This window comes from Ruegeria sp. K11 (assembly GCF_056531905.1).
Window position 1 is genome coordinate 282,555 of the sequence record NZ_JBQFMP010000004.1, and the last position, 54,835, is coordinate 337,389.

The following is a 54,835-nucleotide window of genomic DNA, read 5'->3' on the forward strand; positions in this document are numbered from 1 at the left end:
CCGGCGTGATCCCTGAAATCTCGCTTGGCAAACACTGCGCCTATCTGGACCTGAAAGCCTCCAACGGGCTTGATCTGCTGAAACAGCTTCTGTCGCAGGCGGATGTGTTTGTACATGGGTATCGCCCCGGCGCATTGGACGCGTTGGGTCTGGACCTGAACACCCGCGATGCGCTTGCACCCAACCGGGTCGAGGTGACGCTGGATGCCTATGGCTGGCAAGGCCCATGGGCGACGCGGCGCGGTTTTGACAGCCTTGTGCAAATGAGTACCGGAATAGCCGATGCTGGCCGCGCATGGGCCAGGACAGACAAACCGGCGCCCCTGCCCGTGCAGGCGCTGGATCATGCCACCGGTTACCTGATGGCGGCAAGTGTGCTGTCTGCGCTGGCAACGGCCGCCGCCGGATCGCCCATTATGCTGGCCCGCCTGTCTCTGTCCCGCACTGCCGAGTTGCTAGCCGCCTTGGGCAAGACAGATGACGACGCGCAAACCATCGAAGCCGGGCCCGAAGACTATTCCGAGGCGTGCGAACAATCCGATTGGGGCGCCGGCCACCGGTTGAAACCTGCGCTAAAGGTCGGTTCAACCGCGATGTCGTGGCCTTCGCCTGCGTCTAAACTGGGCACATCCCGACCCTGCTGGAGCGGTACAGCCGCCTAGCACCTCCGCCGCGCGGAACGCGCGGCCCGGCCCAACGCTTTGGATGGTGTCGCGTCAGCGACGCAGGCCAAAGCGGCGGGAGAACGCCCTAGCGGTCATCCCCTCCGGGTCCGATATCGTCCAGATAATCCTCGTCAATGGCAGCCTGAACAGCGCCTGTTACCGCTTCGCGCTGCTTGGGTGTCAGGTCTTCACTGTCCTTGTCATCCGCCAGCCGCACTGTCACCTCGCGGTGCGCAAAGCGGATGCCTTCGCGCGCAAACAATTCCCGGATGTCCTGATACACCTTCTTGCGCACCAGCCACTGATCCCCCGGTTTGGTCATGAACTTCACCCGGATGATCATGGCGGAATCCTGCATCTCGATCACACCCTGAGATTTCAATGGCTGGATGAAATTGTCCCCGATCACCGGATCGCTCAGCAGCTCCTGCCCCAGCTTCTTGATCAGCTTGCGCACCTTCTCGACATCGGTGTCATAGGTCACACGCAAGGGCAACTTCATGATCACCCAGTCACGGGAATAGTTGGTCAGCACTTTGATCTCGCCAAACGGGATCGTATTCAGCGCCCCAAGATGGTGACGCAATTGGAACGAGCGGACCGAGATCTTTTCGACCGTTCCCTTCACATCCCCGATGTCGATATATTCGCCCTTCCGGAAAGCGTCATCCATCAGGAAGAACGCACCGGAAAAGATGTCGCGCACCAGCGTTTGCGACCCGAAACCAACCGCCAGGCCCACGACACCCGCGCCCGCAAACAGCGGGCTGACATTGATGCCCAGCTCCATCAGCACGATCAGTACGATGGTCACGACAACCACAGCCAGGATCGCCCCGCGGAACAAGGGCAACAAGGTTGCAAGACGGCTCTGCCCGCCTTCTCCGCCCTCATCGCCCAACTCTGCATCGCCTGCGGCGTCCTCGGTTTCTTCCGCGATCTTGGTGTCGATCCAGATTCGGAAGAAATGAAACAGGATATAGCCGATGAACAGGATCACCATCACATCCAGCGCGCGCTCAATCGGCAGATCTTCGCTCCAGCTTGCCTCGGGGTTCCAGATCACCGCCAAAGCGTAAAGCCCCACGACAAACGCCAGAATACCTGCCACCCGGCGCGCCAGATCTTCATAGGTCAGAATGGTGTATTTGCGTTTCTCGGCCTCAGGTGTTTCAACCGGCTCTTCTGTGCTTTCGATATCTTCGTCAGCCTCGGCATTCATTTCTTCGATCTGACGGTTCCGGTCAAAATAGCGCTCCAGCAGATAATTCATCGCGCCATAAGCGACGACCACCGACATGAAGATTGCATAACTGCTGGCCACAATCGGCACCGAGTTCTGGTTTTCCAGCACCAGATCAACCGCCAGCTTGAACCAGCTGAACACCATATAAATCACCAGGACCGGTGCCCAGGCGAACGAGATGAACTTGAGGATCCATGACACCTGGTCCGGGCTCCGTCCACCACGAACCGCGTTTGATATGGCGCGGGCGTTGAACAGGATCATCAGCACATTTCCGATCGCTCCGAACATGGTCAGCCCGCCATAAACCAGCGCGTAAACGTTGTAGTTCAGGCCGAAATCAGCAACCCATGTGGCAAAAAGCACGACCGAAATATCGTAAGTCGCCAGCGCAGACGCCCAAACATATAACCGTTTTGCGTTGCGGTCCGAAAAAGGCGGCAGGCGGTATTGGCTGAGGTAGGGCGACAACACCATACGCCACAAATCCGAAACCGTTCGCGACAGAAAAAACGCGGTGAAAATCGCTGTGACCGTGAATTGGATCGAGATCTCTTCGGCCTCTCCGAAAAAGATGTATCCCACGATCAGCGCCATCAGCATGGCAAATATCGTTGCGCCGATCCCCATCAGGAACCTGAACACAAGGAAGGGCATCTTTTCACGATACCCTTGCGGATTTTCCTTGGTGCGTGCCACCACAACCCTTCGGGCGATACGCTTGCCATAGATTTCAATGGACAGCCAACGCCCCAGCAGCAGAAACAGAACGTTCCAGAACAGGACCTCGACATAGGTCTGAATGCGACCATCCGGGCTGGTCTGGCGCAGGACATACTGCACCTCGAATATGGAATAGGGCAAAGCCTCTAGCCGCGATTCCAGCGACTCGCGAAATTTCGAGAACCGCTCCTGCGCCTTCATCAGTTGCGAGCCCTGGGCCATGGGATCGACCGCTTCGCCCGCCGCGTTTGCACCACCCGCATTTGCCCCGGACGAAACGATCTGCCCGGTGCTGTCAATTACGATGACGCTGGCACCGGCCTCGGTCGCCGATCGGATGGCATCGGCAAGGTCTCCGTCGGTTTGGGATGTGTCATCTTCGGTACTGGTTCCGGTGGTATATCCGGGGATAAGCGAGGTTTGCGCCGCGGCCCCAATCGTCAGGGTCAGCATGGCGAGCCAAAACCCGAAGAACAGGCCAGCAAAAAGTTTCGTATTCATAGGGCACAGCATCCAGTTCGCAGATGCCGCTCAGCCTATAGAACCTCGGGGGGCTGTTCAAATCCTGGCCGCGCACGTGCGCAACAAGCCCGTCGTCTTGTGGTGCGGTTGCAATGGTGCGTACAAACTGTTTTCAATCCTACAGAAATTGAATATGACTCGTGCAGGGACACAACTGGTCTCGGGGGCACCTTCAGTTAATGATTGAACGACGGCGTCAGGTTTGGCCGCCGGTTTGCCTTGCGGGAAAAGAATGTTGCCAAATCGCAATGATTGGCGCATTTGCACGCTCAGGCTGCGCCTTTGGCAAGCAGGGGCAACAAAAAATCGATAACCGGTGCAAAAGCGCGGATTTGCACCGAAACCTGAAACGGGCGAAGGCATGAGCCTAGGAATAAACAAAGAAAAACACGGCCGCGCGCCGCGCATTCTGTTCTACAGCCACGATACATTCGGCCTGGGTCACCTGCGCCGGTCCCGTGCCCTTGCGGCGGCAATCACGGAAGCGGACCAAAGTGCCTCGGCACTGATCCTGACCGGATCGCCGGTGGCGGGACGTTTTACTTTTCCCCGCCGCGTCGACCATGTGCGCCTGCCGGGTGTGACCAAGCGGGCAGACGGAACCTACGCCGCCCGCACCTTCGGGATGGAAATTGACGAAGTCACCGAGCTGCGCGCAAGTTTGATCCAGACCTCGGTCGAACAATTCGATCCCGATGTCCTGATCGTCGACAAGGAACCAACGGGCTTTCGGGGCGAGCTGCTGCCGACGCTGGAATATCTGGAAAACTCGTGCAGCACCAAGCTGGTCCTGGGCCTGCGCGATGTGCTGGACGAACCCGAGGTTCTGGCCGCCGAGTGGGAACGTAAAGAAGCCACCGCGGCGACCGAGCGATTCTATGACGAAATTTGGGTCTACGGCCTGCATTCGGTCTATGATCCGACCAAGGGGTTGCCGCTGAGCGCTGCGACGCAAAAGCGTATCCACTGGACGGGTTATCTGCGCCGCGATCTGGGACCACTCGGTGAACCGCCAGAGCAGCCCTACATTCTGATCACGCCCGGTGGCGGCGGGGATGGCAAGGCGATGGTTAACCTTGTGCTCTCGGCTTATGAAAAAGACCCTGATCTGAAGCCACGGGCGGTTCTGGTCTATGGGCCATTTCTTGCTGGCGAATTGCGCGACGAATTCGAAGCGCGAGTGGCGGCGTTGAATGGCCGGGTCACGGCGGTAGGTTTTGAATCCCAGATCGAAACCCTGTTTGCGGGGGCCTCGGGCGTGGTCTGCATGGGGGGTTACAACACGTTTTGCGAGGTGTTGTCCTTTGACAAACGCGCCGTGATCGTCCCGCGAACCACGCCCCGTCTGGAACAGTGGATTCGCGCCTCACGCGCGGAAGACCTCGGGCTGGTGCGTATGCTGGACGAACATCGCGATGGCTGGACCACAGATGCGATGATCCGGGCGATCCGCGACCTGCCGCAGCAACGCCTGCCCTCGCAAGCGATCGAGGACGGGTTGCTGGACGGGCTGGACTATGTCACCCGGCGGGTGGACGCGTTACTAGGCGGTCAGCCCAAACGGGCCATTGGATGACAGCGGACGGCCCGAAGCTGGCGGTTCTGGTCAAGGGCTGGCCACGCCTGTCCGAGACATTCATCGCGCAGGAACTGGTCGCCTTGCAGGATGCGGGTCTCAGGTTTGACATCTGGTCCCTGCGCCACCCCACCGATGTCAAACGGCACCCTCTGCATGACCGGTTTCAAGGGCTGGTGCATTACCTTCCCGAATACCTCTACGAAGACCCCGAACGCGTTTGGGCAGCGCGCGCGGTCGCCCGCACCTTGCCGGGCTATGCGCGGGCTTATGACATCTGGCGCGCTGATCTGCGTCGAGATACCACCCGTAATCGCATCCGGCGGTTTGGTCAGGCCTGTGTTCTGGCGGCTGAACTGCCCGAAGACACGCGCGCGCTTTACGCTCATTTCCTGCACACCCCCTCATCGGTCGCGCGCTATGCTGCAATCATGCGCGGCCTTCCGTGGAGTTTTTCGGCCCATGCCAAGGACATCTGGACATCTCCGGATTGGGAAATCCGCGAAAAGCTGCAGCTCGACACCCATGGCGCAGCGTTCGGCGCGACCTGCACGGCCGTCGGAGCCGCACATTTGCAGGGATTGGCAGACACGCCGGATCGCGTCGAGCTGATCTATCACGGGCTGGACCTTTCGCGGTTTCCCGCGCCTCCTCAGCGTGAAACCCGCACGGCACATGATCCGTTCCACATGGTTTCAGTCGGGCGTCTGGTCGAAAAGAAGGGCTTTGACCGGCTGCTGCTGGCGTTTGCGCAGTTGCCGCCGCGGCTGGACTGGCACTGGTCCCATATTGGCGGTGGCACCCTGGAGGCCCGGTTGAAAGCGCATGCGGCCGAGTTGGGCCTTGACGACCGCATCACGTGGAAAGGCGCCTGCGATCAGCCCGAGGTGATTGATCAGATGCGCCGGGCCGACCTGTTCGTCTTGCCCAGCCGTATCGCGGCGGATGGTGATCGTGATGGGCTGCCCAATGTGCTGATGGAGGCCGCGTCGCAGTACCTGCCGATCCTGTCCACTCCGGTCTCTGCGATACCCGAATTCATCGAAAACGGCAGGCATGGCGTGCTGGCCGCCGACGATCCGGCTGCGCTGGCCTCGGCTATCACCTCAATTGCCGACACGCCGGAAAGCGCCGCCCAAATGGCCGCGGCCGCCTATGATCGACTGATTGCAGAGTTTCGGATGGAGCCCGGTATCGGTCGATTGTCCAAAAAGCTGAATGCACTTTGCAAGGACACACCCTGATGGTGCGGGTGGCCTTTTACGCGCCAATGAAGTCGCCGGACAGTTCCACACCCTCGGGCGACCGCGAGATGGCGCGCAACCTGATGGCAGCCATCGGCGCGCGCGGCGACACGGTCGAGCTTGTCTCGCATCTGAGGATCTTCGACAAATCGGGAGATCCCGCGCTGCAAAGTGCTTTACGCGGCATGGCCCGGGCTGAAACGGATCGCCTGATTTCGGAGCTTCCGGAGGATACTGCGCTTTGGGTCACCTATCACAACTACTACAAAGCGCCCGACCTGATCGGGCCGTGGGTCTGTCAGGCCCGTGGCATACCCTATGTCCAACTGGAAAGTACCCGGGCCACCTCGCGCCTTTCGGGGCCATGGGCAGGATTTGCCCGGGACGCGCACCGGGCCTGCGACGCCGCGAAGATCATCTTCTACCACACTGCCAATGATCTGATCACGCTGAAGCGCGAGCGGTATCGCGACCAATCCCTGATAGAACTGCCGCCCTTTCTTCCGATGACCGCCCTTCCCATCGCTTCCGATTGCGCCGGTCCGATGCTTGCCGTTGGCATGATGCGGCCCGGGGACAAGCTGGCCTCGTACCGCATTCTGTCCGACGCGCTGCATCACCTCCCGGGCGATTGGAGCCTGAACATCGCAGGCGATGGTCCCGCGCGGCCCGAGGTAGAGGCCTTGATGACCCCGCACGGCACGCGCGTCCGTTTTCTGGGTCAACTGGATCGCGAAGCGCTGCGGGGCGTTTATCAAAACGCGTCAGTGTTTGTCTGGCCCGGGGTGAATGAAGCGTATGGGATGGTCTACCTCGAAGCTCAGGCGCATGGGTTGCCCGTTGTTGCACAGGATCGCCCCGGTGTGTGCGACGTCCTACTGCCGTCGGACTACCCATCGGTCGAGGATGGCCCGACAGGCTTGGCGCGGCACCTGCATCATTTTCTTTCAGACCAAACATTACGACAGCGGACAGGTGCCCGCGCGCGTGAATATGTGAAGAACCGGCACCTGAGTCCTACCGCGACCGATTGTTTTTGGGGCGCGGTGTCCGGAATTGTGAGTGCAGGCCGATGAGTAAACTGGCGCTTCTTCGGCATGGCCATACCCATTGGAACCGCGCGGGCCGCATTCAGGGTCGCAGCGATATTCCGCTGGATAACGAAGCACGTGCACAACTTGCGGGGCTGCGGCTGCCACCCCCCTGGGATCAGGCCGCACTATGGTCAAGCCCTCTGCGCCGAGCGGCTGAAACCGCGCAACTGGTATCCGGTCGAACACCGCGGGCACATACCGCCCTGACCGAGATGAACTGGGGCGATTGGGAAGGCCTGCGCGGCGCGGACCTGCTGAACCAGCCGGGCAGCGGGTTTCGCCATATAGAGGATTGGGGTTGGGACTATCGCCCGCCCAACGGAGAAAGTCCGGCCGAGGTCTGGACGCGTCTGCATCCCTGGCTGTGTGATCTGGATGGGAACAATCTGGCCGTCTGCCATATCGGGGTTATGCGGGTCATTCTGGCCAAAGCGACCGGGTGGAATTTCTCGGGGCACGCGCCGTTCAAAATCAAGCGAAACCGGTTGTATATCATAGACCTGACTGCCATGTGCGCTGAAACTGATCCTATTCGCCTGCTGCCCCGGGAAGGTTCCGCATGAAGGTCATGATCGTTGTAACGCATCTGTTGGGCACAGGCCATCTGAGTCGGGCCCTGACGCTCGGGCGTGCATTCAGTGACCGGGGGCACGAGGTGCTTGTGGTCTCGGGCGGCATGCCTGCGCCGCAACTGAACGCGGGCGGCCTGACAATGTTGGGTCTGCCGCCACTTCGATCGGATGGAACGGATTTCACACGGTTGCTGGATCAGAATGACACCGTCGCAGGCCCCGAATACTTTGCCGCGCGCGGCGTGGCGCTGGTGCAGGCTGCCCAGAGCTTTCGGCCGCATGCGCTGATCACCGAGTTGTTTCCGTTTGGTCGGCGTGCGTTGACGGACGAATTCCTTGCCCTGCTAGAAGCAGCGCGGGACTTGCCCCGCCGACCCGTCATCCTCAGTTCGATCCGGGATATTCTGGCTCCACCTTCCAAGCCCGCCAAGGCCGCTCGTGCCGCTGAGATTGTCGCCGCCTTCTATGACGGGGTTCTGGTGCATTCCGACCCGGACATCACACCGCTGACGATCAGTTGGCCGGTTTCCGAGCAACTGGCGGGGCGGCTTCACTATACCGGATTTGTCGCCGCACCGGCGGCCGAGCCTCATCCGGATGCGGTTGGGCAGGATGAAATCATCGTGAGTGCGGGCGGCGGTTCGGTCGGGCAGCCGATCTTTCGCGCGGCCATCGAGGCCGCCCAAAAGATGACCAACAGGCGCTGGCGCCTTTTGGTCGGCGGTCAGGACGCGGCAGCGCGTATCTCGGAACTGTCAAAACTGGACACACGCACGCGCGCCACGATTGAGCCCGTACGCCCGGACTTTCGCCAGATGCTGCCCCTGGCGGCGGCTTCAGTCAGTATGTGCGGATACAACACCGCCATGGACCTGCTGCAAAGCGGCACCCCGGCCGTTCTGATCCCCTTCGATGACGGAAAAGAAGTCGAACAGGGTCTGCGCGGCCAAAGCCTGTCGCAGATGCCCGGGATCGAGATACTGCGCAGCACTGACCTGAGCGGCGCAACCTTGGTAAAAGCGCTAACACGAGTTCTTGAAAGTGACCGGCGCGCGCCCCTGACCGAAGGTTTTGACGGGGCAAACCGGGCAGTCGAGATCACCGAAACACTCTGGGACAGACGGCAATGAAAGCGGACTGGCAACCCTTGGACACAGAGCTCGCCCGCTGGCAAGCCGACGGGTTAAGCCTGCCGCTGTGGTGGCGGGATGACGATGCGGTCGCGGTTACGCCGCAGCTGGACCGATTGACAATGCTTACCGAAAAAGTCGGACTGCCGGTCCATCTTGCAGTCATACCCCGCGATGCGCAGGCCCCGCTGGCTGGCTATGTTCGGGCGACCCCATCATTGATACCGGTCGTTCATGGTTGGGCGCATGAGAACCACGCGCCCGCAGGGGAAAAGAAGTCCGAATTCGGCCTCCACCGCCCCATCGACACGATACTGTATGATGCCCAATCCGGACTTAGCCACTTGCAAGAGATGTTTGGGTCCCATCTGCGTACCGTTTTTGTGCCACCCTGGAACCGGATCGCGCCCGAGGTGATCGTGCATTTGTCCGGCATCGGCTTTGACATCCTGTCAACCGCGACCCCTCGGAAGGCCACAATGGCGGCACCGGGACTGGCGCAGGTCAACACCCATCTGGACCCAATCGACTGGCGCGGAACACGCGGCCTGGTGTCGCCGGATACGCTGATCATCCGCACCGCCGAATTGCTGCGAAACCGGCGCGAAGGACACACCGACAACGCCGAGGCCTTTGGCATTCTGACCCACCATCTGGTCCACGACGAAGAGATCTGGACCTTCACCCACAACTTGCTGCACAAGCTTCTGGACGGGCCCGGTGTCATCTGGACAGCGCCGCAAACCAAAAAACCCGAGGAGAGCCCGAAATGAGCCGACTGGATTCCATGCTGCGCCGCCTGACCGCGCAACGCGATGGCCTGAACTGGGCCGCGCTGCAGATCGACGGGCAAGACGGTGACGTTCTGGACATGGGATTGGGCAACGGCCGCACCTACGATCATCTGCGGGAAATCCTGCCAAACCGCCGCATTTGGGTAATGGATCGCGTATTACAATGCCACCCCGACAGCACTCCGCCCGCCGAGGATTTCCTGCAGGGCGAGGCGGAACCGATGCTACAGCGTCTGGCGGAAGCCGGGCAAACCATCGCCTTGGCGCATTACGATTTCGGACGCGGCATCAAACAGGAAGATGTGGCCGAGGCCGCCCGTCTCAGTCCGCTGATCGCCCGCGTCATGCGCCCCGGCGGTCTGTTGATCTCGGGCCAGCCATTGGAAGGCTTCGATCAGATCGAAGGGCCGGACACCATCGCGCCCGACCGTTATCTGTTCTATCGCGCCTGATCAGGCGACACGTCGCCCGCGCGACCACACCGCCCTGAGCGCCGGAACTCCGGCCCCCATACCAAACCTGATCAGATCCGCGCGCGCGCCCGCCCTGATCTCGCCCCGATCCTTCAGCCCGGCAGCAACCGCAGGGGTCAACGTCACCGTTTTCATACCACGCGCCAAGTTGCCCCACATCTCACCCAGCTTCAGCGCCGACAGCAGCAGCGCTGCCGGCACATAATCCGAGGACAAGATGTCGAGGTTACCCATCCCGGCAAGTTCATGCGCAGCGACATTCCCCGAATGTGATCCGCCCCGGATCAGGTTCGGCGCCCCCATGATGACCTTGATGTCATGCTTGTGGCAGGCCCGCGCCGCCTCGACCGTGGTCGGGAATTCCGCCAGCCGGATACCATGTCCGGCAGACACACTCACCTGTTCTTCGGTCGTGTCGTCGTGACTGGCCAAAACCGCACCAAACCGACGCGCTGCCTTGACGGCTTCGACCTCGTGCCTGTCGCCGTTGCGATCCCGCAACTGTCTGAGATGCGCGACATGTTGCAGGAACGTATCATCGTCCATCGCATGCTTACCCTTCATGAAAGCTTCGAGCTTGGCCATGTCGCGAAACTGTCGCTGCCCCGGCGTGTGGTCCATCAGCGAGAGCAATCCTACCCGGTCTTCCGGTTCAAATTCATCCAGTTCCTCAACCAGCGTTTCCGAGCAAACTTCGGCCCGAAGATGCAGGAAATGACTGATCTTCAGCGCATCCTGTTCGCGCAATTGCCACAGCTCGCGGGACAAGCCCCGCGCGTATCTGTGATAGCGCCCGGCACCGTCCGGGATCGACCCGACGCGCATGGCGTCGAAAACGGTTGTGATACCTGTGCTGGCCAGCTCGGCGTCATGGGCGATGATGGCCGCCGCATGAGGCCAATCCACCTTGGGGCGAGGCTGAATATGCCGCTCCAGATTATCGGTGTGCAGCTCGACCAGACCGGGGCAGATGTAATCGCCGCCACAATCCACCGCCCCCGTCGGAACTGCCGAACCGGTGCCCATGTCGGCGATGACCTCTCCTACGATCCGGACATTGCCGGTGATGGTCTCGTCGGGCAGGACGAGCGTGGCATTGGCAAGGATCATTTCTTCTGTCATCTGAACCTCACGCGGTTTGAGCTGTTGGGAAGGCCACGCACAGGAGGTCAAATTGACATTCACGCGATATGCGATCTACTACGTCCCGCCCGAAGGCACGGGCTGGGGGTCTTTCGCCACAAGCTGGCTGGGCTGGGACATGGCAGCGGGGCAAGCGATCCCGCATCCCGCCATCGATGGCGTCGACGTGTCGGCCGTGACTGCAGCCCCCCGGAAATACGGGCTGCACGCCACGATGAAACCGCCGTTTCGCCTGACCTCCGGATGCACCGAGACAGAACTGCGCTCTGCGTGCTCCACTTTCGCCCGTACGCAACCGCCTGTGTCTCTGACCGGGCTGGAAATCGCGCGACTGGGCCGCTTTCTGGCCTTGCGGCCCCTGGGCGATACCCAGGCCCTGAACGATCTGGCCGCAGCCTGCGTGCGCGCCTTCGACAGTTTTCGCGCGCCCGCGACCCAGCCCGAGCTGGAAAAGCGCCGCATCAAAGGGTTGTCGTCGCAACAGGACGCAAACCTTGCGCGTTGGGGCTATCCTTATGTGATGGACGCCTTCCGCTTCCACATCACCCTGAGCGGGCGGCTGAACAAACAGGACCTCAGCCGGGTCGAGATGGCCTTGCAGCACCGTCTTGCCCCTATCCTTCCCAGCCCTTTCCTTCTGGCAGATATTGCCTTGGTTGGCGAGGTCGAGAATGGTCAGTTTCATCTGATACATCGCTACGCCCTCTCTGGTTGAAGCTGGCACACAACAGCGTCCACCGCGGTCTCCAGAGGGCCGGAGTTGTCAACCTCGATAACCCGGCGCAAACCTTGTGGCACCGGGGTGTCTGCTCGTTCAAGGCGCTGCATCTGCTCTGCTTCGGTCTCGCGTCCCCGTGATGACAACCGTCCGGCCAGAACCTCCGGCTCAGCCGTCAACGAGATCACCACAAGATCGCAAAAAATCCCCTGGGCCTGCAGCAGGATGCTTCGGGACAGGTTCACCAACACCGCCTTGCTGGACCTGCGCAACGCGTTGATCTCGGAAGGGATTCCATAATGCAAACCGTGGGCGTGCCAGTGCAGAACAAAAGCGCCGTTTGCCACCATATCCTCAAACACCACCACCGAGACCTGATCAAAATCTTCACCCTCCTGCCCATCGGGGCGCGTAATCACCCGACGCATCCGAGACATACCCGGCACACGCGCTTCGACCGCAGCCATCACGCTATCTTTCCCGACACCCGAGGGACCAACAAACGCTATGACCGGGGCAAGGATCATGCGGCAAGACCGGGGGCAAAGCGCGACACGTCGATCTCGCGGTCGCAAACACGGTTCCGCGCCGCAATATCATGGAATATGCCAACAATCGCGGCACCCCGCGCCTTGGACTCTTCTATCAGGCTCAGCACCGTATCGCGGTTCTGCACATCCAGCGACGCTGTCGGCTCATCCAGCAACATCGCCGGATACTCATAGGCGAACCCGCGTGCGATGTTCACCCGCTGCTGCTCGCCACCTGAAAATGTCGTCGGGCTCAACCCCCACAAACGCTCGGGAATGTTAAGTCGTGACAACAACTCCGCCGCCTTATCCAGCGACGGTTTTCGATCATGTCCCAGCGCCAATAGCGGCTCGGCCACAACCTCCAGCGTCGGCACGCGGGGGACAACCCGCAAAAACTGGCTGACATAACCCAACGTCTCACGCCGCAACGCCAAAACCTCGCGCGGGGCGGCGCGCGCCACATCCAGCCCGCCAACCAAAACCTGCCCGGACGCGGCAAGATAATTGCCATAGATCACCCGCATCAAGGTCGACTTCCCGGCACCCGAAGCACCGGTCAACGCAACACATTCGCCCGGAGCCGCGTGCAGCGACGCCCCCTTTAGAACAGGCAAAACGGCACCGCCCTGATTGTGCAGGGTAAAGCTTTTGCTGACGTCTTTGAGTTCAATCATCGCCCTTCATCTTTTCAAAAATACTCAAACCTGCAGAACGCTGGAAACAAGCAGCTGCGTATAGGTATGTTGCGGATCGTCCAGAACCTGATCGGTCAACCCGGCCTCGACCACGTGGCCGTCTTTCATCACCATCAGTCGATCGGCCAACAGGCGCACCACAGCCAGATCGTGCGTCACGACAATGGCGCTCAAACCCATCTCGCGCACCAAACCGCGCAACAGATCCAGCAATCGCGCCTGAACCGAGACATCCAGCCCCCCGGTCGGTTCGTCCATGAACACCAGCCGAGGTCCCGTCACCAGGTTGCGCGCAATCTGCAAGCGTTGCTGCATCCCGCCGGAAAAAGCCGATGGACGGTCATCCACGCGACCGTCGTCAATCTCAACCCGTCCCAGCCAGTCAATCGCCCGGTCGCGGATCTGACCATAGTGACGATCCCCGACAGCCATCAGACGTTCGCCGATATTGCCCCCCGCGCTGACCGACATGCGCAAGCCGTCCCGGGCATGCTGGTGTACAAAGGCCCAGTCAGTGCGGCCCAGCATCCGGCGCTCGGGTTCAGACATCGTGACCGTGTCCACCGGTCCCTGCGCGCGGGTGTCGAATACCACACGCCCTTGATCCGGCTCCAGATAACCGGCCAGACAGTTCAGCAGCGTCGACTTGCCCGAGCCGCTTTCCCCGACGATCCCCATCACCTCACCGGGAAAAAGGTCGAAACTCACACCCGTGCAACCTATGCGAGGCCCATAGGTCTTTCGAATGTTCTGAACGCTCAGCAGCGGGGTCATGCCGCATCCTCTTTGGCCAAACGGCCCTCATGGCCCGCTTCACGGCGCAAGCGGCAATAATCAGTGTCCGAGCACACAAACATCCGGCTGCCTGTGTCATCCATGATCACCTCATCCAGATAGCTGTCTTCGGCTGAGCACAGATCACAGGAGTGATCTGCCTTGGAAGCCTCGAAGGGGTAGTCTTCAAAATCGAGGCTGACGACCTTGGTATGCGGTGGCACCGCATAGATGCGCTGCTCGCGGCCTGCACCGAACAGCTGAATCGCATCCATTTCCAGCTTGGGATTGTCGAATTTCGGGATCGGCGAAGGGTCCATCACATAGCGCCCCGACACCTCGACCGGATAGGAATACGAGGTCGAAATCGCCCCGTGCTGGCTGATGTCCTCGTAAAGCTTCACATGCATCAATCCATATTCTTCCAGACTGTGCATCTTGCGGGTCTCGGTTTCGCGGGGCTCCAGAAAGCGCAGGGGCTCGGGGATGGGTACCTGATAAACCAGTACCTGATCCCCGCGCAGCTTGGCCTCGGGGATGCGATGGCGGGTCTGGATGACAGTGGCCTTTTCGGTCTCCTCGGTGGTTTCAACCCCGGCTGTTTTTTCAAAGAACTTGCGGATCGACACCGCGTTGGTCGTGTCATCGGCCCCTTGGTCGATCACCTTGAACGTATCTTCGGGCGTCAGGGTCGCGGCCGAGACCTGTACCCCACCCGTACCCCATCCATAGGGCATCGGCATCTCGCGGCTGGCAAAGGGCACCTGATAGCCCGGCACCGCCAAACCCTTGAGGATCGCCCGACGGATCATCCGCTTGGTCTGCTCGTCCAGATAGGCAAAGTTGTACGCGCTCATAGCAGGCCCCTGTTGGCCAGCTCACTTTCCAGTTCAGCCGGGTTTTTGAAGTGGATGCCATCCATGCCGACGGCGCGGGCACCTTCGATATTGTGCAAGCCATCATCGATGAACACGCAATCCGCAGCCGCAATCCCGGCCCTGTCACACAACAGCCTGAAAATGCGCGGGTCAGGCTTCATGATGCCTTCCTGTCCGGAGACCACCAGCGTTTCGAAAACCTCTCCAAGACGCGGATGCACCTTCAGGCCCTCAGGCCAGGTTTCCGCCGACCAGTTGGTAATCCCGTGAACCACGGTTCCGTTGTCCTTGAGGCGGTCCAGAATCTCCCACGTGCCGTGGATCGGGTTCTGTACCGTGCGGGAATAGCGCGCGACGTAAGACGCAAAGAGGCGCTGATCCTGCGGGTCATCCAACTCGGTGGCCATATCCGCAAAACGTTCACCATTATCGCCTCGCGCGTTCCGGGCCAGAAATCCTGTTCTGGCAATGAATGCATGTGCGGCGTCTTCCGAGCCCAGATCTTCGGCCCAGGCCAGATGAGGCTGCCAATCGACCAATACACCACCAATGTCGAAAACAACCGCTTTCATTCCGCAGCCTCCTCTGTGGCAATCCTGTTTTCCGCCTCGCGGCGCAGCTTGCGGACCAGTTCCAGTTCAGACTGAAAATCCACGTAATGCGGCAACTTGATATGTTCGAGGAACCCGGTCGCCTGAATGTTATCCGCATGGCTGAGCACGAATTCCTCGTCCTGCGCAGGCGCCCCCAGATTGTCCTCGCCCAATTCCTTCCAACGCAGCGCGCGATCAACCAGCGCCACGGCTATGGACTTGCGTTCGGACTGACCAAAGACCAGCCCATATCCGCGGGTAAACTGTGGCGGTTCGGTCTTGGAGCCTTTGAACTGGTTGACCGTTTCGCATTCGGTCAGTTCCACCTCGCCGATATCGATGGCAAAGCCCAGTTCGGGAATGTCCATTTCAACAGCGACCTTGCCGATCCGCAGCTCGCCGACAAAGGCGTGGTTGCGGGCGTATCCGCGCTGAGTTGAATAGGCCATTCCAAGCACAAACCCTTCATCACCCCGCGTCAGGGATTGCAGACGCAGCGGGCGGTTGGAGGGGTATTCCATCGGCTCGCGCGTCAGATCACCCGGCGTGGTATCGCTGTCAGGCTCGTCCTGAATAATCCCCTCGCGTGACAGGAATGTGCAGATATGCGGGGTCGGTTCGGAGCTCGGAGCGCTTTCCGGTGCGGGTGCAATATCGGTCTCGGCAGCCAGTTTGAAATCCAGCAACCGATGGGTGTAATCGAATGTCGGCCCCAGCACCTGACCACCGGGCGCGTCCTTGAACGTGGCCGAGATCCGCCGGTCGCATGCCATGGTGCCTGTATCGACCGGGTTGGTATAGCCAAAGCGCGGCAGGGTTGTGCGATAGGCGCGGATCAGAAAAATCGCCTCGATCAGATCACCCCGGGACTGTTTGATCGCAAGTGCGGCCAAATCCGGATCATAAAGCGACCCTTCGGCCATCACCCGGTTCACCGCCAGGCTAAGCTGTTCACGAATCTGCGCGATGTTCAGTTCGGCCACATCGGTGGGGCCACGCCGTTCCTCGGCCAACCAGCTATGGGCGTTTTCGATGGCTTTCTCGCCGCCTTTGACAGCAACATACATCGACTAGCCCTCGTCCGTGATCTGCGTGCTGCGCGGCAGAGCCGCAACCCGGTCGCCGCAAGTGAAAAAGAAATCGCATCCCAGCGGATACAGCATCGCATTGCCCTGCAACGCAGCGATGTCCGGAAGGGACAGATGCGCGACCGATTTGATGCCCGGTCCGCGCAGCGCAGCCCCGCTTGGATCAAGCGCGTCACATTCCACGATAAGTGTTGCCGAGCGATCCGGGTATTCCGGTGTGCCGATGCGATAGGCGGTCACCGGCTGCAGGTCCTGCCATGTCCCGACCGCAAAATCAGCTTCGGCCGCCCCGACAATCGGTGCGCCAGTGTGAAAGATCAGCCACTGACGGATGCAGTCGTTATCAGCGGCTCCCGCAAGATAAACCTTGGTGTCCGTGTCGCATAATGTCAGCAAGAGCGTGCCAGCGGCGACGGATAACGGCGCGGGCGGCTGCGCGCCGGACACCGCGCGGATTTCACCCGGACGTGCCATGACCGTCATTGCGGCACGAAAGGCATGCGCTGCCTCGATCGCCGCGTTTCGGAACCCGCCCGAGAAATGCGTTTGCGCGGTCATCAATCTTCTCCCCGCACCAGAGTGAAGAATTCAACCTTGGTCGCCGCGGCTTTGGAGGCCCGGGCGGTTTTGGCGGCACGCTCCAGCGTTTGCAACGGAGCGATCACCTGCGCCTTCACCGCAGCGGCGCGCGACGTCTGCATCAACGCATCGATCAGAGCCGCCGCTTCGGCCTTGCTCTTGGACCGGCCCTGCACATAACCGTGCCCGACCGTGCCATCCGCAAGCTGCAGCGAACACCGCGTGACGGTCATTTCCCCGAGATTGAAGGGCGCGCCAGTGCCTCCAGTCCGTCCGCGCACCATGACACCCCCCACTTCCGGGCTGCGCAGCCAGTCGAATGCCGGACGGTCCTGAACCTGCGCCCAAATATTCAGCAGCGCATCTTCCGGCGCACGCGCCAGCAGACCCATCCATTCCTGGCGTGCTCTTTCGCCGTTTTCCGCCTGATCTTTCATCAAAGCCCCTTGGCTGGGTTGTCTACATACACTATACAACTAGACAAATTATACACCCAGGACGCACATCGCGCAATCAGGCCGTGGTTTAAGATTTTATGACATGAGCAAAACACCCGTCTGGAAAAGCATCGCCCTGAGCCTGACGGCGGATATCGCCGAGGGTCGCTATGACACAGGCGCACGATTGCCAACCGAGGCGCAACTGGCCGCCAAGCACGGGGTGAACCGGCACACTGTGCGCCGAGCGTTGTCTGACCTCGCTGAACAGGGGTTGGTGCATGCAAGACGGGGTGCGGGCGTGTTTGTGACCGCCCGCCCCACAGACTATCCGATTGGCAAGCGGGTCAGATACCACAAGAGCATCTCGGCCAGCGGGAAGATCCCCGGCAAGAAAATCCTCACCCTCACCACCCGCGCCGCAGATGAGACCGAGGCTGAGGCTCTGCAGCTTGCGCCCAAAGAAGAGGTGCATGTGTATGACGGGCTTTCGCTGGCCGATGGTCAACCCATCGCTCTGTTCCAGAGCGTCTTTCCTGCGCGGCGCCTGCCCGGCATTCTGCAGGCATTGGATGAAACCCGATCCGTCACGCAGGCACTGAAACGTTGTGGCATAGATGATTATACGCGCATCTCAACGCGTCTGACCGCGCGGGCGGCAACAGCCACGCAAGCCCTGCATCTTCGCCTGACCGAGGGTGCACCAGTGTTGTTTTCAATCGGGATCAATGCCGATCTGAATGGCACGCCTCTGGAGTTGGGACGAACTGCGTTTGCCGGAGAGCGCGTAACCCTGACGTTGAGCGAAGACGCGTAACAGGGCCTCCCACCTGTCTTCGACCTCCTGAAGGAGGTCTCAGCCCGGTTCTCCTCATCCACTTCCAAGACCGGACAGATGGGATGTCGCCTGGCCTGAAAGGCCCAGCCGCCTAACGCCATAGGCCCTACCCTTTTCAGTGTGGCCTCGCTATATGCGAGACCGAAACGCCATCCACATGAGGCCACAGATGAGTTTTGACCGCAGCATCAAGATCGCCCCGTCGATCCTGTCCGCCGATTTCGCCAATTTCGGCGCCGAGATTCAGGCGATCGAAGCACAGGGGGCCGATTGGGTCCATGTGGACGTTATGGACGGGCATTTCGTACCAAATCTGACATTTGGCCCTCCGGCCGTGAAAGCGTTCCGTCCGCACGTCAAAACAGTGATGGATGTGCATCTGATGATCTCGCCGGTTGATCCCTACATTCAGGCTTATGCCGACGCGGGCGCGGATATACTGACCGCCCATATCGAGGCCGGGCCGCACACCCACCGCACCCTGCAGGCCATCCGCGCCGCGGGTATGAAAGCCGGCGTTGCGCTGAACCCCGGCACCCCTGCGGAAGCGGTCGAACATCTTTTGGACCTGACCGATCTGATCTGCGTAATGACTGTGAACCCCGGCTTTGGCGGACAGAAGTTCATCGACATGACTGCCAAGGTGCGACGCCTGCGCAAGATGATCGGGGACAGACCGGTGCATATCGAAATTGACGGGGGCGTTGATCCCAATACGGCACCTTTGCTTTCCGCTGCAGGGGCGGATGTCCTGGTGGCCGGATCAGCCGTGTTCAAAGGCGGCTCGGTCTCCGATCCGGATGTCTATGGCGCAAACATCCGCGCCATCCGCGCAGCGGCTGAACCGGCGTAACGGCGATTTGACGGCTGCGTCCATGGGCAGGAAACAGCCGTTTACCCGCCCACAGCTGCAATACTCACGTCAATGAGAACAAGTTCACATAACAACTTGTCCCAATCGCTCTAGGTTGCATGAGATCGGGTCAGGCCCGCCCGGCCACGTGTCGACGGCCCAAATCCCGATGCCAACAATTCAGGGAGCGAGAAAATGTGCGATGTATGTGTGATGAACGCGGTCAAAGATCGGATGCTGTCCCGGCGTTCGTTCTTCAAGGCCGGGGCTGCAATGGCAGCCGGAACGGCACTGGGCGCGGCGGCAACCACTCCGGCTATGGCGGCAGGGCACGGCGAAGTGGTCGATATGACCCATATTTACGATGCAGAGTTCCCGACTTACTTTGGCGCGCCCGGCATCGAGGCCACACAGGCGTTCAACTTCAAGGATAACGGCTTCAACCTGTTCAATCTGGCGGTCAATGAACACACCGGTACACATATCGATGCGCCGCTGCATTTCTCGGCAGATGGACAGGCTGTCGATGAGATCCCGGTTTCAAATCTTGTGTGCCCGCTTTGCGTGGTCGATATCGCGGCCCGCGCAGCAGATGACGCAGACACACAGGTGACGCCCGACGATCTGAAAGCGTGGATTTCTGCGAATGGTCCAATCCCCGATGGTGCCTGCGTGGCGATGCATTCCGGCTGGGGCGCGAAAACCGGGTCTGCCGAATTCCGCAACGCCGATGGCGAAGGCAAAATGCATTTCCCCGGCTTTCATGTCGAAGCGGCGCAAATGCTGATGGACGAGACCGGCGCGGTGGCGATGGCCGTGGATTCCCTGTCGCTGGATCACGGGCCGTCCGCCGACTTTGCCACGCACTATGCGTGGTTGCCGACCAACCGCTATGGAATCGAAAACCTCGCCAATCTGGACAAGGTTCCGGCCAGTGGCGCGACTTTGGTCGTCGGCGCTCCGGCCCATCGCGGAGGCTCGGGGGGACCTGCTCGCATCTTTGCGATGGTCTGACGCCACAATCGCAGGCAGGCGGCCACCGTGCCGCCTGTCTTATCTGTGTTCAGGCCCTTCAGGTTTGCATCTGCTGCACAGCGGTTATTCCGAAAGGCGACTGGTTGGTTGCAGACTGCAGCCTTAAAATGCGCGACGATACCGCTCTGACAAAGACATCTTACCATGCGCCATTCTCTTCACCCCCGCCCCACACTGAATGTTCTCGTCGAGATCGCAGGCGACATCGCCCGCGGAATTCTGTCGGGCTTTGCCCGCATCGGCGAAGCACGCGCAAAATCGCGGCGTGTCTCGCGGCTGTGGGCGCTGACAGATGCCGAGCTTCAGGTACGTGGCCTCAGACGAGAAGACATCGTCAGGCTGGTGATGGCCGACGTGATCTGACACCGGCCCGCTGAATCCACTCCCGCCCATGACCGTCAGGCCGCAGCAGTGCGAGGGCTTTCGCAGGCCGCAATACGTTACCGATTTCTTGGCATTGCAACATTTCGGTTACATTTTTCTTGCCGCGAATCGCAGATCAGGGTATTAACCGACCCATCGGTCACTTAATTATGCGCCATCCGCCGGACCTCGTTTCAGATACCTGGCAGAGCCGCATAAAGGGGAGGGGAACTGAGATGTACGCTCAGATGATCAAAACAGCCGGAACCGGCGTGAAAACGCGCGAGGACATGTCCGACCAAGAGCGCGCTTTTCAAGACAAGATCGACGCCGACATCAAGATCGAACCCAAGGACTGGATGCCGGATGATTACCGCGCCACCCTGATCCGCCAGATCGGTCAGCATGCCCATTCCGAGATCGTCGGCCAACTGCCCGAAGGCAACTGGATCACCCGCGCACCCACGCTGGAGCGTAAGGCAATCCTGCTGGCCAAGGTACAGGATGAGGCCGGGCATGGGCTGTATCTGTATTGCGCTGCGGAAACGCTGGGTGTCAGCCGCGACGAGATCACCGAAATGCTGCTGGATGGCCGTATGAAGTACTCGTCGATCTTCAACTATCCGACGCTGAACTGGGCCGATATCGGCGCGGTCGGATGGCTGGTCGATGGCGCTGCGATCATGAACCAGGTGCCGCTGCAGCGGACCTCTTTTGGCCCCTATTCGCGCGCAATGATCCGCATCTGCAAGGAAGAGAGCTTTCACCAGCGTCAGGGTTATGACGCGATTCGCAAGATGGCCGAGGGCACGCCCGAGCAGCGCCGAATGGCGCAGGATGCGTTGAACCGGTTGTGGTATCCGTCGCTGATGATGTTTGGCCCGTCCGACAAGGACAGCGTGCATTCAGCTCAATCCATGGCCTGGAAGATCAAGATCAACACCAATGACGAGCTGCGCCAGAAATTCGTCGATCAGACTGTCCCGCAGGCCGAATATCTGGGGCTGACCATCCCCGACCCCGACCTGAAATGGAACGATGAACGCGGTCACTATGACTACACCGATCCGGACTGGTCAGAGTTCTATGACGTGCTCAAAGGCAACGGCCCCTGTAATGTGGATCGTCTGGCCGCACGCAACAAGGCCTGGGACGACGGCCAATGGGTGCGGGACGGATTGCTGGCCCATGCCCGCAAGAAACGCACCCGCAATCTGGCGGCAGAGTAAACCCAAGGAGGACACACAATGAACAACGAATGGCCCCTGTGGGAAATCTTCATCCGCGGCCAACATGGCATGAGCCACCGTCACGTCGGCTCGCTGCACGCCCCCGACGCGGAAATGGCGATCAAGAACGCCCGCGACGTCTATACCCGTCGCAACGAAGGCGTTTCGATCTGGGTGGTCGAAGCCAACAACATCTCGGCCTCGTCGCCCAGCGACAAAGGCCCGCTGTATGAGCCCAGCGAAAGCAAGGTTTATCGCCACCCGACCTTTTTCGACATCCCCGACGAAGTGGGGGCGATGTGATGACCAGGGACGAGGCATTCCTGCAATTTCTGCTGCGGATGGGCGACAATACCCTGATCCTCGGCCACCGCGTCAGCGAATGGTGCGGCCACGCGCCGGTGCTTGAGGAAGACATCGCGCTGGCCAACACCGCGCTGGACCTGATCGGTCAGACTCAGATGTGGCTTGGCCTTGCAGGTGAGATCGACGGCGGCAAAAGCGCCGATGATCTGGCCTTTCTGCGTGATGCCTGGGATTTCCGCAATGTGCTGCTGGTCGAGGTGCCCAATGGCGATTTCGGCCGCACCCTTATGCGTCAGTTCCTGTTCGATGCCTGGCATTCAATCATGCTGGGCCGGCTGATGACATCGTCGGATGACCGCGTCGCGGCCATCGCGGCCAAGGCCAGCAAAGAGGTCACGTACCATCTCGAACGCTCGGGCGACACCGTGGTCGGGCTTGGCGACGGAACCGAGGAAAGCCATGCCCGGATGCACGATGCGCTGACCTATCTTTGGCCTTATGTGGGCGAGATGTTCGTCAGCGACGATGTGGACGCCGAACTGGCCAAGGCCGGGATCGCACCGAACCCCGCCGAGCTTCGTTCGGAATATGACGAGCTGATCGGACGGGTTCTGACCGAAGCAACCCTGACCATTCCCGACAGCCGCTTTGCCCACAAGGGCGGGCGCGACGGGCGAATGCATACCGAACATCTGGGCCATCTGCTCACGCAGATGCAGTGGTTGCAACGCGCCTATCCCGACGCAAGCTGGTAAAGGCAAATGCGCGCTACAACGGATCAGATCTGGGAATGGCTTGATGCCGTTCCCGACCCAGAGATCCCGGTGATTTCGGTCGTGGATCTGGGCATCGTGCGCGACGTGCGGTGGGATGAGGACACGCTGAAGGTCACGGTCACACCAACCTATTCCGGCTGTCCGGCGACATCCGTCATCAGCATGGATATCGAAACCGCCCTGCGCGACCACGGTATCGACGATGTCCGGATCGAAACCAGCATCTCGCCGGCCTGGACCACCGACTGGCTCAGCGACAAGGGCCGCGCCCGGCTGGAGGAGTTCGGCATCGCACCGCCCCAACCCGCAGGCGGGCCCGAACGCTGCCCGCGCTGCGGCAGCAAGGCCGTGGAGAAGGTCAGCCAGTTCGGCTCGACCCCGTGCAAGGCGCATTGGCGCTGCACCGATTGCCTGGAACCGTTTGACTATTTCAAGTGCATCTGAGGGAGGATCACCGGATGGCACGCTTTCACGATCTGGAAGTCACCGAGATTCAAAAAACCATCCGCGACGCGGTGGTTGTGACGTTAAAGCCGCAAAACGGTGCTGCGGCTGAATTCGAGTTCACCCAAGGCCAATATCTGACCTTCCGGCGCGACTTCGATGGCGAAGAGCTGCGCAGGTCCTATTCGATCTGTGCGGGCAAGGATGATGGCATTCTGCAGGTCGGTATTAAACGTGTCGATGGCGGGGCATTTTCCACATGGGCCAACACGGACCTCAAGGTTGGAGACGTTGTGCAGGCGATGCCGCCCATGGGCAGCTTTTACACAGCAATCGATCCTGCGGCAGAAAAACAATACCTCGGCTTTGCGGGCGGGTCCGGCATCACCCCGGTGCTGTCGATCCTCAAGACCACATTGGCGCGAGAGCCGCATTCGCGCTTCACGTTGGTGTACGCCAACAAGGGCGTGAACACGATCATGTTCCGCGAGGAACTGGAGGACCTGAAAAACCTCTATATGGGCCGTCTGAACGTGATCCATATCCTTGAGGCCGACGCGCAGGAGATCGAGTTGTTTACCGGTCTGGTGACCGAGGACAAATGCGCCGAACTGTTCAAACACTGGATCGATATCGAAAACGTCACCACCGCGTTCATCTGCGGGCCGGAACCGATGATGCTGGGCATCGCTGCGGCCTTGCGCGCGCATGGGCTGGATGACGGGCAGATCAAATTCGAACTGTTTGCCAGCGCCCAGCCGGGCCGTGCCAGACGCAAGGCCAGTGGCGCGGATACAGCGTCACAGGCCAACCAGACTAGGGCCGCAATCACCATGGACGGGGCCACGCAGACGGTCACGATGCCCAAAGATCGGTCAATCCTTGACGCCGCTTTGGACAACGCGATGGACGCGCCATTTGCCTGCCGCGCCGGGGTGTGTTCGACCTGCCGCTGCCGGGTGATTGAAGGCGAAGTCGAAATGGTCGCCAACCACGCGCTTGAGGATTACGAGGTTGAAAAGGGTTATGTGCTGAGCTGTCAGGCCTATCCCCTGACCGATACCGTCACCGTCGACTACGACCAGTAAAGGGAGAGGACCGATGGCCGAAGACATGACACTGGAAAGCTATCTGGCGGCGGGCGGTGTTCTGACCAACCCCACCAACGTACCGCCGCGCTATCGTGCCGAGCTTATGAAACTGATGGCCACTTTCGTCGACAGCGAGTTGGCAGGTGCGGCCGGATTTGCTGATGTCATCAATCAGGGGCCCGGCATCAAGGAACGGATTGCGGCGGCGAAAATCGTGCTTGAGAAAACCGACAATGCCGACCGTGTCCTGAAGATCATGGGCGAGTTTGGCGCGGACACGCAGCGATACGCCACCCATCATCCCTGGACCGCGCGCCTTGATCGGGACGCCGACATTGGCACAACCCGCAGTGAACACGATATGCGTCTGGCCGTCTTCAACTATCCCATCGACGGTTGGGCCGACGCTGTGATCATGAACTTGCTCATGAGCCGGGCCGTGGCCGAACAACTGGCCGAGTTTTCGACAATTTCATACCAGCCCCTTGCCGAGGCGTTCCGCGCCATCGCCCCGATCGAGGCGCATCACGGCGTACTGGCCCTTGAAGGTGCCACCAAACTGGCTGAGCAAGGCCTGACAGCCCAGATGCAGGCATCGGTGGATTATTGGTGGCCTCGCGTGGCGGCCAGTTTTGGCACGGCCACGACCGACAAGCTTGAGACCTTGCGAAATATGGGGCTGCGCCGCCTGACCGGTGCCGAATTGAAATCCCGCTGGATCGTCGAGGCAACCCGCATCGTTGACCAGTTGGGGTTGAAAGCGCCATGAACTGCCAAACGCAGGCGCTCAGCCCGGGCGCTTGCAGCTGATCAATCCGTATTTCAATGCAAAAGACCGCAGGGACCGGCGGCGGGATTGCTTGCGCGGCACTCCCTGTTTGGCCTGTGCGCCGCCCTTTCGGTTGAATTCGTACACATCGATGACCTTTTCGGCGCAACCGCAGGCCTCGCCCAATCCAACCTTGGCGAAATAGAATTTGTCGAAACGGTCCGGGCGGCGCATGGCAGTCCTCCTGCCGTCATTGAACCAGAACACGCCGCAAAACCCAAATCACGACCTTGCGGGCGGGAGGTTTACAGCCCGCTGAGCCCGTTCAGCGTCAGATCGCTGACCAACGCTGCATAATCGGCACGCGCGACCTCATCCGCGCCCGTATTCCACATGTAGAACCAGTTCAGCATCCCGAAAACCGACATGGTGGCGGCGCGCAGTTTGGCTGCATCGTCGCTGAACGTATCTGGCGCAACACGCGCGATGATGTCGCTGACAAAAACCACCAGATCCCGTTGATATCCGCGCAACAATTTCTGCTGATCCTCGGGCAGGGCGGACATGCCGCTGGTCTGCACGCGGTGTTCGTCATCGACGCCCTGATAGGCCAGCAGAATTTCCCGCACCACACGCCTGAGGCGATCTGCCGGATCGAGCCCCTGAAGGTCTAGCCTACAAATCTGATCGCGCAGCTGCCGCAAATAGCTGTCGAGCATGTCGAACAGGATCGCGTCCTTGCTGTCATAGTAGTGATAGATGTTGGCCTTCGATATCCCGCATTCCCGCGCCAGCTGAGACATCGACGCCCGGTCGAACCCCTCGCGTGCAAAGACGCTGGCGGCAGTTTTCAGAATACGCGCGCGTTTGTCATCGTGATCTTTTGCTATGGTGCGGGCCAATCTGGTGCTCTCCGGCTTGCTCAGGCGTTACGGTTGTCGACGACACGTCGGGCCTTGCCCTGACTGCGCTCGACCTCGCCGGGTTCGCCGACATCTATCTCGGTCGAGATGCCAACGACATCTTTGATCCGGCGCGACAACATTCGCGCGGCGGCGGTTTTGCTCAATTCATCCGCCGCGTCCGGTGCAGCCTCGACATGCACGCGCATCGCATCCATCCGGCCTGCCCGGTACAGCTCGATCTGGTAGTACGGCGCAAGGCCCCCAGTGGCCAGAACCTGTTCTTCGATCTGGCTGGGAAAGACGTTCACGCCTCGCAGGATGATCATGTCGTCCGAACGGCCTGTGATCTTCTCCATCCGCCGCATCGACCGCGCGGTGCCCGGCAGCAGCCGCGTCAGGTCGCGGGTTCGATAGCGGATCATCGGCAACCCTTCTTTGGTCAATGTGGTAAAGACCAGCTCGCCCATCTCACCATCGGGCAGAACCTCGCCTGTCTCGGGGTTGATGATCTCAGGGTAAAAATGATCTTCCCAGATCACGGGACCATCTTTGGTTTCGACACATTCATTGGCCACACCCGGACCCATGATCTCGGACAGGCCGTAGATATCCACCGCGTGCATATCGAACGCCTGCTCGACTTCGGACCGCATCGAATCGGTCCACGGCTCGGCCCCGAACACACCCACGGCCAGAGACGACTCGCGCGGGTCGAGGCCGACCTTGTGGTATTGTTCAAGAATGTTGAGCATATAGGACGGCGTCACCATGATCCCGTCCGGCTTGAAATCGGTGATCAGATCAACCTGTTTGGCAGTCTGCCCGCCACTCATCGGCACGACAGTCGCGCCCAGACGCTCGATCCCGTAATGCGCGCCCAAACCGCCGGTGAACAGGCCATACCCATAGGCATTGTGTACCATATCACCGCGGCGCAATCCGCTGGCACGCAGGGACCGGGCCACCAGATCGGCCCAATTGTCGATATCGCCTTGTGTATAGCCAACCACCGTAGGCTTTCCCGTGGTCCCGGATGAGGCATGAACGCGAATGATCTGCTCGCGCGGCACGGCAAACAGACCAAAGGGATAATTGTCGCGCAGACCGGTCTTGTAGGTGAAAGGGAAACGCGCCAGATCAGACAGCGAGTGCAGGTCGTCCGGGTGTACCCCGGCCTCATCGAATCGCTGCCGATACATGGGCACATTGTCATAGGCGTGGCGCAGCGACCATTTCAGACGGTCCAGTTGCAGGCTGCGGATCTCGTCAACCGACGCAATCTCGATCGGATCCAGATCCGATTTATTCGGACTCAGGTCTTTCATGCCATCGTCCCTCCCTCAGGTTTCTTCAATAACTGCGCCTTTGACCGCGCGGGAAAATCCGCGAAACTCGGCGATCTTTTGGCCATTCTGATTGGTGACGGACACATCGTAAATGCCGCTGCGGCCTGTAAGGCTCACCTCGGCGGCCTGCGCCGTCAACTGGTCCCCCTGACGCCCGGGAGCCACGAAACTGATCACGTCATGATGGGCCACGGTCGACTGATTGCGACTGTTGCAGGCAAACGCAAAGGCGGTGTCAGCCAGCATAAAGATCACGCCACCATGACAGATGCCATGCCCGTTGCAGTGATGCGCCTCGACGGTTAGCGACAAGATCGCGGTCCCTTCATCCACCTTGCCCAGTTCCATCCCCGCCCATTTCGAGGCGTTGTCGCGGGCCCACATGGCCGCCGCTGCGTGTTCAGCCAGGTCCTTGGCGGTCATTTCAGCGCCCCTTGAACACAGGCTTGCGTTTTTCCAGAAAGGCGCTGACCCCCTCGGCGTAATCGGCGCTTTCTCCGCAGGTTTTCATCGCGTCGGCTTCAAGGTCCAGATGCTCTGTCAGCGTGTCAACCGCTGCCGCCTGAATGGTTTGTTTGGTCATCGCAAACCCCAGCGTCGGTCCGCTGGCGAATCCTTCGGTCAGCGCGCGGGCTTCGTCCATCAGTTCGGCATCGGGCACGGCTTTCCAGATCAACCCCCAATCGGCGGCCTGACGGGCGGGCAGAGGTTGGCCGGTCAGCGCAAGCCCCTTGGCCCGTGCCTCGCCGATCAGCCTAGGCAGGTGCCAGCTGCCACCCGTGTCCGGGATCAGGCCGACCTTGGCGAAGGACTGGATGAATTTGGCCGAGTCCGCAGCCAGAACGATATCGCAGGCCAATGCAAGGTTCGCCCCAGCCCCCGCCGCAACACCGTTCACAGCGCAGACAACCGGGAATTCCAGAGACCTGATCAGTCGAACAAGCGGCGCATAAAAACTGCGGACGGTCTGCCCCAGATCAGGCGGTCCGTCCATACGCCTGGGGTCCCGATCACCCAAATCCTGACCGGCGCAAAATCCGCGCCCTGCTCCGGTCAGCAGCACGGCACGCGCGCCACCATCACGCGCATCCTCAAGGGCTGTGCGTAGGGCCAGATGCATCTCTTCGGTGAAACTGTTCAGCTTGTCGGGCCGATTCAGTGTGATTTCAACCCACTGACCGTGGTCTCGCGAAAGAATAGTATCGGACATGGCAAGTTCGCTTTGCATTTGTTACAACAAACTTCTTGCATAAACCGAACGGTTGGTCAATAAATTCCCGCAACACCGGCCCGGATTCTGCAATCGACGCACGCGAAGACAGCGTTGATGGTTACAAAACCGGCCATTAGCAAATTAACGATCCGCGCTTTTGAGGAGGAGACCCGGTCATGAAATTCACCAAGCTCACCACCCTGCTGGCCTCGGCAACGCTGGCGGTGTCCGGCACCATCGCCTTTGCTGCCGACTACACCCTGACGATTTCCAGCTGGGCCCCGCCGACCCATGGCATCAACGCAAAGATGTGGCCCAAATTCGTCGAGATGGTCGAAGAGGCCACTGACGGCAAAGTCACCGCAGAACTCAAGCTGGGCATCGCCCCGCCGCCCGCGCAGATGGACCTGATCATGGACGGTGCCGCCGATGCCTCGATCATCTTCCACGGCTATCAGCCGGGCCGCTTTGTCACCACCAAGCTGATCGAACTGCCGGGCTATGAAGGCTCGGCCGAGGAGGCTTCGGTCGCCTATTGGCGCGCCTATGATGCGCACTTGAAAGCTGCAGATGAGCATCGCGGCGTAAAGGTCATCGCGCTGCACACCCACGGCCCCGCGCAGCTGCATTCCAACAGCCCCGTGACCTCGCTGGACGAAGTGTCAGGCCTCAAGGTCCGCATCCCCGGCGGCGTTGGTGGTGACGTGGGCGCGGCGCTTGGCGCGACCGGCATTCAGGTGCCCGCGCCAAAGGTCTATGAAACGCTGGCCTCGAAAGCCGCCGACGGCGTTGTGATGCCGTTCGAATCCCGCAAGGGCTTCAAGCTGACCGAGGTGGCTCAGAACGTCTATGAAATGCCCGGCGGTCTGTATCGTGGCTCCTTCGCCTTCATCATGAACGAAGACACCTTTGCCGATCTGCCCGCTGACCTGCAGGCGGCGCTGGACGAAAACGTGTTCGGCGAACCGCTGAGCCGTGAAATCGGCAAGATCTGGGATGAGATCGACGCTTCCGGCCGTGAGGCGACAGAAGCCACCGATGGCAACGCAATCAATGCCGCCACCGATGCCGATCTTGAGAAGTTCTCGGCGATTGCCCAAGACATTCGCGGCAAGGTCATCTCCGAAGTTGACGCGACAGGCGTTGATGCCCAAGCGGCGTATGACATGATCAAATCGGAAATGTCCTCGAACTGATCCGATTGCAGGGCGGTTTTCTGCCGCCCTGCCCCACCCTGCGTGAGTTTCCCATGACCCCGATAATCCAGCTTGTGCGCCGTGCCAGCGCCCTTCCCGTGATCGTCGCTTGCATTGCCCTGTTCATCTTGATGGTGATGACCTTTTGCGATGTCATCCTGCGCTCGGTCTTTAATGCGCCTATTGAGGCGGCGACCGAGCTGACGCGCATTCTGATGGCCATTCTGGTGTTTTCGGTGCTGCCCATTGTCTCGACCACAAACGGGCATATCGCGGTCGATCTAACGGACGGGTTCTTCAACCGCCTGCACCTGTCGCGCGCCCGCGATGTGGTGATCTATGTGATCAGTGGCATCATGCTGTTCTGGCCGGTGCAGCGCGTCTGGGTTCTGGCCGAACGCGCGCGGGATTATGGGGATGTGACCGAGTATCTCTCGATCCCCACCTACCTGATCGGCTGGTTCATCGCACTGTCCGTCGCCATCACCGCGCTGGTGATGATCGCCACCGGACTGCTGAAAGCCTTCGCCCCCAATGCCCTGTCGGAGCCCCTGCAATGACCGCTGCGCTGATCGGATTTGCGATTGTCCTGATACTGGTGCTGATGCGCCTGCCCATCGTCTTTGCCATGGGCGTCGTCGGCACGCTGGGCTTTGCCTATGAACGCGGCGGGTCGATCCTGTCCGAACGGGGCCTCAAGGCTGCCATGTCCATGGTGGGCCGCCAGATCACCGATACCGCGCAGGATTACGGCCTGTCGGTGGTGCCGCTGTTCATCCTCATGGGCCTGTTCGTCAACAAGGGCGGCATGGCGCGCGAGCTTTATGCGGTGTCCAACGCCTTTCTCGGCCATATGCGGGGCGGCATCGCCATGGCAACCGTCGCGGCCTGCGGCGGGTTCTCGGCCATTTGCGGCTCGTCGCTGGCCACGGCAGCCACCATGTCCAAGGTCGCGATGCCGCAGATGCGGCGCTATGGTTATTCCGATGAGTTGTCGACCGCGTCGATTGCGGCGGGCGGCACGCTGGGCATCCTGATCCCGCCATCGGTCATTCTTGTCATCTACGGGCTGCTGACCGAAACCTCGATCGGCAAGCTGTTCATGGCGGGCATCATCCCCGGCATCCTCGGCATTCTGTTCTACCTCTTCGCCGTGCGTTGGACCGTCTGGCGCAACCCCGAGTCCGGCCCCGCCGGAGAACGCGCCACATGGTCCGAACGTATCCGCGCATTGGGCTCGGTCTGGGCCGTGCTACTGCTGTTCTTTCTGGTCATCGGCGGGCTTTACGGAGCCTTTGATTTTGAACCCCTGAACCTTACCTTCTCACCCACCGAGGCCGCAGGTATGGGTGCTGCCGGGGCTTTTCTGATCGCCCTGTTTCGGGGCGGCCTGACCGTCGGGTCAACCTTCGAAGTGTTGAAAGAAACCTGCTTCACTGCTTCGGCCCTGTTCGCAGTTCTGATCGGTGCGCAGATCTTCTCGAACTTCATCAACCTCGCCGGTTTACCTGAAGCCCTGATCGCGATGGTCACGGCTTATGACGTCGCGCCGTTTGTGGTGATCCTGATGATCCTCGGCATTTACATCATCCTGGGTTGCGTGTTCGAGTCGCTCTCGATGCTGCTGCTGACCGTCCCGATCTTCTTCCCGCTGGTCACATCTCTGGGCTATGATCCAATCTGGTTCGGCATCGTCGTCGTGGTGGTCACCGAAATCTCGCTGATCACCCCGCCCGTAGGCCTGAATGTATTCATCCTGAAAGGGGTGGTGGGCGACGTTTCCACCGGCACAATCTTTCGCGGTGTCACCCCGTTTTGGGTCGCCGATATCTTTCGCCTCGCGCTGATCGTGCTGGTGCCCATCGTGGTCCTGTACCTGCCACAGCAAATGGGCGCGTTGGGGCACTGAGCCCCCGCTTAAAACAGGAGAACACCATGTCCCTGCATCAGATTTCCAGCTTTACCGCAGGCCAATGGCTCGCACCCGGAGACGGCGCACGCACCATCGCCTCAGCCATCACCGGCGCGCCCTTTGCCACCGCCGGAAACGCGGCGCTCGACGTGCAGGCAATGCTGGACTACGCGCGAAATACAGGTGGCCCCGCCCTGCGCAAGCTGACGTTCCACGACCGCGCCCGGATACTGAAAGCTCTGGCGCAGGAGCTGTCGGCGCATAAACAGGCGCTATACGACCTGAGTTTTGAGACCGGGGCAACGCAGAAAGACCACTTGATCGATATCGACGGCGGCATCGGCACGATGTTTGTCTTTGCCTCAAAAGGGCGGCGCGAGATGCCGGATGCGCAGGTCTATCTGGACGGCGACTCCGAGCAACTGTCGCGCAACGGTACGTTTCTGGGCCAGCATATCTGCACCCCTCTGCAGGGTGTGGCGGTTCACATCAACGCCTTCAACTTCCCCGTTTGGGGAATGCTGGAAAAGCTGGCCCCGACCCTGCTGGCTGGCGTTCCCGCCATCGTGAAGCCTGCCACCAACAGCTGCTATGTCACCGAACTGGCGGTGCGTATCATGCTGGACAGCGGCATCCTGCCTGCCGGAGCGCTGCAACTGGTGTCCGGCGGGTTGGGCGACATGCTGGATCATCTGGGCTGTCAGGATGTGGTCAGCTTCACCGGTTCGGCCAGCACCGCGCTCAAGCTGCGGCAGACGCCTGCGATCCTGCAGAACTCGGTCCGGTTCGTGGCAGAACAAGACAGCCTGAACGCCTCGATCCTTGGCCCGGATGCCGCCCCCGGAACGCCCGAGTTTGACCTGTTCGTCAAAGAGGTCAGCCGCGAGATGACCACCAAGGCAGGCCAGAAATGCACCGCCATCCGCCGGATCATCGCACCCGAAGCGCAGGTCGATGCGGTGATCGCCGCGCTGTCGGACCGGCTGGCAAAGATCACCATCGGCGACCCTCGGGCCGAGACCACCCGCATGGGCGCGCTGGTGTCGAACGGGCAAAAAGCCGACGTGTTGGAAAAGGCCGCCCTGATCGGGCAGGAGGCCGAGCGCGTCTTCGGCAACCCCGAGACCTTCGACCTGCAAGGCCCCGAAACCGGAGCCTTCGTGCCCCCGATGCTGTTCCACTGTGCCGATCCTGACAACGCCCAGCGCGTGCATGATACCGAGGCCTTCGGCCCCGTCTCAACCCTGATGGGCTATCGCGATCTGGATCATGCGGTGGCGCTGGTCAATCGCGGTCAGGGGTCGCTAGTGACCTCGCTCATCACCCATAACACCGATGTTGCCCGCGCCGTGGTGATGGGCGCGGCGGCCTATAACGGGCGGATCTACATCGACGACCGCGACTCGATGGGGGAATCGACAGGCCATGGCTCGCCGCTGCCGCATATGGTGCATGGCGGACCGGGCCGTGCAGGCGGGGGTGAGGAACTGGGCGGCGTGCGCGGCGTGAAACACTATATGCAGCGCACCGCCATTCAGGGCTCACCCCGGATGCTCAGCAGCATCGGCCCCAAATGGGTGCCCGGAGCGCCCGAGATCAAAGGCCCCGCGCACCCCTTCACCCGTAAATTCAGCGAGCTGCAGATCGGCGAGACACTGCACACCGATCCGCGCACGATCACGCTGGACGATATCGAACATTTCGCCCATTTCACCGGCGATACGTTCTATGCCCATATGGACGAGGACGCAGCGGCGCGAAATCCGTTCTTCCCCGGCCGCGTTGCGCATGGCTACCTGTTGCTCAGCTTTGCGGCGGGCCTGTTCGTGGAACCGAACGAGGGGCCGGTGCTGGCCAATACCGGGCTGGACGGGCTGCGGTTCATGAAGCCGGTCGTGGCTGGTGACAGCATCAAGGTCCGCCTGACCGTCCAGCAGAAAACCCCTCGAAACGAGGAATATGGCGAGGTCCGATGGCATGTCACCCTGACCAATCAGAATGACGAACAGGTTGCCGAGTACCAACTGCTGACTATGAACGCGTTCTGAATGTGAAACTGTTTTTCTTATTGGCGTCGGCGGGTTAAACTGGGCGCATGACCAGCCAGGACACGTGGTTCAACACGGCTGTCGCCGAATTGAAGGACCCGCAGGATCAGCGGGTGTGGTCGATTATCGTGTCGCTTTTCGGTGATATGGCGCAAGAACCGGGAGCACAGATATCGGGCGGGGCCCTGACGCGCATCATTGAACCCATCGGGATCAAACCCGAAGCGATCCGCGTGGCTGTCCATCGACTGCGAAAGGACGGCTGGATTCAAAGTGACCGTATCGGGCGGGAATCACGCCATGTGCTGACCGATTTCGGGCGCAGCCAGTCCGCTGCGGTCACGCCACGCATCTACGCACGTGATCCGGCCCAGACGCTGCACTGGCATATACTGATCGCCGAAGACGGAACGGGGACCAAGGTTCTGGAAGATATCATGCTCAGCCATGACTATACGCCGATTGGGCGCAATGTCGCGCTGGGGGTCGGGCCAGTGCCCGATCAGACCGAAGGCTTGCTGGCGCTCAACATATCACCGCAATCCGCACCGGCCTGGGTGCAGGATCGTCTTTGCCCTTCCGACCTGCGTGCGGCATGCCAGGCATTGCAGCGCGACGCTGCCCGCACCTTGGCCCTGCGCCCCGACAGATGGGTGGCCACGCCGTTTCAGACTGCAACACTGCGGACCCTTTTGGTGCATCGCTGGCGGCGTGTCGTGCTGCGGCAACCGGATTTGCCGCTGGCCTTTTATCCATCCGATTGGGCGGGACCCGAATGCCGCAAAACCGTCTTTCGTTTGCTGGACTCGCTGCCGCGCCCGTCTCCGGAAATCCTCGGTGCGGTGGCGTGACCCAAAGTCATCCTGTTCAATCTTCAGCACGCACCCATATTCTGAAAGACGCCAAGTCCGATACGCACGAGGGGAGAGGATCATCATGGTGTCCGAAACCGAAATGCTGATTGTCGGCGCGGGCTTCTCGGGCCTGACCATGGCGCTAGAGGCACGCAATCGTGGCCTCAAATCCGTTACGATACTGGAAAAAGCCGGGGATATTGGCGGCACATGGCGCGAGAACACCTATCCGGGCGTGGCCTGCGATGTGCCCTCGCACCTTTATTCCATGGCAAGTCACCCCAACCCGAACTGGAGCCGCGCCTATGCCGGTGGCGCAGAAATTCAGTCCTATCTGCAGCGCGTCGCGCGCGACGAAGGGTTGTATGATCTGTGCCATTTCCATCAAGAACTGAAGTCGGCCAGATGGGATGGCACCCGCTGGCAGGTTGAAACGCAAGACGGCCACAGGTGGTCAGCACGGTTTCTCGTATCCGCCATTGGTGCGCTGCATGTCCCGCACATTCCGAAGATCCCCGGCGCGGACGGGTTTGCCGGTGCCAGTTTCCATTCCGCTGGATGGAACCATCAGGTGCCTTTGGAGGGCAAGCGCATTGCCGTTATCGGCACCGGCGCATCGGCGGTTCAGTTCGTGCCCGAAATCGCCAAATCCGCCGCGCGGGTCACGGTTTTTCAGCGTAGCGCACCTTACGTTCTGCCCCGCCCGGACGGGCCCATTGCGCCTTGGCTGCGCCGTCTTTACCGCGCCCTTCCGCTGCTGGCACGCACGCGGCGGCGCTTGATCTATGCGCTGTTCGAATTCCGCCACCGCGTGTTCAGAGGCGAACCCAAAGCCGTCGCCTTTGCCATGAAGATGTGGCAACAATCGCTGGAGCGCGCGATCCGGGACCCGAACCTCAGGAAGCACCTGACACCGGATTACACAATCGGCTGCAAGCGCATCCTCAGCTCGAACGACTGGTACCCGACGCTGGCGCGCGACAATGTCGATCTGGTTCCGCACGGTGTCGCCTCGATCCGGGGCAATACGATTATCGCGTCCGATGGCACGGAAACCGAGGCGGACATACTGGTCTGGGGCACCGGATTTCATGTGACCGACGTGGTCGAGCGTCTGGATATCAGCGGCACGGATGGTCTGACTCTTAAACAAGCCTGGGCGGATGGAATGACAGCGCATCTTGGAACTGCGATTGTGGGGTTCCCGAACTTCTTCATCCTGCTGGGTCCGCATACCGGACTGGGGCATAACTCGGTCGTTCTGATGATCGAGGCGCAGGTGGACCATGTCGGGCGCGTTCTGTCCGGGATGCAGGGCCAAAGCTTGAAAACAATCACTCCCTCACCCGAAAAGCAAACCGCCTTCACCGCCGAGATGAAGGACCGGCACGCCGACAGCGTGTGGCAAATGGGCGGCTGCACCTCGTGGTATCAGGATGCACAAGGGCGCAACACCACGTTATGGCCCGGTACGGTGACAGAATTCAGAAAACGCATGGCCGGTTCGGGTCTGGAACAATACGAGCCCGCAGCACCGAGACAGGGAGACACAGTATGATTTTTCTGACAATCCTGGCTCTGCTTGCGGCATTTCTGTTGGGGATGCACCTCTGGACGCGAAGTCTGACCCGGCAAGGTCAGCAGATGGTGCCGCAGCTGGGTCAAATTATGCCCGTGTCCGGCGGCAGCATCCATTATGTGGAAAGGGGAAACCCCGACAACCCCTCCATTGTGATGATCCACGGGTTATCCGGGCAATTGCAACATTTCACTTATGCGCTGATGGATGTGCTGGCGGATGACTTCCATGTGGTGGCGGTAGATCGCCCCGGATGTGGCTACTCGACCCGTGACCGTGCCGAACTTGCCAACCTGCCGGAACAGGCGAGAATGATTCACGAATGCCTTGACGCCAAAGGTATCAAAAACCCGATCCTGGTTGGGCATTCGCTGGGAGGAGCCGTGTCGCTGGCCATGGCTCTCGATTTCCCCGGGGATGTTTCGGCGCTCGCCCTGCTGGCCCCCTTGACCCAGAAGATGCCGGGCACACCGCCGGTTTTCAAACCGCTGGAAATTCGGACCGGTTGGCTGCGAAATCTCATCGGACATACGATCGCCGTGCCCATGGCCCGCAAGACCGCACCTTTGGTTCTGAAGGATGTTTTTGCGCCCGAACCCGCGCCCGAGGACTTTCTGGACCGCGCAGGCGGTGCGCTTGGCCTGCGCCCTTCGGCCTTCATCACCGCGTCGCAGGATGTGATTGGCATCGAAGCCAGCCTTGAGGCCCAGACCAATCGCTATCCCGACCTCGATATCCCCGGCGGCATTTTGTTCGGCACCGAAGATCCGATCTTGTCAGCCTCTATACACGGCGAACGCATGACCAAGTTTGGCCTGAGCTACGAGGCATTGGAGAGTCTGGGCCATATGATCCTGATCACGGAACCCAACGCGTGCGCGCGCTTTATCCGCAAGGTCGCGCAAAGCGCTTCGGCAAACCCTGACGCCGCCGCACCCACCTGAAACGCGATCCCGACATTTCCATCCCGCTTAGCGCATTTCCCTCTTGACCCTCTGCAGTACCTCCCTTACATCGCCTCTCACTCATGGCGGAGTAGCTCAGTTGGTTAGAGCAGCGGAATCATAATCCGCGTGTCGGGGGTTCAAGTCCCTCCTCCGCTACCATTGCACCCCTCAACCACATAAATTTAAACCACCTCTCTTGAGGCGGCGTGCCCACGCCCGATGTTATTCCCATCAATTTGTTTTTGATGCTCAGCCGCTCGTTCCTGTGTTGGAGCAGCAGGCAATCTTGCCGTTTGGTTGGATACCCGGTCACTTCCATGAGACAACTTCGTTGCACCCATTGAACGCTGATAATCCCTGATACGGCGGTGGTACAGGTTATGGGATTGCACGAATGGTTGACGAATACGATGCAGCGTCGGAGTGCAGAGAAACCAAAAAACCAACTATTCCAACACAGAACAATTATCCGGATCAGAAGATATCAGTCTGACCCGCAAGCAGATCCACGAATGTCGGAAAACGCGTGATACAGTCAAGATCGACCCTGTGACAGGACCTGCAACAAAACAACCGGCCCAAACTGGACCGGCTGCGAGTTGGGACATTCAGCTTGGTTCACGACCCCGGTCGCTCACTTCGTCCACATCCAAGCAGTAAGATGTATTTCTACCTACAGGTCACACGGCTTGTGTTTCTGTCGACGATGAGGTTTGGCAACGCGGAGGGTTAAACCAACCTTGCTCTGATCCTTCGCACTTCAATACCAACTTTAAGGACAGGCCTTTGTCCATTGGCATATCTGGCTCGCAACATAAGCGACACCCTGACCTACGACAGAAGTCAGCCCCACAATAAACATGAGCGCCGCCTTTGCGGACACCCCGGCAAAGGCGGCCAAAGCAACAACTGGCGCCGAAGTGACCGTCATGAGCTTGATCCCGACAACCCCGGCGGCGACAATCGCCGCCGCAATCGTGTAGCAGCCGACTTTGCACAACGTGCATTCTATCCCGTTAATTTCCGAGAAACTTGCCTCGCTGGACATCTGTTCGAAAACGTCGCCGAAACCCAACTCTTCAAAGCAATAGCGGTTAAAGTCTTTGAAGTCCCGTGTCTGCAGCGGAAATCCTGCATCCGCAAAAACCTGTCCTGGGTTGATTGCCAGCTCTGCCAAAAGGTTCTCGTCAGATTCCGCAGCTTCCAGACAGAGACCTATCGTTAGAACTTGTTGAGGCACCCAATCAGAACGTGGCGTGTCACTGAGGTTGGAAAGAATATCCATTTCAAATCTCCTAAAATCTATTTCAACGAATCGGGCGAAAAAAAATGCCTACAAATTGATACCACAGATAAGCGTGTTCACTGGAAATGGTCTGTGACGTCCTTTGATGAGATTTCCATCATCTTGTCTTCGAGGGATTAGAACTCCACGCACAGGGGCTCAATTTGCCCGGCCTCACTTGCCAGTGCGCCGGTTACCCAGCCTTATACCCAGCGATTTTTGCCAATATATGGCAATAGACGGCAACCCACGACAAAAGTCAGCTTAAAAACAAAGAGTTTTTTCGTGAAATGGCAACGCGCGGCAAAAGGCTAAGACAGAGCGAACAGAGCGCCGGGCTTACTCCGGCCCGTCAACCTGTACGCTCAGACCCACTTTTTTGCGTCCCATCACCACAGATGTCCGGAACCGGCGGACATTCGAGTTGTCAAAGAACAGACGCTGCGTGAGCTTTTCAAAATCATCCATATCGCGGGCGGTGCAAATCAGGCAGAAATCGGCGTCCCCGGTGACGTAGTAACACTGCTGCACCATGGGTTCCGACTGAACCTGCCGTGCGAAGGCATCGATCTGGTCCTGACGTTCGCGCTCCAACTCTACCGTGACAATGAAGCTCATGGTGACGCCGACCTTTTTGGGGTCGACGATTGCGACCTCTGCCCGAATGACGCCCGCATGCCTGAGCGCCTTCAAGCGCCGCTGGACGGACGCAACCGAGAGACCGGTTTCTGACGCAAGAGCGTCCAGCCCCATCTTAGCGTCAACCTGCATCAGGCTCAGCAACTTTCGGTCGGAACGATCAAGTTTCATGTATGTGCCTACTGAAAACGAGAAAATTTCTCATAAAATATCACCAAATGATCAAAACACAGCAAAGAAACTCGGTACAACAAGGGAATGAAAAACACCATATCTCTCCACGCAAACGCGCCGGCAGCCTTGTTGCGGGCATGTCCTGTATATGAACCTTCTCCCCTGGAAAGCCGCAGCTTTGAAGGGCGCCCCGTTCTGATCAAGGACGAGACCAAAAGGATGGGCCTTGGGGCCTTTAAAGCCCTGGGCGGTGTCTATGCGGTCGCCCGGTTGATCGAAGCACACATCGGCGAGGTGGTGGAACCAGCCGCTCTTCTGGACGCCCCTGTGCGTGCACTTGCGGGCACCATGACATTCGTGTGCGCCAGTGCTGGCAACCATGGCATGGCCGTGGCTGCAGGTGCACGCCTGTTCGGAGCCCGGTCCCGCATTCATCTATCCCAAACCGTGCCCGAAGACTTTGCCCGGCGCCTGCAGGACAAAGGGGCCGAGGTTGTTCGTTCGGGCGCGGATTACGAGGAAAGCGTTGCCGCAGCCATCGCAGATGCTGAGGCAACCGGTGCAATCCATCTCGCCGATGGGTCATGGCCAGGATACACCGAACCTCCGCGTCTGGTGATGGAGGGGTACACGGTATTGGCCGAAGAAATGCGCGCCGCGTTGGAAGACAGTGGGCAATGGCCAAGCCATGTCTATTTGCAGGCTGGTGTTGGCGGGCTGGCTGCAGCCGTTGCCTATATGATCCGGTCCAACTGGCCGGTTCAGCCCAAAATTACCGTGGTTGAACCCGACGCCGCCCCGTGCCTGCGTGACAGCGCCCTGGCCGGTCACATGGTTACGGTCGAAGGGCCTGTCTCGAACATGGGACGGCTGGACTGCAAAACGCCATCGATGTTGGCGCTGGACATCCTGAAGGACTGCGCAAACGAGTGGGTCACCATCAGCGATGCGCAGGCGGTATCAGCGGTGGAAATGGCCCGTGATCTTGGGTTCTCGACCACGCCTTCGGGGGCGGCAGGATTGGCCGCATGCATGTTCCGGGACGATGTCATGCCCCTTGTCATCTTGTCAGAAGGCGGTGTTTCGGATGATTGATCTGCCTGCCTTTCGCCGCGATCTGCACGCTCATCCGGAAACCGGGTTTGATCTGGATCGGACTGCCGGGCTGATTGCCACCCGGCTTGAGGCAGCGGGTTTGGACGTTATGCGCGGCATCGGCAGAACTGGCCTTGTGGCGACCTTTCGACGCGGCCCCGATGACACCGCAATCGGATTTCGGGCGGATATGGATGCGCTGCCCATTCAAGAAGCCAACACATTCGCCCATTGCTCGACGATTCCGGGTAAATTCCATGGCTGCGGGCATGACGGGCACAGCACTATGCTGCTGGGGGCTGCGATGAAGCTGGCGTCGGACCCCTCGCTGGACCGGACCATCCACTTCATCTTTCAGCCGGATGAAGAAAACGGGACCGGCGCAGAGGCCATGATCTCGGATGGTTTGTTCGAGCGGTTTCCGATGGCGTCGATCTACGGGTTGCACAACATGCCGGGCATGGCGCTTGGTCATTTCGCCACGCAGGCCGGTCCGTTCTGTACCTTCGAGGACAATTTCGAGATCAGGATCAAAGGGCGCGGCGGTCATGCCTCGATGCCCGAGCGGGGAATCGATCCGCTTGTTGTCGGGTCTTCAATCGTCCTGCAGTTGCAATCCATCGTCTCTCGTACCTTGCCACCCAGCGCCCATGCCGTCGTCTCGGTCACCGAGTTTCTGACCGATGGAGCGCGCAATATCTTGCCCAGCACTGTCGTGCTGAAAGGTGATTGCCGTGGATTTTCGGACGACGTGTCCAAAGCCATCGAAAGCAGAATACGTGCCATTGTCGAAGGGATTTGCGTAGCGCAAGGCGCGTCGGCGCAAGTGGATTACACTACGTCCTTCCAGCCCCTCGTCAATGATCCGGGCGCGACAGCTATCGCAGTCAGGGCAGCCGAGACAGTTGGATCAGTGGATGCCGATTTCGGGCGTGTCGGATTTTCCGAGGACTTCGCCGCGTTTCTGCAGCACCGTCCGGGTGCGTTCGTCCTGATGGGAAACGGGACCGAAGGCGCGTCCGCGATGCCACTGCATAATCCGGCTTATGATTTCAACGACGCGGCTGTCGCGCATGGAATTGCGTTCTGGGCAACACTTGCGCGTCAGATCTGAGCATCCTGCACACAGGGTTTGCGAGGCAGCGGAGTGACCGCTGCCTCGCCCTTTGGTTTCCAATCAGCTTGCTGTTTCGTGCGCCAGTGCATCCAGCAATGTACCAAGGTTGTGCTGGAACATCGCAAGATAGCTTGTCGCCGGGCCGCCGCGTTCCGACAGCGCATCCGAAAACAGACGCCCACCAATCACGATGCCCGTTTCCGACGAAATCTGTTCGACCAGCGCGGGGCTGGTGATGTTTTCGACAAACAGCGCCGCTGCACCTTCCGCTTTCAACTGATCGATCAGAACAGCCAGATCACGGGCCGAGGGCTCGGCCTCGGTATCGATCCCGACAGGGGCCAGAAAAGTCAGGCCATAAGCATCGGCCAGATAACCAAACGCGTCATGAGCGGTCACAACGGTGCGGCGGTTCTTGGGCAGGTCTGCCAGTTTCGCCTTGGTCTCGGCATCCAGCGCTTCAAGCTCGGCAATATAAGCATTGGCGTTGGTTGCAATCTGGTCGGCATGCTCGGGCATGGCCTCTGTCATGGCGGCCGCGACATTGGTCACATAGATCACACCATTCGACAACGCATTCCAGGCATGGGGGTCGATCTCGCCGTCAACCGTAACCGGCGTGACGCCATCGGTTGCGACATGCACCACGGCTTCGGTACCTGATTCCGCGATCAGAGTGTCAGACCATGTCTCAAAGCCCAAACCATTTACAAAAATGATATCCGCCTCGGCCACTGCACGGGCATCGGCGACCGATGGCTGGTACACATGCGCGTCGGCATCGGGGCCCACAATGGTTGTGACAGTGGCCAGATCGCCCACCACCTCTTCCACCATGTCACCGAGGATCGAGAAGCTGGCGACGATCTTCACGTCATCTTCAGCAGCCAAGGCCGGAAATGCGGCCAGAGCAAACGACACCGACGCAATGCCGGCATAGAGGGACTTAACAAGAGTCATTGTGCTCTCTCTTCATGTTGAATTTGCGCAACCGGAGTGTCTTTTGGAACAGACGTCTTGCGCGGCCGTCTGCCAAAGCCAAGCGGCCCAAAAATGGCCGAGATCAGGAAAAAGCTGCCCGCAACCAGCACAATGGCCGGGCCGGACGGGGTTTCAGGGAACAGGTATGACAGGGTCAATCCGATCCAGCAGCTTGCGAGAGCGAAGATAAAGCCCAACACCAGCTGCCCGGTGATCGTGCTGGCCCAATAGCGCGCAGCGGTCGCCGGCAGGATCATCAGACCCACCGCCATCAGAGTGCCCAGTGTCTTGAACGCCGCCAGCAGGTTCAGGACCAACAGCAGCATAAAGCCCTGATCGACCAGCCATGGCCGCCGCGTCTGGGTTTCAAAAAAGACCGGATCGCAGGTGCTAACGATCAGGGGCCTCAGCAGCACCGCGAACGAGACCAGCGTAACAGTCGCCACACCCCCGACAAGCAGCATGGACGCATCATCAATGCCTAGGATCGAGCCGAAAAGGAAACTCTTCAATGGAACCGCAGACCCTGCCGCCGACAGGATGAAGATACCCACCGCCAGAGCGATCAGATACAGCGAGGCAAGGCTGGCATCGCTGCGCAGGATGGTACGGCGCGCCAGCATCGCGGTCAGCAGGGCAACGCCCACGCCCGCAATCAGCCCTCCGACCAGCAGCGACATGACCGACAGACCTGCCGTCACGAAACCGATTACGATGCCGGGCGTGATCGCATGGGCCATCGCCTCTCCTGCCAGAGACAGGCGACGCAGGACCAGAAACGCGCCGACGGGGGCGACCGAGGCTGACAGCACCGTGGTCGCGACAAATGCGCGGCGCATGAATGCAAAACCCCACATTTCACTGATAAGATCAAACATGCGCAGGCTCCGTTTTTGCTGGGTCACCCCGGAACATCCACGAGGCCTGGCTTTCCGACAGATATCCCTGAGCGACCAGCCTGTCAGGGGTCAGTACATCGTTGACGGGACCATGCGTGGCCTCTTGCCCGCCCAGCAGCAACGCGTGGCTGCAATGATCCAGGACCGAAGACAGATCGTGCACCACCAGCACAACAGCACGTCCTTCGTCGCGCCACCGGCGGATAATCGACAACAGATGGGCTTCGGTGCTTTGATCGACCGCCGCAAAGGGTTCGTCCAGCAAGATCAGCGGGGCGTCCTGCATGATGACCCGCGCAAACAAGGCCCGCTGAAGCTGACCACCGGACAGCATGTGAAGAGGGCGATCCGCGATGTCCAGCACCCCGGCTTCGTCCAGAGCCTCGGTCATCCGCGCGCGCGCCGCGGCATCCAGCCCGGTCCGGAAGCCAAAGCCCCGCCACGCGCCCATCGCGGCAAGGTCGCGGACGCGGATGGGAAAGCGCCGGTCGAACTCGGTCATCTGCGCGAGATAGCCAATTTCACGAGGGCGTCCGTTGGGCCAGTTCAGGCTGCCAGACAACGGGTCCATCAGACCCAGCAGCATCTTTACGAATGTGCTTTTGCCCGCTCCGTTGGCACCCAGCACCGCCAGCGTAGTCCCTGCCTCGATGTCCATGGACAGGCGATGGAACAGCGTCAGATCCCGGTATCCCAGCGTCAGATCGCGAATTTGAAGAACAGCCGACATCAGATCACCGCATAAATGGCAAGCCACAACACCGCCGAAAGCGCCAACGCCCCTGCGACCAGCACCGGTACGCTGAATTCTGTGAAACAGCGACCTTGAGGCATGTCCGGGTTCAGGTCACGCACGCGCCGGGTCATCGGGCCACTCCGCAGCCCGTGTCACCGTGGCGCCGCGCAGGTTCGGCCAAACACACCCCACAGGATTCGCGGGGTCGGACAACTGGGTTTTTCATCGGCAAAGACTTCGCCTCCTCGGTTCGGATCAGGGTGAGGCGAGTGCAAAGTTTTGTACGGCGACGCCGCATGAAACACTGTCATTCCCCTCTGGGACACCCCGCCCAGGTTCGTTATTTATCGGATGGCAGGTCTCCTGACTTGCGGGTCAACGCTGTCCCGATCCTTCCCAGGCCAATGCCCAGTGGACGATCTCGGGTCGCTCACCGCCTACAGTTGCGGGGGCAGTCACGGATTTGGTCGATGAAACCGACCGCACCGTATTCCCTTTTATCCCGTCCCGCAATCTGCGGTTAGGAACCATCGCGGTGACAAAACACGAAAGGGGTTGATTTGACAAGAGCCCGATCTAACACGAAGTGGTTAATTGCTTACAACCCCTCACCGATCAGCAAGCTGTCGCCCTTATGGTCTGAGGAATTTGGCCGTTCCGACAGTGCGCTGACCAGGCGCAGGCGTTGGCTGTGATCGGTCAGCACTTGTACCTGGCGGGACGGCGATTCGCTCATCCCCAAGCCCGTTGCGTTCACAGGCCACCCCGTCCTGGTCGGGATCGTTTCGAAGGTGATACCCGGGCCCGCCTTCATAAAACGGACCAATTCCCATCGATGCCGCTGCATCGCACCCTGCCATCGCGATCAGGTGGATCACTGCGCCTTCACGGTTGTATTCGCTGACCCGCATGTAAACTCCGATCGCTATAAGCCCGGTGCTCAGCGGCAAGGCCATGATCATGAATAGGATACGAAAAGGCGACAATGCCTTGCGACGCGTTTTGTCCGCACGCCTTTGACGTTTTGTCGCCCGGCGGGTCTTACCTGATTGCTGATCTGGATGGGTATCGGCTGACATACCGCCAGCCCTACCGCAGATATGTGGCAAAGCCGAGGCCAACGCGTGACAAGAGCCTGAAACGCACGATCTTTCAGGCCATCTAAGCTTGCGAACGGGCGTTTATCTCACGACATGGACGGCACAAGCGGCGTGCCGCACCACATGCGCCGCAGTGGAGCCAAGCAGCAAATCCTGCATGCCCGGACGATGAGATGCCATGATGATCAGGTCCGGTTTGTTCGCTTGGGCCCAATCCAGAATGGTGCGCCCGGAATGCCCCTCGACCACCAATCCATGCGCGTTGGGCAAATCGGCTGCCAGCTTGTCAAGCTCATCCTGAATGGCCTTGCGGGCCTGGCTCAGGTATTCAGCCGGCATATACGAAATTGCATAATCCGGGATGTGTTCGACCACATGCAAAAGTATAATCTCGGCCTCAGGTGTCGCAAGAAGCCGTGACAGCTTGATCGGCCCTGAAATATCCCGCGTTGCGTCAAATGAGATGGGGACAAGAATCTTGTGATACATAATGAGGCCTCCGTGATTACACGCTTATCCTGGCCTCGATTTCGATATTCGGCTTTGATCCAGGTCAGGATTCGCCAAATGTTTCAGCGACATCGTACATGACCGGCTCAAAGCTCTTGCAAAGTTCATTGATTTTGCGATTGCGATCCCGCATCTCTGAGGTGCGCAGCATTGCCAGAAAATCCTCGCGCCGTGCCCACTGTGAATAATTTGCGATCCGCGTCTGCGCATCGTTCACATGCAATCCGGCCGCAATAAAGCCAGGCTGCTTTGAAATAAATTCCGCGTAAGCATCTGTTAGTGCCTCAAGCAAATCTTGGCAGGTTCCGGGGGTCATTTCAAATGTAGTGATAACGGTCTGAGTAGTGTTGTCTTTGGAAATCTTGGGCATCTGGATTCTCCTGTCTCGGCTTCGAGACTAACACAAGATTTCCTCAGGCAATCATAAACTGCAAAACTTTGTGATTGAAATTCCGGCAAAAAAGCTGACCGCAGCACACGCTGCGGTCAACCGGTTTCGCCTCTATCGCTCCATCCGCATAGTCACCGAAGCCGTGCCTTTCACCGCCTCGGACCACCGCAGCCGGACATTGCTCTGACCTGTCCCCTGATTCAGTTCAACATATGGGGTGCCGTAAAGCGTCCTGTTCAGAACGGTTTTCAGAGCACCAAGGGTCACCACTGCATCACAACCCCGCGCCTTGGCGCCAAAGGGCAACCGACCCTGCGAATTGATCAGCCACGCGGACGAGGTCGAGTTTTGCGAATGTCGAATGCGCAGCGGGTTTGCACACGGAGTGGTAATTTTGTGGAAGGTGTTGTTTTCAAACGCAACGTTCACGTGCCGGTCGTGATTGAGGTCGGCGAAACTGGTATCCACCCGCTCGGCCCGGTCAATATTGACGTTGTTCACACGGAACTTGTTCCCGGTCACCGTCACGCCGTTCAGATAGTGACCGCTGCCATAAGGTCGCACCACAAAATAGCTGAACCAGGGTGCTACATCGCTGGAATAGAAGATGTTGTCCGTGACACTGAGCGCACTGAACGAGAAACCGGTTGTATAAACCGGGTTGGTGTCCCGTTCGTTGGTCCACTCGATAAAGCAGTTGTCGACGTAATTCTCGGCAACGGACGAGCTGTTATAACCGCCAATCAGAACCAGACCCGCGTTGCGAATGCCATTTGTGACGTTATCGCCCTGAAAGAAGTGGTTTCCAAGGACCAGGTTGTTGTCGCCGCCCAAGACCGCAAAGTGATGAAAGCGGGTGGCGCGGTTGTGACGCAGTTTCACGTCGTTTGCGTTGCTGTTCAGCGCAATCGAACTGCGATCTGCCACGTCCAGACTTTCTTCGGTAGACAGGAACTGGCAACCGTCGATCAGCATGCCCTGACAACCGGTCCCGATGGACGTGATCCCGCGATCTTTCGGGCGGCTGATGAAACAGTTCTTCAGAACAAACGTATTGCCGGACGGGGCCAGCCGGATCGCACTGCACCGGCCATTGCATTGAATTTCAATTCCTTCCATGTTGAACTTCTGCAACGCGCTGAAACCGCTGAAATCCAGAACATACTGATACGCGGTGAACGTAAAGTTCTGGGTTCCTGCCGCATCATAAATTGGTGCATTCAAGGTAATTTCACCAGCGGCGTCATCTTTCGAACGCACGTAGATTTCGCGACCAACTCCGCTGCCTTCCACCTGCGCTCCCACTGGGATGTTGGCGACATTGGCGACATTGGTCAGCTTGAACGGATCATTTGGATCATAGGTCGCAACCGAGGTGAAACTGCTGGTGTCCCAGGCGCTGCTGCTTTTCACGTCAAACTGACCGTTGCGAATGACACGCCGGGTGGCATAACCGGTTCGGTTCGGCACAGCAGCCGCCATATCGATCGGCGCATCGACCGAGATCTTGCGGCCACCCATGTCCAGTGATTCATGGTCCGAGTTGTTCAGCAAAGCCTGAAACGCCTTCTTGAAGGCCAAGGCCTCGTCTCCGAAAGCAGAGATATACGTTGGCAAATCAAAATTCTTTGTCAGCAACAGCATCTTGTCATCCGGGATCGTGACGGTGCCGTCAAACTCGATTTCCGACACGAGACTCGTGTTCTGCGCCAGATGAAACACCCCTTGCGGTACGTAAACGCGACGGCCATTTGCCACCTGATCGGCAGCCTCGAAGGCCGTCGAGTCGTCTGTCGTACCATCACCCACCGCGCCGAAATCGCGCACATCCACCACACCGATCATGTCGCGCAGAAAGACACGTGTGATATCTGAAATCTCGATATCATCGACACGGACAACCGCGCCGTTTGCCCCCTCGATATCCAACCCGAAATGCCCGTAAATGGCCGATGCCCCCCAGGACATGTCCACGCCGGGCCGCAGACCGGTTCCCACAATGGCGGTAATCTCATGGACGCTGCCATATCCGGTCAGCTGCGTCGCCGGTCCTTGTTCGATCAATCCCGGAACATGCACATCACCGGCGCCCCCGGCCCAGCCGGCAATTCGAACGGACGGCAACGGTCCACTGATGGCTTTAACCCGCGCCTTGATCTGCAAATAACATCCCGGCAAAAGCTGAGTTTGCCCCATATACCGCAGTTGCTGAGTGGCGGCTGTCTTGAAGATTTCCAGGCAACCGGCGAAATCGGCATCGGCCGGGACAAAAACACCCGAACCCGACCCTTCATAGGTTGGCGATCCGGGCGTGCCATCGCCGCTGGACCAGACATTCAGACCGTTCGCGAATGCAGGCGTCATGAACACGATGCCGTCGGTGATTGCCTTGTTCATAGAAATCCCTTTCCCAATCGCGCCGCAGCAAGGGGCAACGCGCAAAAACCCAGTGGCCGGGGCGATATGCCCCGAAACGCAAAAGTCTGAGTATCGAAAAGGAATTAACCGCCGCTCATATCACCGTGACGGTCCTGTTGCGCTATGCCGACGGGTCGGATTGGCTAAGCAATTGTACACCGTTGATCTTCCAACCAGATTCCAGCTGCACCATCTGGTAATCCAGAATGTGTACTCGGCCCTCGCCATCCACAATCATGACTTTCTGCCACAAGGCTCCGGCCACTTCGCGCAGTTCGAGAAACCGCACATCCGCTGGGCGCCAAACCATCGGATAGCCGTTGCGCACCATCGCCCCAAAGTTGTCCGGGGTGCGGAACAGGTTCTGGATATTGGGACTGGCAAAGGTAAAGGCGGTGGCAAAGTCATCCGCCTTGAATGCCTGAATCTGCGCCGCGATATTGGCTTCGATCTCGGCGTTCTGGGCATACGCGCCCGAGGCCAATCCGGCGCTCAGCGATACAGCAAGCAATAGTCGACGCATGGGGCCACCTCCTGACCGAAGGGTAGCCCCATGTGCGATCAGGTCAAATCAGACCAGTTCCCCGGCCAGTGCCTTGTCGATCAGAGCAATCGTCTCGGGCACGCCATAAAGGGCGATGAACCCGCCAAAACGGGGCCCCTGGCTGGCACCCAGCAGCACTTCGTAGAGCGCAGTGAACCAGCCGCGCATCGGATCAAACCGCTCGCGCCCGATGGAATAGACCACCGATTGCAGCGCTTCGTCTTCCATCGGTCCTTCATAAGCCGCCAGCTCGGCCCGAAGCGCCTCCAGCGCCTCACGCTCCTGATCCGTCGGTGCGCGATGCTGACGCGTCGGTTTGACGAAATCGTTGAAATAGCGCACCGCAAAACCCGCCGCCTGATCCAGATCGGGATGCGTCTCGGCCGTGGCCTCGGGCGCATAACGGCGGATAAAGCCCCACAGCGCTTCTTTGTCCTCGGCCCCCGAAACAGACGCCAGATTCAGCAGCATCGCAAACGGCACCATCAGCGTGGATGCGGGCACATCCCCACCGTGTATATGCCACACCGGGTTGTTCAACTGCGCCTTCAGGTCCTGCCCGGGGTAGGCCCGCAACTGCTGATGATATTCATCATAGGCTTTCGGGATCACATCGAAATGCATCCGCTTGGCGGTCTTGGGCTTTTGATACATGAAATACGCCAGCGACTCGGTCGGCGCATATGTCAGCCATTCGTCAATCGAGACGCCATTGCCTGACGATTTCGAAATCTTCTGGCCGTTCTCATCCAAGAACAGCTCATAGCTGAAATGCTCGGGCGCGCGGCCGCCCAAAGCCCGGCAGATCGAGTCGTAAATCTTCTCGTTGGTGGCATGTTCCTTGCCATACATCTCGAAATCCACGCCCAGCGCCGCCCAGCGCGCACCAAAATCCGGCTTCCACTGCAGCTTGACGTTGCCACCGGTGACGGGAACGGTCCACTCCTTGCCCGTCTCGTCATCGAAGGTCACGGTATAGGTCTCGGCACAGACCTTCTTCATCGGCACATACATCACCCGCCCGCTTTCGGGATGCAGCGGCAGGAAGATCGAATAGGTCTGCTGCCGCTCCTCGCGCAGGCTTTTCAGCATGATCGCCATGATCTCGTCATAACGTTCGACCGCGCGCTTGAGCACCTCGTCGAACTGCCCGGATTCGTAGAATTCCTTGGCCGAGTAGAACTCATACTCGAACCCGAACGTATCGAGGAACCGCCGCAGCATCGCGTTGTTATGTTCGCCAAAGCTCGGGTATTCGCCAAACGGATCAGGGACCGAGGTCAGAGGCCGCTGCAAATGTTGCTCCAGAATCTCAGGATTCGGCACATTGCTGGGTACCTTGCGCATCCCGTCCAGATCGTCCGAAAAGCAGATCAGCTTGGTCGGGATATCCGACAGTGCCTCGAACGCGCGTTTGACCATGGTGGTTCGCGCAACCTCACCAAAGGTCCCGATATGCGGCAGGCCCGAGGGACCATACCCCGTCTCAAACAGCACATACCCCTTGTCCGGCGCGCCCTTCTGGTACCGTTTGAGCAACCGCCGCGCCTCTTCAAACGGCCACGCCTTGGACGTCATCGCGGTTTCACGCAGGTCGGACATTGATTTGCTCCATCGGGATAAGCGCCGGACACCCCATGCACCCGGACCGGCCCCTGTTATTGTGCAGGTGCAGTATGAGTCAATAAAGGGTGGGAATTTTCGTGTCTCTAAAGGCCAGAGTGACATTTGTTCGATGCTAGGCCTACCTCGCAAATGTCCGCAACGCGGGACGAAGTTGCCGTTCGGCAAGGTTCACAATCTTGGGAAATGAAGACGCATTTCCTTTTTTGCGCCCTGAATCGGGCGATTGAAAGTCACCGTTTAATTTTCTTCTGCGAAAGTGAACCGATAAGAAGAACAGCCCAAAATAGTGTATTTGTCAGAAAGCAAAATTGCTGAGGTGAGGAAAGCCATGACATCTGAGAACGCGCTGATTTATCTGTCTGACGAGGACCTCGGGGGTTTGGGCATCCATCCTTCTGAAGTTGCCGATGCCATTGAGTCTGCTCTGATAGACAAAGTTGAAGGAAAGCTGCAAGCCTCTCCCAAAACAGTCATCCTGCCCGGAGACGGACGCTATGCAATGTCTACCTTGGCAATGGGAGATAATGATTTCATCGTGACCAAGCAGGTCACATTGTGTCCGCAAAATCCGGCGAGGGGACTTCCCGCAATCAACGGTGCAATCATGGTTATGGATGCACAAACCGGACGACTTCGCGCGGTCTTGGGAGCGAATTGGATTACGGCAATCAGAACTGCTGCCCTGTCAGTGGTGGCAGCGCGTAGGCTTGCTGACCCTCATGCCGAGACCGTGGCTTTTGTGGGCGCGGGGGTGCAAGCTCACTCCCATCTTGCTGCGTTTTCAGAACTTTTTTCATTGAAACGAATCCGCGTGTTCGGGCGAGGCAAAGAGAATGTCGACAAATTTTGTCGTTATGCTCGAGGACTGGGGCTGGAAGCTGAATCGTGCACTAATGCCAAAGACGCTTTGTGTGATGCCGATCTGATAGTGACATCGATAACTTTGGACTACTCTATCGAACCCTTCTTAGATGGCCGATGGCTGAAACCGACCGCCTTCGCGGCGATAACAGACATCTGCATTCCATGGATGCCGGCAGGCATGGCTGCTTTCGAAACGGTGATAGTCGACGACCGACAACAGGAACTGGAAAGCGACAAGCCGATGTTGCCATACGAGCAAATTGCTGGCGATTTGGGGGAATTGGTCACTGGGAAAGTCGATATCCGAGCGCGCAATAAACCGGCGGCATTTGCTTTCAGAGGAATTTCATTGGGGGATTATGCTGCTTCGGTTCTCGCGGTACGCCGGGCCGCCGACATACCCGTGAAATGAGGCCAAAGACATAAAATGTACTTTGGAATTAGAAGTCGAAATGGTTGCTTTTGGGCGCCAAGCCGTCAATCACGTCACATACGGAACAACCTTGCCCCTCAGATCGCTTTCTCCGCCCCCAAACAATCGGTTGAACCTCCCCGCACCCCCTCCTATCGTGCGCGCAAAGACCTTTTGTTCAGGACGATCCCATGGCCCAGCAAACCCCACCCTCCATGTCTCCGCAGGATTGCCTCGTGGCGATCATGGTCGCAATCTCAGCATCGGACGAGACCATCCGCACAGCCGAATTGGTCAAGATAGAAGGGGCGGTCAACATGCTGCCCGTGTTTGCGGGCTATGACATCGACCGTATCCGCGTCGTTTCACAGGTTGTGTTCGACCTGTTCGAACAGGAAGAAGGTCTGGATGCGCTGTTCGGTCTGATCCGCGACAGCCTGCCCGAGCGACTCAATGAGACCGCCTATGCGCTGGCCTGTGATGTGGCTGCCGCAGATGGTTCTCTGGCCGAGACGGAATTGCGCCTGCTGGAAGAAATCCGGCACGAGCTGGACATCGACCGCCTTCACGCCGCCGCCATCGAGCGCGGCGCGCGGGCACGCCACACGACCTGAGGCTAGCTTCCGCTCAGCGTTCCCCAGCGCGCGATCAACGCGCGCTGCAATCTGCGTGACCTGTTGTTCCAACCGCGCGCACCCGGGGGTCGTTCGCGCTGTGCACGCGGGATGGTAGAGCGGTGATCAACATCTGCGGTAAATATAGCAAAGGCCAGTTCTGACCCGTCCGGCGTGGTAATGAATCCGCCCAGACCGGACACAAAGTTCAGCGTCCCTGTCTTTGCATCCACCTTGATCGGATGGTCTTTTACGGGTCGTCCCTGACTGTCCAGAAGCCTGTAATTCTTGAGCAAGGGCCGCAGCATCCCATCCTTCTGCGCGGCCACCAACGCTCTGACCAGGTCCCCCGGCGCCATGCGCGACTTATCTCCAAGACCCGAGTGATCGACCATGGCGATGCCTGTCACACCGAAGGTTTCGGCCGCCCAGCGGTTCATTTCGGCGGCAGACTCCGTCAGGTTTTGCGGCTTCGCACCGCGCGCTATCGAAGCAGCCAACCCAACCATCTCAGCAGTGATATTGGTCGAGAATTTCAGCATCCCACGCAGGATGCTCTCCAGCGGGTCGCTGAGATGCACGACAAGCTCAGTTCCCTGCGGCGCTTCCCGCGTAACCTGAACGCGGCCAAGCACGATGCCGTTAGATCGCGCCAGCGTCCGGAACACATCGCCCGTGTACAGCGCCGGTTTGCGCACAGGCAACCAACGCGCGCCACCATTGCCCAGCGCGCTTCGGGCGACGGTCCAGCGATCCTGCCTCGCGCTGGGCTGATAGGTATAGATCGGGCCCTTGCGATTTTCGAGCGTCATGGCCGCCATATCAACCGCAGGCGCATACCGGGCGCTGCGCGCATCCATAGTGACGTCGTATTTTGTACCCGCCCGCTTCCATTCAAAGTGCACGCGGTTGAAATTCAGAGCCATCCCGCTGATCGCCGGACTGTATCCCAGATGATCGGGCTGGCCTGCGTCAATGCTGAACACGTAAGGCAGCGCCCCATCGTAGACCTTGAACGCCCCACGAACTTCGATGATCCCGGCCTCGCGCAGATTGGCCGCCATTGTAGCCAGCGCATCCGTATCCAACAGCGGGTCGCCGCCACCAGCCAGTATCAGGTCTCCTTTCAGAACTCCGTTCTCGACGGGCCCATCAGCCAGCAGCCGTGTCTGAAAGCGATGATCAGGCCCCAGAACATCCAGCGCATACATCGCAGTCAAGGCCTTGGCGACACTGGCCGGAGGCAATCCGCGATCTCCGCCAAAGGCCTCAAGCTCAGTCCCGGTATTGATGTCGGCCACAGCAAAGACGACCTCGCCGCGCAGCCCGGCATTGCGGATCAACCGTTCTGCACCACTTGTCTTCGGGCCGCGTAACTGGGGACGCAAAGACACCAGCGGCGCGTCGGCCAGTGCTGCGGATGGGGCTACAACGGCCCCAAGACCCATCAGAAACTTTCGTCGTGAAAACCGTTCGACCATAGGGCAAATAAAATCCCAGAGCTTAAATCCAGACAATCACAGGATTAAGATTATGCGCAGAGGGGAGTCATTCCGGCAACACCCCATCGGCCCAGATGCCGCGATTGCGAAGATCAGTTGAACTGACGTCAACCATCGGCACGTTCACAAAACACCACGCCGGAGCCTGAGCACGCCCCAACAAATGCCTTGCCTGTCCGTCGATCCGGTATTTTGCGTAGAGGCGGGCGGCAGGCGACATCCGGGCCGAAATCCGATCCCCCGGACGCGCAACCACTCCTACAGGTGCGCTGTTGATGATCTGTCGCCAGTTTTTCCAACGATGAAACTGCGTCAGATTGTCGGCCCCCATCAGCCACACGAACCGCACCCGCGGGTAAAGCCGTCTGAGTTCGGCCAGCGTATCCGCCGTCGCCCGCGTCCCCGTCAGCGCCTCGATATCCGTGACCTCGACCCGCGGATGACCCATTACCGCCCGCGCCGCAATTACCCGCCGCTGTAGCGGCGCAGGCCCGCGCTCCTTCAGCGGATTGCCAGGGGACACCAGCCACCACACCCGATCCAGCCCAAAAGCCTTCATCGCCTCGCGCGTGACATGCACATGGCCCTGATGCGGCGGATCAAAAGACCCCCCGAACAACCCCACGACCTGCCCGGGCCGCGCATATGGGATTTGGAAACGCTCCATCCCTTGCTGATGTTCAGAACTGCGCTTGGTTGTCAATCAACCGGCTGCACCAGATCGCCCAGCGCAACCCGCCCGGGCCG

60 protein-coding genes, 1 tRNA gene and 1 riboswitch (2 of these 62 only partly in view) are annotated in these 54,835 nt (G+C 59.5%); of the genes, 31 read left to right on the top strand and 30 right to left on the bottom strand.

The window, feature by feature from the left end:
* On the top strand, positions 1-662 hold the end of the coding sequence (locus ACR0K4_RS08500) for a CoA transferase (RefSeq protein ID WP_480517481.1). It extends 694 nt beyond the left edge of the window; the window shows 662 of its 1,356 coding nt (coding positions 695-1,356); its start codon lies beyond the left edge, outside the window; the stop codon is at positions 660-662.
* Positions 663-750: 88 nt separating this feature from the next.
* On the opposite strand, the gene ACR0K4_RS08505 is transcribed toward ACR0K4_RS08500, so the two are convergent.
* Positions 751-3,135 (bottom strand): mechanosensitive ion channel domain-containing protein, encoded by a 2,385-nt coding sequence (locus ACR0K4_RS08505; protein ID WP_480853599.1) that lies wholly within the window; start codon positions 3,133-3,135, stop codon positions 751-753.
* Between the two features lie 382 nt (positions 3,136-3,517).
* Here ACR0K4_RS08505 and ACR0K4_RS08510 point away from each other — a divergent pair, with 382 nt between their 5' ends.
* From ACR0K4_RS08510 to ACR0K4_RS08540, 7 genes are read left to right on the top strand one after another with little or no spacing between them, the layout of a single operon-like run.
* Positions 3,518-4,732: a glycosyltransferase family protein gene (locus tag ACR0K4_RS08510; protein WP_480853601.1), complete on the top strand. Its 1,215-nt coding sequence runs from the start codon at positions 3,518-3,520 to the stop codon at positions 4,730-4,732.
* Positions 4,729-5,976: a glycosyltransferase gene (locus ACR0K4_RS08515; RefSeq protein WP_480853602.1), complete on the top strand. Its 1,248-nt coding sequence runs from the start codon at positions 4,729-4,731 to the stop codon at positions 5,974-5,976. Before ACR0K4_RS08510 ends, ACR0K4_RS08515 begins: the two co-directional genes overlap by 4 nt.
* Entirely contained in the window at positions 5,976-7,052 is a 1,077-nt protein-coding gene (locus tag ACR0K4_RS08520; protein ID WP_480853603.1) for a glycosyltransferase family 4 protein, read from the top strand. The genes ACR0K4_RS08515 and ACR0K4_RS08520 overlap by 1 nt, the downstream gene beginning before the upstream one ends.
* Complete coding sequence (locus ACR0K4_RS08525) at positions 7,049-7,633, top strand: histidine phosphatase family protein (RefSeq protein ID WP_480853604.1); 585 nt, start codon at positions 7,049-7,051, stop codon at positions 7,631-7,633. Before ACR0K4_RS08520 ends, ACR0K4_RS08525 begins: the two co-directional genes overlap by 4 nt.
* A complete protein-coding gene (locus ACR0K4_RS08530) occupies positions 7,630-8,772 on the top strand; it encodes a glycosyltransferase family protein (protein WP_480853605.1) in 1,143 nt (380 codons plus the stop codon). The genes ACR0K4_RS08525 and ACR0K4_RS08530 overlap by 4 nt, the downstream gene beginning before the upstream one ends.
* Positions 8,769-9,545, top strand: a complete 777-nt coding sequence (locus ACR0K4_RS08535; protein WP_480517467.1) for a polysaccharide deacetylase family protein — start codon at positions 8,769-8,771, stop codon at positions 9,543-9,545. The genes ACR0K4_RS08530 and ACR0K4_RS08535 overlap by 4 nt, the downstream gene beginning before the upstream one ends.
* Positions 9,542-10,018, top strand: coding sequence for a class I SAM-dependent methyltransferase (locus ACR0K4_RS08540; protein WP_480517465.1), 477 nt, complete (start codon positions 9,542-9,544; stop codon positions 10,016-10,018). Before ACR0K4_RS08535 ends, ACR0K4_RS08540 begins: the two co-directional genes overlap by 4 nt.
* Here ACR0K4_RS08540 and ACR0K4_RS08545 read toward each other — a convergent pair whose 3' ends face one another.
* Positions 10,019-11,161, bottom strand: coding sequence for an alpha-D-ribose 1-methylphosphonate 5-triphosphate diphosphatase (locus tag ACR0K4_RS08545; RefSeq protein WP_480853606.1), 1,143 nt, complete (start codon positions 11,159-11,161; stop codon positions 10,019-10,021).
* A gap of 52 nt (positions 11,162-11,213) precedes the next feature.
* Between ACR0K4_RS08545 and ACR0K4_RS08550 the strand changes: the two genes are divergently transcribed.
* Complete coding sequence (locus ACR0K4_RS08550) at positions 11,214-11,897, top strand: DUF1045 domain-containing protein (protein ID WP_480853607.1); 684 nt, start codon at positions 11,214-11,216, stop codon at positions 11,895-11,897.
* Here the strand turns inward: ACR0K4_RS08550 and ACR0K4_RS08555 are convergent.
* From ACR0K4_RS08555 to phnG, 8 genes are read right to left on the bottom strand one after another with little or no spacing between them, the layout of a single operon-like run.
* Complete coding sequence (locus tag ACR0K4_RS08555) at positions 11,879-12,427, bottom strand: phosphonate metabolism protein/1,5-bisphosphokinase (PRPP-forming) PhnN (RefSeq protein WP_480853608.1); 549 nt, start codon at positions 12,425-12,427, stop codon at positions 11,879-11,881. The two genes, ACR0K4_RS08550 and ACR0K4_RS08555, sit on opposite strands and share 19 nt — an antisense overlap.
* Complete coding sequence (phnL, locus tag ACR0K4_RS08560) at positions 12,424-13,107, bottom strand: phosphonate C-P lyase system protein PhnL (RefSeq protein ID WP_480853609.1); 684 nt, start codon at positions 13,105-13,107, stop codon at positions 12,424-12,426. Before phnL ends, ACR0K4_RS08555 begins: the two co-directional genes overlap by 4 nt.
* 24 nt (positions 13,108-13,131) lie before the next feature.
* Complete coding sequence (gene phnK, locus ACR0K4_RS08565; RefSeq protein ID WP_480853610.1) at positions 13,132-13,902, bottom strand: phosphonate C-P lyase system protein PhnK; 771 nt, start codon at positions 13,900-13,902, stop codon at positions 13,132-13,134.
* On the bottom strand, positions 13,899-14,759 hold the full coding sequence (locus tag ACR0K4_RS08570; RefSeq protein WP_480853611.1) for an alpha-D-ribose 1-methylphosphonate 5-phosphate C-P-lyase PhnJ: 861 nt from the start codon (positions 14,757-14,759) through the stop codon (positions 13,899-13,901). Before ACR0K4_RS08570 ends, phnK begins: the two co-directional genes overlap by 4 nt.
* Positions 14,756-15,352: an HAD family hydrolase gene (locus tag ACR0K4_RS08575; RefSeq protein ID WP_480853612.1), complete on the bottom strand. Its 597-nt coding sequence runs from the start codon at positions 15,350-15,352 to the stop codon at positions 14,756-14,758. Before ACR0K4_RS08575 ends, ACR0K4_RS08570 begins: the two co-directional genes overlap by 4 nt.
* Positions 15,349-16,440, bottom strand: coding sequence for a carbon-phosphorus lyase complex subunit (locus ACR0K4_RS08580; protein WP_480853613.1), 1,092 nt, complete (start codon positions 16,438-16,440; stop codon positions 15,349-15,351). Before ACR0K4_RS08580 ends, ACR0K4_RS08575 begins: the two co-directional genes overlap by 4 nt.
* A gap of 3 nt (positions 16,441-16,443) precedes the next feature.
* On the bottom strand, positions 16,444-17,019 hold the full coding sequence (phnH, locus tag ACR0K4_RS08585) for a phosphonate C-P lyase system protein PhnH (protein ID WP_480853614.1): 576 nt from the start codon (positions 17,017-17,019) through the stop codon (positions 16,444-16,446).
* A complete protein-coding gene (gene phnG, locus ACR0K4_RS08590; RefSeq protein WP_480853615.1) occupies positions 17,019-17,477 on the bottom strand; it encodes a phosphonate C-P lyase system protein PhnG in 459 nt (152 codons plus the stop codon). The genes phnH and phnG overlap by 1 nt, the downstream gene beginning before the upstream one ends.
* Before the next feature lie 103 nt (positions 17,478-17,580).
* Between phnG and phnF the strand changes: the two genes are divergently transcribed.
* The 10 genes from phnF (at position 17,581) to ACR0K4_RS08640 (ending at position 25,181) form a co-directional block, all read left to right on the top strand.
* Positions 17,581-18,294, top strand: coding sequence for a phosphonate metabolism transcriptional regulator PhnF (gene phnF / locus ACR0K4_RS08595; protein ID WP_480517443.1), 714 nt, complete (start codon positions 17,581-17,583; stop codon positions 18,292-18,294).
* 190 nt (positions 18,295-18,484) lie between these two features.
* Positions 18,485-19,168, top strand: a complete 684-nt coding sequence (gene rpe / locus ACR0K4_RS08600; protein ID WP_480853616.1) for a ribulose-phosphate 3-epimerase — start codon at positions 18,485-18,487, stop codon at positions 19,166-19,168.
* A gap of 195 nt (positions 19,169-19,363) precedes the next feature.
* Entirely contained in the window at positions 19,364-20,182 is an 819-nt protein-coding gene (locus tag ACR0K4_RS08605; RefSeq protein ID WP_480853617.1) for a cyclase family protein, read from the top strand.
* Between the two features lie 165 nt (positions 20,183-20,347).
* A complete protein-coding gene (locus tag ACR0K4_RS08610) occupies positions 20,348-20,566 on the top strand; it encodes a DUF1127 domain-containing protein (RefSeq protein ID WP_480517437.1) in 219 nt (72 codons plus the stop codon).
* 236 nt (positions 20,567-20,802) lie between these two features.
* Positions 20,803-21,795, top strand: a complete 993-nt coding sequence (gene paaA / locus ACR0K4_RS08615; protein ID WP_480517435.1) for a 1,2-phenylacetyl-CoA epoxidase subunit PaaA — start codon at positions 20,803-20,805, stop codon at positions 21,793-21,795.
* Positions 21,796-21,813: 18 nt separating this feature from the next.
* The gene (gene paaB, locus ACR0K4_RS08620; protein ID WP_010437865.1) at positions 21,814-22,098 is read left to right on the top strand and encodes a 1,2-phenylacetyl-CoA epoxidase subunit PaaB; all 285 of its coding nucleotides are present in this window, start codon (positions 21,814-21,816) and stop codon (positions 22,096-22,098) included.
* Positions 22,098-22,856, top strand: coding sequence for a 1,2-phenylacetyl-CoA epoxidase subunit PaaC (gene paaC, locus ACR0K4_RS08625; protein ID WP_480517433.1), 759 nt, complete (start codon positions 22,098-22,100; stop codon positions 22,854-22,856). The genes paaB and paaC overlap by 1 nt, the downstream gene beginning before the upstream one ends.
* A 6-nt stretch (positions 22,857-22,862) precedes the next feature.
* The gene (paaD, locus tag ACR0K4_RS08630; RefSeq protein ID WP_480853619.1) at positions 22,863-23,321 is read left to right on the top strand and encodes a 1,2-phenylacetyl-CoA epoxidase subunit PaaD; all 459 of its coding nucleotides are present in this window, start codon (positions 22,863-22,865) and stop codon (positions 23,319-23,321) included.
* A 14-nt stretch (positions 23,322-23,335) separates the two neighbouring features.
* Positions 23,336-24,409, top strand: a complete 1,074-nt coding sequence (locus ACR0K4_RS08635; protein WP_480853620.1) for a 2Fe-2S iron-sulfur cluster-binding protein — start codon at positions 23,336-23,338, stop codon at positions 24,407-24,409.
* Between the two features lie 13 nt (positions 24,410-24,422).
* Complete coding sequence (locus tag ACR0K4_RS08640) at positions 24,423-25,181, top strand: Phenylacetic acid catabolic protein (RefSeq protein ID WP_480517427.1); 759 nt, start codon at positions 24,423-24,425, stop codon at positions 25,179-25,181.
* 18 nt (positions 25,182-25,199) lie between these two features.
* On the opposite strand, the gene ACR0K4_RS08645 is transcribed toward ACR0K4_RS08640, so the two are convergent.
* The 5 genes from ACR0K4_RS08645 to paaG all read right to left on the bottom strand — a co-directional run bounded on the left by ACR0K4_RS08645 (position 25,200) and on the right by paaG (position 28,642).
* Positions 25,200-25,415, bottom strand: a complete 216-nt coding sequence (locus ACR0K4_RS08645; RefSeq protein WP_480853621.1) for a hypothetical protein — start codon at positions 25,413-25,415, stop codon at positions 25,200-25,202.
* 71 nt (positions 25,416-25,486) lie between these two features.
* Positions 25,487-26,083, bottom strand: a complete 597-nt coding sequence (locus ACR0K4_RS08650) for a TetR/AcrR family transcriptional regulator (RefSeq protein WP_480517423.1) — start codon at positions 26,081-26,083, stop codon at positions 25,487-25,489.
* A gap of 20 nt (positions 26,084-26,103) precedes the next feature.
* The gene (paaK, locus tag ACR0K4_RS08655) at positions 26,104-27,411 is read right to left on the bottom strand and encodes a phenylacetate--CoA ligase PaaK (protein ID WP_480853622.1); all 1,308 of its coding nucleotides are present in this window, start codon (positions 27,409-27,411) and stop codon (positions 26,104-26,106) included.
* A gap of 15 nt (positions 27,412-27,426) precedes the next feature.
* On the bottom strand, positions 27,427-27,855 hold the full coding sequence (paaI, locus tag ACR0K4_RS08660) for a hydroxyphenylacetyl-CoA thioesterase PaaI (protein ID WP_480853624.1): 429 nt from the start codon (positions 27,853-27,855) through the stop codon (positions 27,427-27,429).
* A 1-nt stretch (position 27,856) separates the two neighbouring features.
* Positions 27,857-28,642 (bottom strand): 2-(1,2-epoxy-1,2-dihydrophenyl)acetyl-CoA isomerase PaaG, encoded by a 786-nt coding sequence (paaG, locus tag ACR0K4_RS08665; RefSeq protein ID WP_480853625.1) that lies wholly within the window; start codon positions 28,640-28,642, stop codon positions 27,857-27,859.
* A 179-nt stretch (positions 28,643-28,821) separates the two neighbouring features.
* Here paaG and ACR0K4_RS08670 point away from each other — a divergent pair, with 179 nt between their 5' ends.
* The 8 genes from ACR0K4_RS08670 (at position 28,822) to ACR0K4_RS08705 (ending at position 37,340) form a co-directional block, all read left to right on the top strand.
* On the top strand, positions 28,822-29,841 hold the full coding sequence (locus ACR0K4_RS08670; RefSeq protein ID WP_480517415.1) for a TRAP transporter substrate-binding protein: 1,020 nt from the start codon (positions 28,822-28,824) through the stop codon (positions 29,839-29,841).
* A 53-nt stretch (positions 29,842-29,894) separates the two neighbouring features.
* Positions 29,895-30,401: a TRAP transporter small permease gene (locus ACR0K4_RS08675; RefSeq protein WP_480853626.1), complete on the top strand. Its 507-nt coding sequence runs from the start codon at positions 29,895-29,897 to the stop codon at positions 30,399-30,401.
* Positions 30,398-31,750, top strand: a complete 1,353-nt coding sequence (locus tag ACR0K4_RS08680; protein WP_480853627.1) for a TRAP transporter large permease — start codon at positions 30,398-30,400, stop codon at positions 31,748-31,750. The genes ACR0K4_RS08675 and ACR0K4_RS08680 overlap by 4 nt, the downstream gene beginning before the upstream one ends.
* Positions 31,751-31,776: 26 nt before the next feature.
* Positions 31,777-33,801, top strand: coding sequence for a phenylacetic acid degradation bifunctional protein PaaZ (gene paaZ, locus ACR0K4_RS08685; RefSeq protein WP_480853628.1), 2,025 nt, complete (start codon positions 31,777-31,779; stop codon positions 33,799-33,801).
* Positions 33,802-33,848: 47 nt separating this feature from the next.
* A complete protein-coding gene (locus tag ACR0K4_RS08690; protein WP_480853629.1) occupies positions 33,849-34,652 on the top strand; it encodes a PaaX family transcriptional regulator C-terminal domain-containing protein in 804 nt (267 codons plus the stop codon).
* 85 nt (positions 34,653-34,737) lie between these two features.
* Positions 34,738-36,213, top strand: a complete 1,476-nt coding sequence (locus ACR0K4_RS08695; RefSeq protein ID WP_480853630.1) for a flavin-containing monooxygenase — start codon at positions 34,738-34,740, stop codon at positions 36,211-36,213.
* On the top strand, positions 36,210-37,178 hold the full coding sequence (locus ACR0K4_RS08700) for an alpha/beta fold hydrolase (protein ID WP_480853631.1): 969 nt from the start codon (positions 36,210-36,212) through the stop codon (positions 37,176-37,178). Before ACR0K4_RS08695 ends, ACR0K4_RS08700 begins: the two co-directional genes overlap by 4 nt.
* An 85-nt stretch (positions 37,179-37,263) precedes the next feature.
* A tRNA-Met gene (locus tag ACR0K4_RS08705) sits at positions 37,264-37,340 on the top strand.
* 613 nt (positions 37,341-37,953) lie between these two features.
* Here the strand turns inward: ACR0K4_RS08705 and ACR0K4_RS08710 are convergent.
* Both ACR0K4_RS08710 and ACR0K4_RS08715 read right to left on the bottom strand, forming a co-directional pair.
* Positions 37,954-38,466, bottom strand: a complete 513-nt coding sequence (locus tag ACR0K4_RS08710) for a hypothetical protein (protein WP_480853632.1) — start codon at positions 38,464-38,466, stop codon at positions 37,954-37,956.
* A 339-nt stretch (positions 38,467-38,805) separates the two neighbouring features.
* On the bottom strand, positions 38,806-39,276 hold the full coding sequence (locus ACR0K4_RS08715) for an Lrp/AsnC family transcriptional regulator (protein WP_480853633.1): 471 nt from the start codon (positions 39,274-39,276) through the stop codon (positions 38,806-38,808).
* Between the two features lie 87 nt (positions 39,277-39,363).
* On the opposite strand from ACR0K4_RS08715, the gene ACR0K4_RS08720 reads away from it, so the two are divergent.
* Together ACR0K4_RS08720 and ACR0K4_RS08725 are read left to right on the top strand one after the other, a co-directional pair.
* Positions 39,364-40,374: a pyridoxal-phosphate dependent enzyme gene (locus tag ACR0K4_RS08720; protein WP_480853634.1), complete on the top strand. Its 1,011-nt coding sequence runs from the start codon at positions 39,364-39,366 to the stop codon at positions 40,372-40,374.
* Entirely contained in the window at positions 40,367-41,488 is a 1,122-nt protein-coding gene (locus ACR0K4_RS08725; protein ID WP_480853636.1) for a M20 aminoacylase family protein, read from the top strand. The genes ACR0K4_RS08720 and ACR0K4_RS08725 overlap by 8 nt, the downstream gene beginning before the upstream one ends.
* A gap of 63 nt (positions 41,489-41,551) precedes the next feature.
* Here ACR0K4_RS08725 and ACR0K4_RS08730 read toward each other — a convergent pair whose 3' ends face one another.
* The 10 genes from ACR0K4_RS08730 to ACR0K4_RS08775 all read right to left on the bottom strand — a co-directional run bounded on the left by ACR0K4_RS08730 (position 41,552) and on the right by ACR0K4_RS08775 (position 50,672).
* On the bottom strand, positions 41,552-42,451 hold the full coding sequence (locus tag ACR0K4_RS08730; protein ID WP_480853637.1) for a metal ABC transporter solute-binding protein, Zn/Mn family: 900 nt from the start codon (positions 42,449-42,451) through the stop codon (positions 41,552-41,554).
* On the bottom strand, positions 42,448-43,350 hold the full coding sequence (locus ACR0K4_RS08735) for a metal ABC transporter permease (protein ID WP_480517392.1): 903 nt from the start codon (positions 43,348-43,350) through the stop codon (positions 42,448-42,450). Before ACR0K4_RS08735 ends, ACR0K4_RS08730 begins: the two co-directional genes overlap by 4 nt.
* Positions 43,343-44,101 (bottom strand): metal ABC transporter ATP-binding protein, encoded by a 759-nt coding sequence (locus ACR0K4_RS08740; RefSeq protein WP_480517390.1) that lies wholly within the window; start codon positions 44,099-44,101, stop codon positions 43,343-43,345. The genes ACR0K4_RS08735 and ACR0K4_RS08740 overlap by 8 nt, the downstream gene beginning before the upstream one ends.
* Entirely contained in the window at positions 44,101-44,238 is a 138-nt protein-coding gene (locus ACR0K4_RS08745) for a hypothetical protein (RefSeq protein ID WP_480517388.1), read from the bottom strand. Before ACR0K4_RS08745 ends, ACR0K4_RS08740 begins: the two co-directional genes overlap by 1 nt.
* 205 nt (positions 44,239-44,443) lie before the next feature.
* A riboswitch (cobalamin riboswitch) is annotated at positions 44,444-44,654 on the bottom strand.
* Between the two features lie 85 nt (positions 44,655-44,739).
* On the bottom strand, positions 44,740-45,186 hold the full coding sequence (locus tag ACR0K4_RS08750; RefSeq protein ID WP_480853638.1) for an excalibur calcium-binding domain-containing protein: 447 nt from the start codon (positions 45,184-45,186) through the stop codon (positions 44,740-44,742).
* Positions 45,187-45,288: 102 nt separating this feature from the next.
* Positions 45,289-45,696: a universal stress protein gene (locus ACR0K4_RS08755; protein WP_480517384.1), complete on the bottom strand. Its 408-nt coding sequence runs from the start codon at positions 45,694-45,696 to the stop codon at positions 45,289-45,291.
* Between the two features lie 64 nt (positions 45,697-45,760).
* Complete coding sequence (locus ACR0K4_RS08760; protein ID WP_480517382.1) at positions 45,761-46,087, bottom strand: antibiotic biosynthesis monooxygenase family protein; 327 nt, start codon at positions 46,085-46,087, stop codon at positions 45,761-45,763.
* A gap of 132 nt (positions 46,088-46,219) precedes the next feature.
* The gene (locus tag ACR0K4_RS08765) at positions 46,220-48,505 is read right to left on the bottom strand and encodes a glycosyl hydrolase family 28-related protein (RefSeq protein WP_480853639.1); all 2,286 of its coding nucleotides are present in this window, start codon (positions 48,503-48,505) and stop codon (positions 46,220-46,222) included.
* A 142-nt stretch (positions 48,506-48,647) separates the two neighbouring features.
* Positions 48,648-49,049, bottom strand: coding sequence for a DUF4864 domain-containing protein (locus tag ACR0K4_RS08770; RefSeq protein ID WP_480853640.1), 402 nt, complete (start codon positions 49,047-49,049; stop codon positions 48,648-48,650).
* A gap of 48 nt (positions 49,050-49,097) precedes the next feature.
* Positions 49,098-50,672 carry a lysine--tRNA ligase gene (locus tag ACR0K4_RS08775; protein ID WP_480853641.1) on the bottom strand — a complete coding sequence of 525 codons (1,575 nt, stop codon included), beginning with the start codon at positions 50,670-50,672 and terminating at the stop codon, positions 49,098-49,100.
* 352 nt (positions 50,673-51,024) lie between these two features.
* On the opposite strand from ACR0K4_RS08775, the gene ACR0K4_RS08780 reads away from it, so the two are divergent.
* Both ACR0K4_RS08780 and ACR0K4_RS08785 read left to right on the top strand, forming a co-directional pair.
* On the top strand, positions 51,025-51,972 hold the full coding sequence (locus ACR0K4_RS08780) for an ornithine cyclodeaminase family protein (RefSeq protein ID WP_480853642.1): 948 nt from the start codon (positions 51,025-51,027) through the stop codon (positions 51,970-51,972).
* Between the two features lie 191 nt (positions 51,973-52,163).
* On the top strand, positions 52,164-52,586 hold the full coding sequence (locus tag ACR0K4_RS08785; protein ID WP_480517373.1) for a tellurite resistance TerB family protein: 423 nt from the start codon (positions 52,164-52,166) through the stop codon (positions 52,584-52,586).
* Positions 52,587-52,588: 2 nt separating this feature from the next.
* Here ACR0K4_RS08785 and dacB read toward each other — a convergent pair whose 3' ends face one another.
* From dacB to ACR0K4_RS08800, 3 genes are all read right to left on the bottom strand, one after another.
* Positions 52,589-54,067, bottom strand: coding sequence for a D-alanyl-D-alanine carboxypeptidase/D-alanyl-D-alanine endopeptidase (gene dacB, locus ACR0K4_RS08790; RefSeq protein ID WP_480853643.1), 1,479 nt, complete (start codon positions 54,065-54,067; stop codon positions 52,589-52,591).
* 67 nt (positions 54,068-54,134) lie between these two features.
* Positions 54,135-54,755: a nicotinate-nucleotide adenylyltransferase gene (locus ACR0K4_RS08795; RefSeq protein WP_480853644.1), complete on the bottom strand. Its 621-nt coding sequence runs from the start codon at positions 54,753-54,755 to the stop codon at positions 54,135-54,137.
* Between the two features lie 32 nt (positions 54,756-54,787).
* Positions 54,788-54,835, bottom strand: partial view of an MOSC domain-containing protein gene (locus ACR0K4_RS08800; RefSeq protein ID WP_480517367.1) — the 3' portion only. It continues 423 nt past the right edge of the window; only the last 48 of its 471 coding nucleotides appear in the window; the start codon falls outside the window, past its right edge; it ends in the stop codon at positions 54,788-54,790.

Excerpts from the sequence above, each read along its gene's own strand:
- ACR0K4_RS08505 (WP_480853599.1), bottom strand. The coding sequence starts at position 3,135 with ATGAATACGAAACTTTTTGCTGGCCTGTTCTTCGGGTTTTGGCTCGCC.
- ACR0K4_RS08510 (WP_480853601.1), top strand. The coding sequence starts at position 3,518 with ATGAGCCTAGGAATAAACAAAGAAAAACACGGCCGCGCGCCGCGCATT.
- ACR0K4_RS08515 (WP_480853602.1), top strand. The coding sequence starts at position 4,729 with ATGACAGCGGACGGCCCGAAGCTGGCGGTTCTGGTCAAGGGCTGGCCA.
- ACR0K4_RS08520 (WP_480853603.1), top strand. The coding sequence starts at position 5,976 with ATGGTGCGGGTGGCCTTTTACGCGCCAATGAAGTCGCCGGACAGTTCC.
- ACR0K4_RS08525 (WP_480853604.1), top strand. The coding sequence starts at position 7,049 with ATGAGTAAACTGGCGCTTCTTCGGCATGGCCATACCCATTGGAACCGC.
- ACR0K4_RS08530 (WP_480853605.1), top strand. The coding sequence starts at position 7,630 with ATGAAGGTCATGATCGTTGTAACGCATCTGTTGGGCACAGGCCATCTG.
- ACR0K4_RS08535 (WP_480517467.1), top strand. The coding sequence starts at position 8,769 with ATGAAAGCGGACTGGCAACCCTTGGACACAGAGCTCGCCCGCTGGCAA.
- ACR0K4_RS08540 (WP_480517465.1), top strand. The coding sequence starts at position 9,542 with ATGAGCCGACTGGATTCCATGCTGCGCCGCCTGACCGCGCAACGCGAT.
- ACR0K4_RS08545 (WP_480853606.1), bottom strand. The coding sequence starts at position 11,161 with ATGACAGAAGAAATGATCCTTGCCAATGCCACGCTCGTCCTGCCCGAC.
- ACR0K4_RS08555 (WP_480853608.1), bottom strand. The coding sequence starts at position 12,427 with ATGATCCTTGCCCCGGTCATAGCGTTTGTTGGTCCCTCGGGTGTCGGG.
- phnL (WP_480853609.1), bottom strand. The coding sequence starts at position 13,107 with ATGATTGAACTCAAAGACGTCAGCAAAAGCTTTACCCTGCACAATCAG.
- phnK (WP_480853610.1), bottom strand. The coding sequence starts at position 13,902 with ATGACCCCGCTGCTGAGCGTTCAGAACATTCGAAAGACCTATGGGCCT.
- ACR0K4_RS08570 (WP_480853611.1), bottom strand. The coding sequence starts at position 14,759 with ATGAGCGCGTACAACTTTGCCTATCTGGACGAGCAGACCAAGCGGATG.
- ACR0K4_RS08575 (WP_480853612.1), bottom strand. The coding sequence starts at position 15,352 with ATGAAAGCGGTTGTTTTCGACATTGGTGGTGTATTGGTCGATTGGCAG.
- ACR0K4_RS08580 (WP_480853613.1), bottom strand. The coding sequence starts at position 16,440 with ATGTATGTTGCTGTCAAAGGCGGCGAGAAAGCCATCGAAAACGCCCAT.
- phnH (WP_480853614.1), bottom strand. The coding sequence starts at position 17,019 with ATGACCGCGCAAACGCATTTCTCGGGCGGGTTCCGAAACGCGGCGATC.
- phnG (WP_480853615.1), bottom strand. The coding sequence starts at position 17,477 with ATGAAAGATCAGGCGGAAAACGGCGAAAGAGCACGCCAGGAATGGATG.
- phnF (WP_480517443.1), top strand. The coding sequence starts at position 17,581 with ATGAGCAAAACACCCGTCTGGAAAAGCATCGCCCTGAGCCTGACGGCG.
- rpe (WP_480853616.1), top strand. The coding sequence starts at position 18,485 with ATGAGTTTTGACCGCAGCATCAAGATCGCCCCGTCGATCCTGTCCGCC.
- ACR0K4_RS08605 (WP_480853617.1), top strand. The coding sequence starts at position 19,364 with ATGTGCGATGTATGTGTGATGAACGCGGTCAAAGATCGGATGCTGTCC.
- ACR0K4_RS08610 (WP_480517437.1), top strand. The coding sequence starts at position 20,348 with ATGCGCCATTCTCTTCACCCCCGCCCCACACTGAATGTTCTCGTCGAG.
- paaA (WP_480517435.1), top strand. The coding sequence starts at position 20,803 with ATGTACGCTCAGATGATCAAAACAGCCGGAACCGGCGTGAAAACGCGC.
- paaB (WP_010437865.1), top strand. The coding sequence starts at position 21,814 with ATGAACAACGAATGGCCCCTGTGGGAAATCTTCATCCGCGGCCAACAT.
- paaC (WP_480517433.1), top strand. The coding sequence starts at position 22,098 with ATGACCAGGGACGAGGCATTCCTGCAATTTCTGCTGCGGATGGGCGAC.
- paaD (WP_480853619.1), top strand. The coding sequence starts at position 22,863 with ATGCGCGCTACAACGGATCAGATCTGGGAATGGCTTGATGCCGTTCCC.
- ACR0K4_RS08635 (WP_480853620.1), top strand. The coding sequence starts at position 23,336 with ATGGCACGCTTTCACGATCTGGAAGTCACCGAGATTCAAAAAACCATC.
- ACR0K4_RS08640 (WP_480517427.1), top strand. The coding sequence starts at position 24,423 with ATGGCCGAAGACATGACACTGGAAAGCTATCTGGCGGCGGGCGGTGTT.
- ACR0K4_RS08645 (WP_480853621.1), bottom strand. The coding sequence starts at position 25,415 with ATGCGCCGCCCGGACCGTTTCGACAAATTCTATTTCGCCAAGGTTGGA.
- paaK (WP_480853622.1), bottom strand. The coding sequence starts at position 27,411 with ATGAAAGACCTGAGTCCGAATAAATCGGATCTGGATCCGATCGAGATT.
- paaI (WP_480853624.1), bottom strand. The coding sequence starts at position 27,855 with ATGACCGCCAAGGACCTGGCTGAACACGCAGCGGCGGCCATGTGGGCC.
- paaG (WP_480853625.1), bottom strand. The coding sequence starts at position 28,642 with ATGTCCGATACTATTCTTTCGCGAGACCACGGTCAGTGGGTTGAAATC.
- ACR0K4_RS08670 (WP_480517415.1), top strand. The coding sequence starts at position 28,822 with ATGAAATTCACCAAGCTCACCACCCTGCTGGCCTCGGCAACGCTGGCG.
- ACR0K4_RS08675 (WP_480853626.1), top strand. The coding sequence starts at position 29,895 with ATGACCCCGATAATCCAGCTTGTGCGCCGTGCCAGCGCCCTTCCCGTG.
- ACR0K4_RS08680 (WP_480853627.1), top strand. The coding sequence starts at position 30,398 with ATGACCGCTGCGCTGATCGGATTTGCGATTGTCCTGATACTGGTGCTG.
- paaZ (WP_480853628.1), top strand. The coding sequence starts at position 31,777 with ATGTCCCTGCATCAGATTTCCAGCTTTACCGCAGGCCAATGGCTCGCA.
- ACR0K4_RS08690 (WP_480853629.1), top strand. The coding sequence starts at position 33,849 with ATGACCAGCCAGGACACGTGGTTCAACACGGCTGTCGCCGAATTGAAG.
- ACR0K4_RS08695 (WP_480853630.1), top strand. The coding sequence starts at position 34,738 with ATGGTGTCCGAAACCGAAATGCTGATTGTCGGCGCGGGCTTCTCGGGC.
- ACR0K4_RS08700 (WP_480853631.1), top strand. The coding sequence starts at position 36,210 with ATGATTTTTCTGACAATCCTGGCTCTGCTTGCGGCATTTCTGTTGGGG.
- ACR0K4_RS08710 (WP_480853632.1), bottom strand. The coding sequence starts at position 38,466 with ATGGATATTCTTTCCAACCTCAGTGACACGCCACGTTCTGATTGGGTG.
- ACR0K4_RS08715 (WP_480853633.1), bottom strand. The coding sequence starts at position 39,276 with ATGAAACTTGATCGTTCCGACCGAAAGTTGCTGAGCCTGATGCAGGTT.
- ACR0K4_RS08720 (WP_480853634.1), top strand. The coding sequence starts at position 39,364 with ATGAAAAACACCATATCTCTCCACGCAAACGCGCCGGCAGCCTTGTTG.
- ACR0K4_RS08725 (WP_480853636.1), top strand. The coding sequence starts at position 40,367 with ATGATTGATCTGCCTGCCTTTCGCCGCGATCTGCACGCTCATCCGGAA.
- ACR0K4_RS08730 (WP_480853637.1), bottom strand. The coding sequence starts at position 42,451 with ATGACTCTTGTTAAGTCCCTCTATGCCGGCATTGCGTCGGTGTCGTTT.
- ACR0K4_RS08735 (WP_480517392.1), bottom strand. The coding sequence starts at position 43,350 with ATGTTTGATCTTATCAGTGAAATGTGGGGTTTTGCATTCATGCGCCGC.
- ACR0K4_RS08740 (WP_480517390.1), bottom strand. The coding sequence starts at position 44,101 with ATGTCGGCTGTTCTTCAAATTCGCGATCTGACGCTGGGATACCGGGAT.
- ACR0K4_RS08745 (WP_480517388.1), bottom strand. The coding sequence starts at position 44,238 with ATGACCCGGCGCGTGCGTGACCTGAACCCGGACATGCCTCAAGGTCGC.
- ACR0K4_RS08750 (WP_480853638.1), bottom strand. The coding sequence starts at position 45,186 with ATGTCAGCCGATACCCATCCAGATCAGCAATCAGGTAAGACCCGCCGG.
- ACR0K4_RS08755 (WP_480517384.1), bottom strand. The coding sequence starts at position 45,696 with ATGTATCACAAGATTCTTGTCCCCATCTCATTTGACGCAACGCGGGAT.
- ACR0K4_RS08760 (WP_480517382.1), bottom strand. The coding sequence starts at position 46,087 with ATGCCCAAGATTTCCAAAGACAACACTACTCAGACCGTTATCACTACA.
- ACR0K4_RS08765 (WP_480853639.1), bottom strand. The coding sequence starts at position 48,505 with ATGAACAAGGCAATCACCGACGGCATCGTGTTCATGACGCCTGCATTC.
- ACR0K4_RS08770 (WP_480853640.1), bottom strand. The coding sequence starts at position 49,049 with ATGCGTCGACTATTGCTTGCTGTATCGCTGAGCGCCGGATTGGCCTCG.
- ACR0K4_RS08775 (WP_480853641.1), bottom strand. The coding sequence starts at position 50,672 with ATGTCCGACCTGCGTGAAACCGCGATGACGTCCAAGGCGTGGCCGTTT.
- ACR0K4_RS08780 (WP_480853642.1), top strand. The coding sequence starts at position 51,025 with ATGACATCTGAGAACGCGCTGATTTATCTGTCTGACGAGGACCTCGGG.
- ACR0K4_RS08785 (WP_480517373.1), top strand. The coding sequence starts at position 52,164 with ATGGCCCAGCAAACCCCACCCTCCATGTCTCCGCAGGATTGCCTCGTG.
- dacB (WP_480853643.1), bottom strand. The coding sequence starts at position 54,067 with ATGGTCGAACGGTTTTCACGACGAAAGTTTCTGATGGGTCTTGGGGCC.
- ACR0K4_RS08795 (WP_480853644.1), bottom strand. The coding sequence starts at position 54,755 with ATGGAGCGTTTCCAAATCCCATATGCGCGGCCCGGGCAGGTCGTGGGG.